Origin of the sequence: Proteiniborus ethanoligenes (assembly GCF_900107485.1) — a bacterium.
In the GTDB taxonomy this organism is placed as follows: domain Bacteria; phylum Bacillota; class Clostridia; order Tissierellales; family Proteiniboraceae; genus Proteiniborus; species Proteiniborus ethanoligenes.
Genome location: NZ_FNQE01000023.1, coordinates 1 through 57,671 on the forward strand (window position 1 = coordinate 1; position 57,671 = coordinate 57,671).

General features: G+C 32.5%; 49 protein-coding genes and 1 riboswitch (1 of these 50 running past the window's edge). Of the genes, 43 read left to right on the plus strand and 6 right to left on the minus strand.

Annotation, left to right across the window (positions count from 1 at the left end; translation table 11 throughout):
- Positions 1–392 precede the first annotated feature (392 nt).
- The 9 genes from BLV37_RS10120 (at position 393) to BLV37_RS10160 (ending at position 9,697) form a co-directional block, all read left to right on the plus strand.
- Positions 393–1,352 carry a CDP-glycerol glycerophosphotransferase family protein gene (locus tag BLV37_RS10120; protein ID WP_091730878.1) on the plus strand — a complete coding sequence of 320 codons (960 nt, stop codon included), beginning with the start codon at positions 393–395 and terminating at the stop codon, positions 1,350–1,352.
- 32 nt (positions 1,353–1,384) lie between these two features.
- Positions 1,385–2,392, plus strand: coding sequence for a glycosyltransferase family 32 protein (locus tag BLV37_RS10125; RefSeq protein WP_091730882.1), 1,008 nt, complete (start codon positions 1,385–1,387; stop codon positions 2,390–2,392).
- A gap of 109 nt (positions 2,393–2,501) precedes the next feature.
- A complete protein-coding gene (locus BLV37_RS10130) occupies positions 2,502–3,959 on the plus strand; it encodes a glycosyltransferase family 4 protein (protein WP_091730884.1) in 1,458 nt (485 codons plus the stop codon).
- 25 nt (positions 3,960–3,984) lie between these two features.
- Positions 3,985–5,115 (plus strand): glycosyltransferase, encoded by a 1,131-nt coding sequence (locus tag BLV37_RS10135; protein ID WP_091730887.1) that lies wholly within the window; start codon positions 3,985–3,987, stop codon positions 5,113–5,115.
- A gap of 96 nt (positions 5,116–5,211) precedes the next feature.
- On the plus strand, positions 5,212–6,210 hold the full coding sequence (gene galE / locus BLV37_RS10140; protein WP_091731015.1) for a UDP-glucose 4-epimerase GalE: 999 nt from the start codon (positions 5,212–5,214) through the stop codon (positions 6,208–6,210).
- Between the two features lie 31 nt (positions 6,211–6,241).
- Positions 6,242–7,414: a glycosyltransferase gene (locus BLV37_RS10145; RefSeq protein ID WP_091730890.1), complete on the plus strand. Its 1,173-nt coding sequence runs from the start codon at positions 6,242–6,244 to the stop codon at positions 7,412–7,414.
- 6 nt (positions 7,415–7,420) lie between these two features.
- Complete coding sequence (gene pseI, locus BLV37_RS10150; RefSeq protein WP_091730892.1) at positions 7,421–8,473, plus strand: pseudaminic acid synthase; 1,053 nt, start codon at positions 7,421–7,423, stop codon at positions 8,471–8,473.
- The gene (locus BLV37_RS10155; protein ID WP_091730894.1) at positions 8,470–9,453 is read left to right on the plus strand and encodes a hypothetical protein; all 984 of its coding nucleotides are present in this window, start codon (positions 8,470–8,472) and stop codon (positions 9,451–9,453) included. Before pseI ends, BLV37_RS10155 begins: the two co-directional genes overlap by 4 nt.
- 46 nt (positions 9,454–9,499) lie before the next feature.
- Positions 9,500–9,697, plus strand: a complete 198-nt coding sequence (locus BLV37_RS10160) for a YjfB family protein (protein WP_091730896.1) — start codon at positions 9,500–9,502, stop codon at positions 9,695–9,697.
- A 37-nt stretch (positions 9,698–9,734) separates the two neighbouring features.
- Here BLV37_RS10160 and BLV37_RS10165 read toward each other — a convergent pair whose 3' ends face one another.
- Positions 9,735–10,472 carry a class I SAM-dependent methyltransferase gene (locus BLV37_RS10165; protein WP_208975247.1) on the minus strand — a complete coding sequence of 246 codons (738 nt, stop codon included), beginning with the start codon at positions 10,470–10,472 and terminating at the stop codon, positions 9,735–9,737.
- 391 nt (positions 10,473–10,863) lie between these two features.
- On the opposite strand from BLV37_RS10165, the gene pcp reads away from it, so the two are divergent.
- Positions 10,864–11,469 (plus strand): pyroglutamyl-peptidase I, encoded by a 606-nt coding sequence (gene pcp / locus BLV37_RS10170; RefSeq protein WP_091730904.1) that lies wholly within the window; start codon positions 10,864–10,866, stop codon positions 11,467–11,469.
- Between the two features lie 75 nt (positions 11,470–11,544).
- On the opposite strand, the gene BLV37_RS10175 is transcribed toward pcp, so the two are convergent.
- The gene (locus tag BLV37_RS10175; protein WP_176967948.1) at positions 11,545–13,524 is read right to left on the minus strand and encodes a methyl-accepting chemotaxis protein; all 1,980 of its coding nucleotides are present in this window, start codon (positions 13,522–13,524) and stop codon (positions 11,545–11,547) included.
- Between the two features lie 149 nt (positions 13,525–13,673).
- Here BLV37_RS10175 and BLV37_RS15080 point away from each other — a divergent pair, with 149 nt between their 5' ends.
- The 10 genes from BLV37_RS15080 (at position 13,674) to BLV37_RS10225 (ending at position 24,553) form a co-directional block, all read left to right on the plus strand.
- Positions 13,674–13,853 carry a hypothetical protein gene (locus tag BLV37_RS15080; RefSeq protein WP_091730909.1) on the plus strand — a complete coding sequence of 60 codons (180 nt, stop codon included), beginning with the start codon at positions 13,674–13,676 and terminating at the stop codon, positions 13,851–13,853.
- A gap of 27 nt (positions 13,854–13,880) precedes the next feature.
- A complete protein-coding gene (clpB, locus tag BLV37_RS10185; protein ID WP_091730912.1) occupies positions 13,881–16,469 on the plus strand; it encodes an ATP-dependent chaperone ClpB in 2,589 nt (862 codons plus the stop codon).
- 208 nt (positions 16,470–16,677) lie between these two features.
- A complete protein-coding gene (gene amrA, locus BLV37_RS10190) occupies positions 16,678–18,078 on the plus strand; it encodes an AmmeMemoRadiSam system protein A (protein ID WP_091730915.1) in 1,401 nt (466 codons plus the stop codon).
- Positions 18,079–18,387: 309 nt separating this feature from the next.
- Entirely contained in the window at positions 18,388–19,017 is a 630-nt protein-coding gene (locus tag BLV37_RS10195) for a hypothetical protein (protein WP_208975248.1), read from the plus strand.
- A gap of 176 nt (positions 19,018–19,193) precedes the next feature.
- A complete protein-coding gene (locus BLV37_RS10200; RefSeq protein WP_091730918.1) occupies positions 19,194–19,886 on the plus strand; it encodes a response regulator transcription factor in 693 nt (230 codons plus the stop codon).
- Positions 19,864–21,444: a HAMP domain-containing sensor histidine kinase gene (locus BLV37_RS10205; protein ID WP_091730920.1), complete on the plus strand. Its 1,581-nt coding sequence runs from the start codon at positions 19,864–19,866 to the stop codon at positions 21,442–21,444. Before BLV37_RS10200 ends, BLV37_RS10205 begins: the two co-directional genes overlap by 23 nt.
- Positions 21,445–21,616: 172 nt before the next feature.
- On the plus strand, positions 21,617–21,976 hold the full coding sequence (locus tag BLV37_RS10210) for a flagellar protein FlaG (RefSeq protein WP_244270522.1): 360 nt from the start codon (positions 21,617–21,619) through the stop codon (positions 21,974–21,976).
- A 24-nt stretch (positions 21,977–22,000) separates the two neighbouring features.
- Complete coding sequence (gene fliD, locus BLV37_RS10215) at positions 22,001–23,641, plus strand: flagellar filament capping protein FliD (RefSeq protein ID WP_091730926.1); 1,641 nt, start codon at positions 22,001–22,003, stop codon at positions 23,639–23,641.
- A gap of 23 nt (positions 23,642–23,664) precedes the next feature.
- Entirely contained in the window at positions 23,665–24,066 is a 402-nt protein-coding gene (gene fliS / locus BLV37_RS10220) for a flagellar export chaperone FliS (protein ID WP_091731017.1), read from the plus strand.
- Positions 24,053–24,553: a flagellar protein FlgN gene (locus BLV37_RS10225; protein ID WP_091730929.1), complete on the plus strand. Its 501-nt coding sequence runs from the start codon at positions 24,053–24,055 to the stop codon at positions 24,551–24,553. The genes fliS and BLV37_RS10225 overlap by 14 nt, the downstream gene beginning before the upstream one ends.
- 47 nt (positions 24,554–24,600) lie before the next feature.
- On the opposite strand, the gene BLV37_RS10230 is transcribed toward BLV37_RS10225, so the two are convergent.
- Together BLV37_RS10230 and BLV37_RS10235 are read right to left on the minus strand one after the other, a co-directional pair.
- Positions 24,601–25,482 (minus strand): FUSC family protein, encoded by an 882-nt coding sequence (locus tag BLV37_RS10230; protein ID WP_176967949.1) that lies wholly within the window; start codon positions 25,480–25,482, stop codon positions 24,601–24,603.
- 591 nt (positions 25,483–26,073) lie between these two features.
- Positions 26,074–26,931 (minus strand): HDOD domain-containing protein, encoded by an 858-nt coding sequence (locus tag BLV37_RS10235; RefSeq protein ID WP_091730934.1) that lies wholly within the window; start codon positions 26,929–26,931, stop codon positions 26,074–26,076.
- An 834-nt stretch (positions 26,932–27,765) separates the two neighbouring features.
- Here BLV37_RS10235 and hpf point away from each other — a divergent pair.
- The 16 genes from hpf to BLV37_RS10315 all read left to right on the plus strand — a co-directional run bounded on the left by hpf (position 27,766) and on the right by BLV37_RS10315 (position 46,566).
- Positions 27,766–28,299, plus strand: coding sequence for a ribosome hibernation-promoting factor, HPF/YfiA family (hpf, locus tag BLV37_RS10240; RefSeq protein WP_091730937.1), 534 nt, complete (start codon positions 27,766–27,768; stop codon positions 28,297–28,299).
- 234 nt (positions 28,300–28,533) lie between these two features.
- Complete coding sequence (locus BLV37_RS10245; protein ID WP_091730940.1) at positions 28,534–29,127, plus strand: DUF5317 domain-containing protein; 594 nt, start codon at positions 28,534–28,536, stop codon at positions 29,125–29,127.
- A gap of 114 nt (positions 29,128–29,241) precedes the next feature.
- Complete coding sequence (secA, locus tag BLV37_RS10250) at positions 29,242–31,974, plus strand: preprotein translocase subunit SecA (RefSeq protein ID WP_176967953.1); 2,733 nt, start codon at positions 29,242–29,244, stop codon at positions 31,972–31,974.
- 234 nt (positions 31,975–32,208) lie between these two features.
- A protein-coding gene (gene prfB, locus BLV37_RS10255; protein ID WP_176967950.1) for a peptide chain release factor 2 occupies positions 32,209–33,313 on the plus strand; the annotation gives its coding sequence in 2 pieces (ribosomal slippage) (positions 32,209–32,283 and positions 32,285–33,313; 1,104 coding nt in all).
- A gap of 171 nt (positions 33,314–33,484) precedes the next feature.
- Positions 33,485–35,638 (plus strand): Tex family protein, encoded by a 2,154-nt coding sequence (locus BLV37_RS10260; RefSeq protein WP_091730948.1) that lies wholly within the window; start codon positions 33,485–33,487, stop codon positions 35,636–35,638.
- A 62-nt stretch (positions 35,639–35,700) separates the two neighbouring features.
- The gene (locus BLV37_RS10265; protein WP_143031504.1) at positions 35,701–37,947 is read left to right on the plus strand and encodes a sensor histidine kinase; all 2,247 of its coding nucleotides are present in this window, start codon (positions 35,701–35,703) and stop codon (positions 37,945–37,947) included.
- A 20-nt stretch (positions 37,948–37,967) separates the two neighbouring features.
- Positions 37,968–39,125: an amidohydrolase gene (locus tag BLV37_RS10270; protein ID WP_091730953.1), complete on the plus strand. Its 1,158-nt coding sequence runs from the start codon at positions 37,968–37,970 to the stop codon at positions 39,123–39,125.
- A 114-nt stretch (positions 39,126–39,239) separates the two neighbouring features.
- Positions 39,240–39,357: riboswitch (FMN riboswitch) on the plus strand.
- A 230-nt stretch (positions 39,358–39,587) separates the two neighbouring features.
- Positions 39,588–40,190, plus strand: coding sequence for an ECF transporter S component (locus tag BLV37_RS10275; RefSeq protein WP_091730956.1), 603 nt, complete (start codon positions 39,588–39,590; stop codon positions 40,188–40,190).
- 254 nt (positions 40,191–40,444) lie between these two features.
- On the plus strand, positions 40,445–40,933 hold the full coding sequence (tsaE, locus tag BLV37_RS10280; protein WP_280140140.1) for a tRNA (adenosine(37)-N6)-threonylcarbamoyltransferase complex ATPase subunit type 1 TsaE: 489 nt from the start codon (positions 40,445–40,447) through the stop codon (positions 40,931–40,933).
- Entirely contained in the window at positions 40,930–41,652 is a 723-nt protein-coding gene (gene tsaB, locus BLV37_RS10285; RefSeq protein WP_091730960.1) for a tRNA (adenosine(37)-N6)-threonylcarbamoyltransferase complex dimerization subunit type 1 TsaB, read from the plus strand. The genes tsaE and tsaB overlap by 4 nt, the downstream gene beginning before the upstream one ends.
- Positions 41,645–42,091 carry a ribosomal protein S18-alanine N-acetyltransferase gene (gene rimI, locus BLV37_RS10290; RefSeq protein ID WP_091730963.1) on the plus strand — a complete coding sequence of 149 codons (447 nt, stop codon included), beginning with the start codon at positions 41,645–41,647 and terminating at the stop codon, positions 42,089–42,091. Before tsaB ends, rimI begins: the two co-directional genes overlap by 8 nt.
- Before the next feature lie 130 nt (positions 42,092–42,221).
- Positions 42,222–43,514, plus strand: a complete 1,293-nt coding sequence (locus tag BLV37_RS10295) for an efflux RND transporter periplasmic adaptor subunit (RefSeq protein WP_091730965.1) — start codon at positions 42,222–42,224, stop codon at positions 43,512–43,514.
- Positions 43,511–44,224: an ABC transporter ATP-binding protein gene (locus BLV37_RS10300; RefSeq protein WP_091730968.1), complete on the plus strand. Its 714-nt coding sequence runs from the start codon at positions 43,511–43,513 to the stop codon at positions 44,222–44,224. Before BLV37_RS10295 ends, BLV37_RS10300 begins: the two co-directional genes overlap by 4 nt.
- Before the next feature lie 22 nt (positions 44,225–44,246).
- A complete protein-coding gene (locus BLV37_RS10305; protein ID WP_091730970.1) occupies positions 44,247–45,467 on the plus strand; it encodes an ABC transporter permease in 1,221 nt (406 codons plus the stop codon).
- Positions 45,468–45,487: 20 nt separating this feature from the next.
- On the plus strand, positions 45,488–46,210 hold the full coding sequence (locus BLV37_RS10310; protein ID WP_091730973.1) for a Yip1 family protein: 723 nt from the start codon (positions 45,488–45,490) through the stop codon (positions 46,208–46,210).
- Between the two features lie 131 nt (positions 46,211–46,341).
- On the plus strand, positions 46,342–46,566 hold the full coding sequence (locus BLV37_RS10315; RefSeq protein WP_091730976.1) for a hypothetical protein: 225 nt from the start codon (positions 46,342–46,344) through the stop codon (positions 46,564–46,566).
- Between the two features lie 72 nt (positions 46,567–46,638).
- Here the strand turns inward: BLV37_RS10315 and BLV37_RS15085 are convergent, their stop codons facing one another.
- The gene (locus BLV37_RS15085; protein WP_176967951.1) at positions 46,639–46,806 is read right to left on the minus strand and encodes a hypothetical protein; all 168 of its coding nucleotides are present in this window, start codon (positions 46,804–46,806) and stop codon (positions 46,639–46,641) included.
- 182 nt (positions 46,807–46,988) lie between these two features.
- Here BLV37_RS15085 and tsaD point away from each other — a divergent pair, with 182 nt between their 5' ends.
- On the plus strand, positions 46,989–48,011 hold the full coding sequence (gene tsaD / locus BLV37_RS10320; protein ID WP_176967955.1) for a tRNA (adenosine(37)-N6)-threonylcarbamoyltransferase complex transferase subunit TsaD: 1,023 nt from the start codon (positions 46,989–46,991) through the stop codon (positions 48,009–48,011).
- Positions 48,012–48,409: 398 nt separating this feature from the next.
- Here tsaD and BLV37_RS10325 read toward each other — a convergent pair whose 3' ends face one another.
- The gene (locus BLV37_RS10325; protein WP_091730981.1) at positions 48,410–50,332 is read right to left on the minus strand and encodes an ABC transporter ATP-binding protein; all 1,923 of its coding nucleotides are present in this window, start codon (positions 50,330–50,332) and stop codon (positions 48,410–48,412) included.
- A gap of 224 nt (positions 50,333–50,556) precedes the next feature.
- On the opposite strand from BLV37_RS10325, the gene BLV37_RS10330 reads away from it, so the two are divergent.
- The 6 genes from BLV37_RS10330 to BLV37_RS10355 form a co-directional block, all read left to right on the plus strand.
- Positions 50,557–51,195 (plus strand): redox-sensing transcriptional repressor Rex, encoded by a 639-nt coding sequence (locus tag BLV37_RS10330; protein WP_091730984.1) that lies wholly within the window; start codon positions 50,557–50,559, stop codon positions 51,193–51,195.
- Between the two features lie 542 nt (positions 51,196–51,737).
- A complete protein-coding gene (locus BLV37_RS10335) occupies positions 51,738–52,877 on the plus strand; it encodes an acyl-CoA dehydrogenase (protein ID WP_091730986.1) in 1,140 nt (379 codons plus the stop codon).
- An 18-nt stretch (positions 52,878–52,895) separates the two neighbouring features.
- Positions 52,896–53,693, plus strand: a complete 798-nt coding sequence (locus BLV37_RS10340) for an electron transfer flavoprotein subunit beta/FixA family protein (RefSeq protein WP_091730989.1) — start codon at positions 52,896–52,898, stop codon at positions 53,691–53,693.
- Positions 53,694–53,801: 108 nt separating this feature from the next.
- A complete protein-coding gene (locus BLV37_RS10345; protein WP_091730992.1) occupies positions 53,802–55,031 on the plus strand; it encodes an electron transfer flavoprotein subunit alpha in 1,230 nt (409 codons plus the stop codon).
- Between the two features lie 88 nt (positions 55,032–55,119).
- Positions 55,120–55,995, plus strand: a complete 876-nt coding sequence (gene phaZ, locus BLV37_RS10350; protein WP_091730996.1) for an intracellular short-chain-length polyhydroxyalkanoate depolymerase — start codon at positions 55,120–55,122, stop codon at positions 55,993–55,995.
- A gap of 192 nt (positions 55,996–56,187) precedes the next feature.
- Positions 56,188–57,671, plus strand: the 5' portion of a protein-coding gene (locus BLV37_RS10355; RefSeq protein ID WP_091730999.1) for a methyl-accepting chemotaxis protein. Its footprint extends 553 nt past the window's final position; the window shows 1,484 of its 2,037 coding nt (coding positions 1–1,484); it begins with the start codon at positions 56,188–56,190; its stop codon lies beyond the right edge, outside the window.

Sequence of the window (57,671 nt, forward strand, 5' to 3'; positions counted from 1 at the left end):
AAGTTGCTGAATACATGAAATCATATAATAAAATCAGAATTCATGGTTCCTTAGGATATATTCCTCCATCGGAATTCTATCAAAGAACCCTAGAAGGAACAGCAAAGCCTTTAATAGTCAAACTTTAATGTTTTTCGCTTAAGAGAAGCACACATAAATATTTAGCTGAAATCAAGGGCCTGCGGTAGCAGGGGCGTAGCCTTTACCCTTGATGAGGATAAATATTTATGTATAATAAAAAAAGCGAAAAAGCATTAAAATATAAGGAACTAAGAAAAAGAAAGTATTCGTGAGTTTTTGTCCAATATTAAGGGGTCAATCCGTCTTATGATAATTCAGGATGTAATGCTAGGGCATTATTTAAACAAATACCTAAATTCATAAAAGATGAAATGGATATTAAATTAATTGAAGAAGCAAATAAAGATAAAGTTAAAGATTATGGGGTACATGTAACCACGCACTATAATATTAATCAAGAAATAGGCAAGATTAATATAGATTTATGGCATGGCTTCCCAATAAAAAATATAGGTGTATTAAATAAAATTGAAAACAATGTAATTGGAGAAAACTATAATAATTTATCTAGTAAAATCAATTTTTCTGCTTCATATTCAAATCTATATACATTTTTAATGAGCAGTTGCAGCAAAATTAGTGCTGATAAATTTAAAATAACCGGAGCACCTAGAAATGATCTTTTGATAAATAAAAATTCAAAATACGTACTTGAAAATCTAATTAAAAAAGACTTAGGAAACAATACTATTATTTTTTACGTACCAACATTTAGAAGAAGAAGTTTTAATAAACGAGTTATAGAAGAAGGTTATAGCTTAGAAGAAGTAGATAGAGAAATAAAGGAATTGAATAAATTTTTTGAAGAAAAAAATATAGTTTTAATTGTAAAAAAACATGCATTTACAGCTGATACTTGGAGAATTGCTAACAATGACAATGTTTGTTTCATAACAAATGAGATGTTAAACAAATACGGCATTGATTTCTATGAAATTCTCGGTGCTTCAGATATGCTAATTACTGATTTTTCATCTATTTATTTTGATTATCTTTTATTAGATAGACCGATTATTTTTTTTGCGAGGGATTACGATGAATATATTAATGATAGAGGTATACTATTAGAGCCTTATGAATTTTGGACTCCAGGACCTAAAACACATAACTCTGAAGAATTAAAAAAGGAAATAGAGATTTTTTTAAAGTGTAAAGAATATTATTTAAAAGAAAGAGAGCAAATAAAAAACATTGTACATAAATTTAAAGATTTTAATTCTAGTGAAAGGGTATGGAAAGAAATTTATGAATATATTAAAAGCGTAGAATAATATATTATAAAATAATCAATAAGGGTGATTATATGATTCCAAAAATTCTTCATTATTGTTGGTTTGGCAAAGGTGAAAAAAGCTCATTAATAAGTAAATGTATAAGTAGTTGGAGGCAACATTGTCCAGATTATGAAATCATTGAATGGAATGAAGATAACTTTGATATTAATATAAATAGATTTGTTAAAGAAGCACATGAATCTAAGAAGTATGCATTTGTATCGGATTATGTGAGATTATATGTATTGTATAAACATGGAGGAGTATATGTAGATTGTGATTTAGAAATTACTCAAAACATAGATGTTTTTTTAAATGATTCTGCCTTTTCAAGTTTTGAAACTAAAGATTATTTTCCTACTGCTATTATGGGAGCGGAAAAAGGACACCTATGGATTAAAGATTTATTAGACTACTATGAAAATAGACCTTTTATTCTTGATAATAATATTTTGGATATAACAACCAATACTGTTATTATCACAAACATTACAAAAGAAAAATATGGTTTGATTTTAGACAATCAAGAACAGATATTAAGAGAAGATGTACATGTTTACCCTAATTATTATTTTTGCACAAATAGTTACTATAAAAAAAATTATGCCATCCATCATTTTAATGGTTCATGGCTTCAAGACAGAGATAGTTATAATTCTGAACTTACAAAATTTAAAAAGAATTATAATATTTTGACTAATGTATTACAACGAATAAGCACAAAAAAAGAATTATATTTTAATTTTAGCAATTATGAAAAGATATATTTGTTTGGGACAGGAGAGATTTCAAAATATATTGTAGAATATTTTACGGATATGCAGTATACAATTGATGGAATTATTTCTAGGCAGGATAAAGAGTATATTTTTGATGTTAAAAACTATATCATAGATAATCTAAAAAATTTGACAAAAAATGATTTAATTATTATAGTGCCAAGTTATGATTTTGAAAATATATGCAATGAACTATCAACTAAAACAAAGGCTCACATGATATCAATTGAGCATATTTTAGATATAATGATTATCTAGCAATACAATTTATGAGATAATGGTAAAAATATACAAAGCAAAACTGCTTTATCATATGTGAAATAAATAATATAGAAACTAAAGTGCTATTTAAAGAGAAGGTGATAATTTGAATATAGAAGAAATCTATAGAAAGGAAATTATTATTTTCGGGGCATCTAAAGCGGGAGAGAAAATATATAATTTTTTATCTGAAATGAATCTAAAAGTAAAATACTTCACAGACAACAACCCTAATAAGTGGAACAAAATGTTTTGCGGACAAATTATAAAGGCACCAGAGTTATTATACCAAATTAATAAAGAGAAAGACTATATTATTATTGGAAGCATGTATGTAGGAGATATTTCAAAACAGTTGGATAATATGGGATTATACGGTTTATATTGTGAAATGAATGATTTTATATATAGATATATAAACGATAACATAAATAAGATTGATCCATACAATTTTATAACTGCTAAAACAGATAAGAAATCGGAAGAGAAGAAATATATTCTTTCGCTACCTTCTGGTCTAGTTTTAGGAGGAATTGAGATTTGGTCGATAAATATTTATGAATTATTAGAAAAACAAGTAAAAAAACCAAAATTGCTCAGTTTGTCTAACAATAATGGGGCAAAATTGATTCTACTACAGAATAAAAAATATAATATTCTAGAATTATTAGATAATAAAGTCGGCTATTTTGAACGCTTATATTACATTATAGACAATATAAAAAAACACTTACCCGCAATTGTTATACCAAATGCATCTGATGATATATTTTTAGCATGCTATATATTAAAGTATTATCATAGTGAAAAAATAAAAGTAGTTTCTGTTGTACATAGTGACATAGAGTTTTCTTATATTCAAAATACTCGATATGAAGAAATTATAGATAAATTTATTTGTGTTAGTGACGATATTAGTGAAAAATTAAAACGGAGGCTTAAACATAGGGAAAGAGATATTTTTACTCAAATTACACCTGTTCGATTAGAGCAATATACCAGAACGTACTCTAAAGAGAAAGAACCTATAAAGTTAGGTTATGTTGGAAGACTAGAAAAATCAGACAAAAGAGCTGATAGGCTTATTGATTTAATTAAAGTATTGGAAACTAGGGATATCCATTATCAAATGAATATAGTAGGGGAAGGAAATTATTATTATTTAATTAAAGAATATGTAGAAATGGAAGGTTTAGAGAAAAAGGTACATTTGCTAGGAGGCATACCAAATACTTTAATATATGATTTTTGGCGTCAACAAGATATTTTTATTAATGTTTCTGATTTAGAAGGAACTAGCATTTCAATGCTTGAAGGATTATACAACGGTGCTATTCCCATTTTAACTGATGTAAGTGGTGTTAGAAAATTTGTGACTCATGGAGAAAATGGCTTTATTGTTAATACTGGTGATATTGAATCTATGGTTGATTATATTGAGTATTTAGAACAAAATAGGGATGCATTAAAAAACTTTGGCCAAAATATTCATGAAAAAGTATCTGAAATATGTAATCCTGATAAATTTATTGAAGAATTTATTAGAATATGTGAATTTGATTAATAAACATATTAGTTAGAGGTGTGCTATGATTTCGTTAGTGTCTGTTATTATACCAGTTTATAATGGAGATAAGTATATTGGTAGTGCTATTGATTCCGTATTAAAACAAGACTATCCTAATATTGAGATTATTATAATTGATGATGGTTCTACTGATAATACAGAATCCATAGTAAAAGCATATGGAAATAAAATTAAATATTTTTATAAAGAAAATGGCGGGGAAGCCTCAGCAAGAAATCATGGACTAAAAGTAGCAAAAGGAGAATTTATAGCATTTTTAGATTGTGATGATTTATATAGAAAAGATAAGATTAGCAAACAAGTAAAAACTTTATTAGAAAACCCTAAATGTGGCTTCATATATAATGATGTAGATGTAATAAATGACTATAATGATTTTCTCTATACATTAAAAAGTGAAGATGAATTTGTAAATAGAGAGGACATGCTTGCTTATGTTTTATATAGACAGATAATACCTGCTACTGCATCCATAATGATAAGACAAAATTGTCTTGACAATAGTATTTATTATACTGAAAAATATTCTAATTCTGTAGATTATTTTTTTTCAATTAGATTATTGATGAAAACAAAAGGAAAGTATTTAAAAGAAAGCCTATACTTATATAGAAGGCATGAAGGAAACTTAACAAACAATCACAATAAGCAGAAGGAATGTGAAAGAAATATAGTTAAAGAATTAGGAATTAATACTATAAATGACATTGTAGAGGCTTCAACATTTGATAATGATTACAAGGTATTATTACTATCAAAAATATATTTTAAGATAGATGAAATTAATTTAGCATATAAAATATTAGAAAATATAGATATGAAAAAGTATAGTTTTGAATATTTTTTCCATAAAGGTGTTTGTGAGTATGACTTAAATATGTATGATAATGCTATTAAAAGCTTTATGAAAGCTATTGATCTTGAACCAGCTAGAGCTGAAACTTATAACAATTTAGGTTGTTGTTATATAAGAATTGGAGTTAAAGAAAAGGCAAGAGAAAGCTTTGAACATGCAACTAAGTTAAATAAAGATTATCTCGATGCAAGAATAAACTTATTTAACATAACTCAAGATGTAATGGATTTTAGATTTACTGAGCGAATTTTAAGAAAGGTTTTGACAAAATATTAAGTTGGGAAGTTTAGTCTAGCTTATAAAAGTTTATAATATGAAAAACCATTGCATCTTACCACAAGGTGGAAATAAGATAAGTTGGGTGGTGAAGTATTGGCTATATTAATAACTGGAGGGGCAGGATATATTGGTTCTCATACATGTATAGAGCTGTTAAATGCTGGGCATGAAGTTGTAGTTGTGGACAACCTTAGCAATTCAGATATTGAAGTAATAGAAAAAATGAGAAGTATAACTGAAAAGGAACTTATGTTTTATGAATTAGATTTATTAGATGAATGTAAGCTAGAAGGAGTATTTATTGAAAATGAAATTGATATAGTAATTCACTTTGCTGGCTATAAAGCCGTTGGCGAATCTGTCAATGAACCTCTAAAATATTACTATAACAATATTGCAGGAACACTAGTATTGCTTGAGCTAATGAAGAAGCACAAGGTTAAAAAAATAATTTTTAGTTCTTCTGCAACGGTTTATGGTAATACCACTAAAGTTCCTATTTCTGAAGATTTTCCTATTAAACCAACAAATCCTTATGGCAGAACAAAGCAAATAATAGAGGATATACTAATGGATTTGCATATCTCAGATCCTGAATGGAGCATAGTTATACTTAGATATTTTAATCCTATAGGTGCTCATGAAAGTGGCAAGATTGGGGATGATCCTAAGGGAATTCCTAATAATCTTATGCCCTACATCACTCAAGTTGCATCAGGAAAGATAGACAAGCTATATATTTATGGAAATGATTATGATACATATGATGGTACTGGAGTGAGAGATTATATACATGTAGTTGATTTAGCTAAAGGGCATGTGAAGGCACTTGAAAGAATTAAGAACTTTTCTTGTTTGGATATTTATAATCTTGGAACCGGTAAAGGGTACAGTGTTCTTGATGTTATTACAACTTTTGAGAATACCAACAAAGTTAAGATCCCATATGTTTACACAGACAGAAGAGCGGGAGATGTAAGTAAATCTTATTGCGACCCTATTAAGGCTTTGAAAGAATTAGGATGGAAAGCCGAAAAAAATCTGGAAGACATGTGTAGGGATTCATGGAATTGGTGCAAAAGTAGTAAGTGAATCAATATAAGTAAAAAGGAGACTATTTCAGATGAATATTGTTATATACAAAGGCAATTTTCAGTATGATGTTGTAAACTGCTTTGCAGAAGAATTAGGACATGAGTTAATGAAGTTGGGACATAATGTTTATATTTTAAATCTTGTTACAATGTCCCATAATAAAATATTAGCGATTTTATCCCAAAATGAAATTGGTTTAGTTCTGAGCTTTAATGGGGTTAATTTTATTGAGCAAAAGATATATGAAGGATTAAATATTCCATTAGGTATATTATTTGTAGACCATCCTTTTTTTCATGTATCACGGATCAGAGCATATAAGGGGAACATGACATTTTACTGCATGCATGATGAAGGATTTTTAAATAGCTTTGAAGAATGTATAGCTGAAGATGTACCAATAGCATGGTTGCCACATGGTGGTACAGAAATAGTATCTGATGAAAGCATTGAGAAAACATATGATATCATAATGCCGGGGACAATAGGAGACTATATACAGCTTGAAAAAGAAATATTAAACTTGGAATTAGATATATTAAAAAGAATTGCAATCAATATGTATGAAAAAGGTAAGCAAAATTACAATATTCCATTATATCATTATTTTAAAGAAGAAATATTTGCTGAAGGAATCGAATTATATAGATTAAGAAAAGATGAAGACTTTTTAAATGCTTTTAGCTATATATATACTCTAGTAGATAGGACTTTGAGAGCAAGAAATCGATATAGAATTATTAAAGCCTTAGTAGATAAGGGACTCAAGGTGCACCATTATGGGAATTTAGCTAATACTGAATTAAAAGCACACAAAAATATTATAACAAATGGGCCCTTAAATTATATAGATTTGGTGAAAGAAATGAAAAGATCAAAGTTTCTTTTACACGATATATCATATTTTGAAAATGGCAGCCATGAAAGGGTTTTGACCAGTATGTTAAATAGAACATTAGTTTTAAGCAATAATAATAACTATTGCAACAATATGTATATTGACGGAGAGAATATTGTTTACTACGATATGAATAATTTAGATACACTAGTGGAAAAAACCTTTTATTATTTAGAGCATGAAGATGAGCGAAAAGTAATAGAAGAAAATGCATATAGAATTACTAAACAGTATAATACCTGGGGAAGCAGGGCACATGAGATATTGAATATATACAATGCTTTTTTAAAAATGAAGAGGTGATACCAAATGCAAAATCAACTAACAATTTCAAACAAAACAATTAACAGCAACAGCCCTACCTTCATAATAGCAGAAGTCTCAGCAAATCACTTACAAAGCTATGACAATGCAGTTAAGTTAATTAAAGAAGTGAAGATGACTGGAGCAGATGCCGTCAAATTACAGACATATACTCCTGACACTATAACAATAGACTGTGACAATAAGTACTTTCAAATAACTCAAGGAACCATCTGGGATGGTACCACCCTACACAAACTATATCAAGAAGCTTATACACCCTGGGAATGGCAGCCTAAGCTAAAAAAGATTGCAGAAGAAGAAGGACTAATATTTTTTTCATCACCTTTTGATATTACAGCAGTAGATTTTTTAGAAGACATGAATGTACCAGCATACAAAATTGCTTCCTTTGAGATTAATGACATTCCTTTTATTGAATACATAGCTTCTAAGGGGAAACCAATAATAATGTCTACTGGAATAGCTACATTAGCAGATATAGAAGAAGCATTGTCAGCTTGTAAAAGGATGGGTAATACTCAAGTTTCATTATTAAAATGTACATCTGCATATCCATCGCCAATGGAGGATATTAATTTAAGAGTTATTCCAAATTTGAGAGACACCTTCGGTACTATAGTAGGTCTTTCAGATCATACTTTAGGACATACTGTACCTCTAGGTGCTGTGGCATTAGGTGCTAAAATAGTTGAAAAGCATATAACCTTGAGCAGGTCTGATGGTGGACCAGATGCTAAATTTTCTATGGAACCTGATGAATTTAAGGAAATGGTTATTAGAATTAGAGAATTAGAAAAAGCTCTTGGACAAGTGACATATGAATTAACAGAAAAGCAAAAAAAGAGTAGAGAGCACTCGAGGTCCTTATTTGTAGTAAAGGATATTAAAAAAGGCGAAGTATTCACTGAAGACAATGTAAGGAGTATAAGACCAGGATTTGGGCTAGAGACTAAATATATTAAGGACATAATAGGTACGAAGGCTAGACAAAATATACAAAAAGGAACTCCTGTTGATTGGGGCTTAATAGAATGAAAAAAATCATTTTTAGAACCTTAGGTGGGAAAGGAATAGGATATGGACATTTTTATAGATGCCTTTCATTGGCTAAAGCTATAAGATCATTAGACTTAAATATCCATATTATCTTTATAACTAATGATGAGTTAGTGGATTTAATCTATAATAATGGATTTGAATATTTAGTTTCGAATGATTTAGCTGAGGACGATGGACTAATTGAAAATATTAATCCTGTTCTTTTTATTTTTGATTCATATTTAGGAACGGATGAATATCTGAATAGAATTAAAGAAAAAACTAAACTAATGCTCATAGATGACAATAATAATATATATAGATCAACAATACCAGATATTATTTATAATGGAAATATATTTGCGGAAGAGCTAAGATATAGAGAAGTTAAAAGTCAATTAAGATTATTAGGGCCTAAATACTTAATAATGAAGGAAGAATATTGGGATAATGAAGCTAATACCTTAGCCAAGGAAGGCGTTCTAATCACAACTGGCGGTACTGATGAATATAAAATAGCAGTTAAGATATTAGAAGAGATTAAAGAATTAGATATCAAAACAAAAGTAGTTATTGGTCCTGGATACAGAGATGATTATATTAAGAAAATTGAGCATTTTAAAACTAATAATATAGAATTAATCTACAAGCCCAACAGCTTAAAAAATCACATATCTTCTTCAAAAATAGTAGTTACTGCTGGTGGTAGTACTATTTATGAGGTACTATCACAAAAAAGTATTCCTATTATTTTTAGCATAGCTGACAATCAAGACTTAGCATGTAGAACTTTAAACAATATGGGAGTCGAATATTTAGGGAAGTATCCTGATATTGATTACTCTAAATTAGCTAAAGTAATCGAAAAACTTAGTTTTATAGATACAGAAGATATGTTTATCAGCATATTTGATATAGTTAACAACAATGGAGCCAAGCTAGTAGCCAAGAATATACTTGAAAACATTATTGAATAATCAACACAGCTATGGGTATTAAATCTACAAGAAAGGAGCCGATACCATGGACATAGCAGCAATGTCATCTATGATTAGCCAATCCAGCATACAGCAGCAGGCTAGTTTATCAGTTTTAAAGCTGTCAATGGAATCTGCTGAGACGCAGGCTGCGAACCTGACTCAGATGATTTCAGATACATCCAAATCTATGGAATTATCTGTATCACCACATTTAGGAGCTAATATAGACATAAAATTATAGAAGACCTTTTCTAGGGTCTTCTATTTTTGAAACTAATTTATTTTTCTGCTACTAGCACAGTTGCAAATGAATTAACAGAATGCTCTTCCTCATTAAATCCACCAAAAACCTCAACTCTCTCATATTCAGCATTCTTTACCATATTAACTAAGGTTTTTGTTCTTAAAGGTAATAATTGTACAGAGTTTTCATACTTGTGCATTCCCGTTTCGTTAGATACATTTATCACAGTATTAAAGAATATTTTTCCAGACTTTTCATCATATGCATAATTTCTAATAAATTCTACTCCGGCTTCCTTCCTGCTTATTGTAGGAAGATGGTCAATATTAAAATCTAGTATTCTATCATAATTAATTATCTGAATAAGTAGTTTTCCTTTATTATTTGTTATATTACTAATGTGGTTAATCAACTGTTGAACTTCCTTTTCATTATCTAAATGGACTAGCGAATTACCTATACAATATACTAAATCGTATTTCCTACTTGAAAATATATCATTAACATTTTTCATATCGCCGTGAACAAAATTAATATCCACGGCTTCATTCATGGCTTTATTGTTCCCAGCTTCAATCATTGTATTATCAAGATCTATTCCATCTAATATGTAGCCTCTCTTAGTCAGTTCAATTGCATAGTTTCCAGTGCCACAAGCAATATCCAGAATATATTTTCCTTTATCAGCTACTTTTTCTATGAATTGAATTTTGTCTACTGTAGCTGGAAATATAATATCATAATATTTACTTAGCTCTTCATAAAAACCCACTAAACTCACCCCCGTTTTTCCTATTATGTGAGCAAAAGTAGAAGAATTATCTTTATAATTTTCCCATTCTTCCTTATTATTAATCATAAAATCACTTTCCTGTAATTAGAGCTTACTATTATTTAACATATTATACCATAGCAAGAGCCTAATTCATACATAAAAGCAAGGGGAGGGGGATGCTGCTTCGATATCTGGGAAATAATATCGGTGGATATTCAGCAAAGATATTACAATTAAGTTAATACAAATTAACTTAATCTTGATTGAGTTAATCTGTTTAGAATATAATAAATGTAAAAGCAGGAACATGTGTAAGCAAGGGGACGGGGTTGTTGCTTCTACAAAAATATATTCTTAAACTAATAAGTATAATAATGGAGGTAATACAATGAAAATTTTAATTACAGGCTTTGAGCCCTTTGGGGGAGAAAGTATAAATCCTGCTTATGAAGCAGTAAAAAGGCTGCCTGAAAAGATAAATGGAGCAGAAATTGTTAAGGGGTGTATTCCAACAGTATTTAGAAAATCCATTACGGAGCTAGAGAAGTATATAGAAAAGGAAAAGCCTCATATAGTAATTTGCGTAGGACAGGCTGGTGGAAGAACTCATATTTCTATTGAAAGAGTAGCAATAAACATAGACGATGCAAGAATTAAAGATAATGAGGACAATCAACCTGTAGATGAAGCTATATTTGAAGATGGAGAAAATGCATATTTTTCATCATTACCTATTAAAGCTATGGTCCAAAGGATGAAGGATTATGGAGTGCCAGCTAGTGTGTCTAATACTGCTGGGACCTTTGTATGTAATCATATTATGTATGGTCTACTATATCTAATTGACAAGAAATATCCTCACATGAAGGGCGGTTTTATCCATGTACCCTATTTACCAGAGCAGGTTCTTGAAAAAAACAATATGGCAAGCATGAGCTTGGAGGATGTTGTAAAAGGACTTACACTAGCAGTTGAAGCTGTATTAAAAATATAATTTAATTAGGGCGAAAATCAAATACTCCCTCATATATGAAATGTTTCACTTCATATATGAGGGGTTTCACTTTTTCTAATATTTAAATCTAGATATTGTATTTCTTAAATCTGAAGCCATAGTTGCTAAATCCATGGCTGAGCTAGCGATTTCCTCCATAGCTGCGATTTGCTGCTGTGAGCTATGAACAGCTCCTTCAGAGGAATCCACAGTCTTTTGGGATAAGTCATACATATGATTAAAGGTATTTGTAACCTCAGTAGCACTAGTAGCCACTCCCTGAGTAAGTCTTGATACATCCTCTATTTGAGACGCGATTAAATCTATTTCATTTAATATGTAAGAAAAGCTATTGCTAGATTCATTGACTATTTTAACACTGGACTCAACATCTTTATTATTTAATTCCATAGATTTAACTGTATTTTCAATCTCATTTTGAATACCTAAAATAAGCTCCGATATTTGGCTAGATGATAAGGATGTTTGCTCTGCTAGTTTTCTTACCTCTTCAGCTACTACAGAGAATCCTCTTCCAGCTTCTCCTGCTCTTGCTGCCTCAATGGCTGCATTTAGGGCCAACAAATTAGTTTGTTCAGCTATTTCGCCAATAGTATCTACAATTTTTTCGATTTCTTTAGAGCTATCATTTAGTTTGGATATCTCTTTAGAGGTTTGTTCTGTAGAAGATTTCAAATTATTTATCCTATCAACTGCATCTTTAGAGGACTTTATTCCACTTTGGGCAGAATCTAAAGTATTCCTTGCTGACTTATTTATATTTTGGATATTAATAGATACATTCTGTATATTATCTACCATGCTTTGCATAATTTCATTAGATTTTTCAATAGATATAGCTTGATTATGGGCAGATTCTGTTACTTCTACGATAGTATTTGCAACCTGTTCAGAGGATGCTGTAACTTCTTCTGATGCAGCTGACAGCTCTTGGCTAGTTGCTGCTACCTGCTCTGAAACCTGGGCAGACTGGGATATAATATCACGTAAGCTGGAGATCATAACATTAAAAGTACTAGCCAGAGAGCTAACTTCATCCTTTGAACGAAGCTCTACATTCTGTGTTAGGTCTCCTAATGATACTTGTTCAGCCACATTAGTTAATTTCTTTATAGGCTTTAGGGAGTAATTTAAAAATCCATATACAACTAAAAGTAAAATAGATAATGAAATAATTGTGAATATTATTGCATTTCTCTTAATTCCATCTATACGATTTACTAATAAAGCTCTGTCGTTGATTATTTTAAAATATCCAGATACATTTCCCTGATAGTCTTTAAAAGGCATTAGGACTATATTATAGTTCCCATCCTTACTATGTAAAAAAACAATCTCGTTATTTTTAAGCTTTTCTATATGTATACCTTCTTCTAGCTGCCACTTATCCTCTTCAATGGTTGAAGCTACAAGACCAGAGATTGATGTAGTACCATCTTCTAGCTGATAAATAAAATATTCACCGCTATAATGCTCCTTTATTCTTTCTAAAAATTCATTTCCAAAATCACTACCATACTCAACACTACCTGTATGCTTATTATTATAGAACATAGGAACTACTACTCTAAAACCAAATCCACCTACACCCTTCTCTAATCCTTTTATCATTTCCTTCTTCTCATTAGCTTCATTTACTGTGAAACGAAAGTCTTTAAGACTATCACCATATTTTTCAGGCTGATGGAGTCGAAGAAAAGAGCTAGAATCGGGTAGATGAAATTGAACCTGTGAGATTTTAGAAGATATATTTTTATATGTAGGTAAAAGTATTGCTGCTAATTCAGAGCGATTTCGCTCCCCAAATAATTTTTGAATATAGGAGTTGTTTGCCAAGGATAAAGCAGCAACCTCTGCTGTTTCTAGCTGTTTTTCCATTTGAATATTTATTGATTGGCTTATTGTTTCCAGCATTTCCTGTTCTTTTTCCATAATAGTTTTTGTAGTTTCACTAAATGTATAGTAGGAAAGTACAGAAAACACAATCAGGACACAAATACTAAAGCCTAGGAAAATTTTAACTTTTAATGACATTTTTAACCCCCCCTTTATTTCCTTGCATATATTTAAATACATACCCTCATTAGTTTATGAATTAACAAAGACGACATAATTTAATATTTTTCTACAAGTTTGGATAGGACACTGTTTTTACTAAGAGCTATTATTCATACAAATCCCTATTGATTTTTGCTAGAAATAGGATTATAATAAAATCAAAGGTCAGGCAAAGTCAAACTTTATTATCTAGAATAGTTGATGAAGAAAAGTCACATATAGCAAATATTCACAACAACAAAAAACATAAAAGTAAAAAATACACAGAAAATATAGCTAAAGAAGATTTTAGTAAAATAGAATAAAGGGATTAAAGTAGAGAGGTGAGATAAATGGATTTAAACAAATTTACACAAAAAAGTATTGAAGCCGTGCAAAATTCTCAAGAAATAGCTATTAAGAATGGTAATCCCCAATTAGAGGAAATCCATATACATTATGCCCTTATAAGCCAAGACGAAGGATTGATAAGGACTGTACTTAATTACATGGGGGAAAATGTAGAGCTTATTAAAAATGATGTAAAAAAGGAAATAGATAGCCTGCCTAAACAATCTGGCGGTGGAGGCTCTATTTATCCTAGCAGAATTTATACTAAAATACTCTTAAATTCTGAGGATGAAGCTAAGAAGTTTGGAGATGAATATGTAGGAGTTGAGCATATTTATATATCCTTATTAAAAGAAAGAGGAACCCTATCAGAGAAAATATTCAAGAGATACAATATTAATCTACAAAGGTTTTTAGAGGCCCTTAAAAAAATTAGAGGTAGCCAAAGCATTACATCGGATAACCCAGAGTCCACATATAATGCACTGAAAAGATTTGGTAGAGATCTAACAGAAGAAGCTAAAACAGGAAAGCTCGACCCAGTAATAGGTAGAGATGAAGAAATAAGAAATACAATTCGTATTCTTTCAAGAAGAACTAAAAACAACCCTGTTTTAATAGGAGAGCCAGGAGTAGGCAAAACAGCCATAGTTGAAGGACTTGCCCAAAGAATTGTAAATGGAGATGTGCCAGAAGGATTAAAGGATAAGAACATATTTGCCCTTGATATGGGAGCCTTGATTGCAGGCGCTAAGTATAGGGGAGAATTTGAAGAAAGGCTTAAGGCAGTATTAAAGGAAGTAGAGGATTCTGACGGTAGGATTATAATGTTCATAGATGAAATTCACAATATAGTAGGAGCAGGTAGAACAGAAGGTTCAATGGATGCTTCAAACCTTCTAAAACCGATGCTTGCCCGTGGAGAAATCCATTGTATAGGTGCGACTACATTAGATGAATATAGAAAATATATTGAGAAAGATGCAGCCTTAGAGAGAAGATTTCAAAAGGTATTGGTTACAGAGCCAACTGTAGAGGACACCATATCCATCCTTAGAGGAATTAAAGAAAAGTATGAGATTCATCATGGTATTAGAATATCAGATAATGCAGTTATTGCCTGTGCTACTCTTTCAGATAGATATATAAGTGATAGATATTTGCCTGACAAGGCTATAGACCTAATGGATGAGGCTTCTGCCATGATAAGGACAGAAATAGACAGTATGCCTGCCGAGCTAGATGAAATTAGGAGACGAATTCTTCAGCTTGAAATCGAAAGGGCAGCTCTAAAAAAAGAAACTGATAATAGCTCTAAAGCACGACTTGAAAAGCTAGAAAAGGAGCTTGCGAACCTAAAAGAAGAATACCATATTAAAAGGGCAAAATGGGAAGATGAGAAGAAAAGCATATCATCTATTAAAGATATAAAGGAAGAGATAGATAGGGTAAAGAGAGAAATAGAAGATGCTGAAAGACGATATGATTTAGAGAAGCTATCAGAGCTAAAATATGGCACATTGATTCAGCTAGAGAAAAAGCTAGAAGAAGCCAATCAAAGGGCTCAGAGTGAAGACAGGATGCTAAAGGAAGAGGTTACAGAGGAGGAAATAGCAGAGGTAGTTTCTAAATGGACTGGAATACCTGTATCTAAGCTGGTGGCGACAGAGAGAGAAAAGCTACTTAATCTAGATAAAATTCTTCACAAAAGAGTAATAGGTCAAGAAGAAGCTGTAGAATCTGTTGTAGATGCTGTGATTAGAGCAAGAGCAGGGATTAAGACATTAAATAGACCTGTAGGCTCATTTATATTTTTAGGTCCAACAGGTGTAGGTAAAACAGAGTTAGCTAAATCTCTTACAGAAACCTTATTTGATGATGAAAGAAATATGATAAGGATAGATATGAGTGAGTATATGGAAAAGCATTCAGTTTCTAGGCTAGTTGGAGCACCTCCAGGATATGTTGGCTATGATGAAGGTGGTCAGTTAACTGAAGCTGTTAGGAGAAAGCCTTATTCTGTAATCCTTTTTGATGAAATAGAAAAGGCCCATCCCGATGTGTTTAATATACTCCTTCAGGTATTAGATGATGGTAGACTTACAGATAATCAAGGTAGAACTGTAGACTTTAAAAATACAGTTATAATTATGACATCTAATCTTGGTTCGTCATATTTAATTGAAGGAATAAACCCAGATGGTCATATAGATGAAGCTGCTGAGGAAAAAGTAATGGAAGCTATGAGAAGAACCTTTAGGCCAGAGTTTCTAAACCGTATTGATGAAATAGTCCTATTTAAGCCATTACAAAGAGAGGAAATATTTAAGATAATAGACCTTCAAATAGATGAAATAGAAAGTAGACTCCAGGATAGAGAAATAAGTATTGAATTTACTAATGAAGCTAAGGAGCTTGTACTAAGCAAAGCATACTCTATTCAATATGGTGCAAGACCTGTAAAGAGATTCTTGCAAAAGCACATTGAAACAGAAATGGCTAGAATGATTATTAGAGGAGAGCTAAAGGATAAGGATACTGTAGTTGTTAGTGTAGATAATGATAGATTGGTGATAGAAGCTAAGAATTAAGAATTTCAATAACAGTAGTGGAACGGTAGTGTAACGATTGTTTAACGATTGTTTAACGATTGTTTAACGATTGTTTAACGACTGTATAACTACTGTTCAACTACTGTTCAACTACTGTTCAACTACTGTTTAGCTACTGTTCAACTAAGAACTAACAACTAAATATGATACAATATATATAAATACAATGTGGGAAAGGTGATCTTTTATGGGGAAAATATCAGCTTTTTATACTATGCCTCATCCACCAATAGTAATTCCAGAAGTTGGACAGGGTGAGGAAAAGAAAATAAAGAGGACATCAGAGGCGCTTGAAAAGGTAGCCATAGATATAGAAAATATAAAACCAGATACTATTATTATCATTACGCCTCATGGACCCTTGTTTAGTGATGCTATTGCACTTTCCTTTGAAAACAGTATAAAGGGGAACCTAGGTAGATTTAGGGCACCGGGGGTAAGCTTTGATATGGAAATAGATATGGAGCTTACTGAAAGAATAATCCAGTATTCAGAGAATGAAAATATACCTACAGCAGACATTACGAAAAATACTGGGGCTAGATATGGAGTCGAATATGGATTAGATCATGGTACTATGGTGCCCTTGTATTTTATCAATAGGAAATATAAAGATTACAAGCTAGTGCATATTACCTATGGCATGCTTCCTAAAATACAGCTTTACAAGCTTGGTATGTGTATTAGAAGGGCTGTAGAAGAAAGCTCAACCAATGCAGTATTTATAGCTAGTGGAGACCTGTCCCATAAGCTAACCCATGATGGACCTTATGGCTATAGCCCTCATGGTCCAAAATTTGATAAGGAAATAATATCACTACTTAAAGAAGGAGATGCATTAGGAGTATTTAACATGGACTCATCTACTATTGAAGGAGCAGGTGAGTGTGGACTACGCTCCTATTACATTATGTTTGGAGCTATGAATGGATATGATATTAAAGGAAACCTCCTAGCCTATGAAGGAACCTTTGGAGTAGGCTATGCTGTTATGGGTTTTTCTCTTAGGGAAAGCTCTATAGATATGCATAAGCTATTAATAGAGCAAAATCAAAAGAGGACAAAAGAGAAACTAGAAAATCCAAATCCATATATTAGACTTGCCCGAGAAAGCTTAACTCATTATTTAACATATGGAGAATATATGGATATACCCTCATATGTAACAGAGGAAATGAAAAAACTTAAAAGAGGGGTTTTTGTTTCCTTAAAAAAGGAAGGACAATTGAGAGGATGTATAGGTACTATTTTCCCAGTAACTAAAAGCATAAGCCAAGAGATTATTAGAAATGCTGTGGAAGCAGGATTACACGATCCTAGATTTATGCCTGTAGAGGAAGATGAGCTTGAGGAAATAGACTTTTCAGTAGATGTGCTTACAGAGCCTGAAAGGGCTTTAAAGGAGGAGCTAGACCCTAAAGTCTTTGGTATAATAGTCAGGAGCAGGGGCAAAACTGGATTATTGCTTCCAGATTTAGAGGGCGTAGATACAGTGGAGGAGCAGCTAAGTATTGCACTTCAAAAGGCGAGTATTTCTCCACAGGAAAATTATACTATTGAAAGGTTTAAAGTCATTAGACATAGCTAAGGGTAGGTGAAATTCTTGTTGCAGGACGGGTTGTTTTTTGAAAAATACAATGATAAGGTAAAATGCCATCTATGCCCCCACAATTGCTTAATACCAGAAGGTAAATATTGCGGGAAGATATTAGTAACACGAAATGGATATTTCATAAAGGTACACATGGATGAAAAAGTATGTCCAGAGTGTGGATATAGTATTAATATTGTGCTCTAAGATATAGGCTAGACAAAGGATTCAGCCTTTATTTTTTAAGTATTACTTTTATCCTAAAAATATGATAATATATAAGGATAGAAAAGAAAGGGGGCAAATATGGAAAGCCAATTTTCAAAAGGCGGAGAAGATAAAAAAAGAACAGTATATATATTACTTACTAATACAGGCTCAGTTCCGACAAGAATTCTAAAAGCATATACTAAGGCTCCGTATAACCATGTTTCTATTTCCTTTAGCTTAGATTTAAAGAAGATTTATAGCTTTGGAAGAAAAAAATATAATAATCCTCTTTGGGGCGGGTTTGTAGTAGAAAGTATAGATGGTGAAATATATGAATATTTTAGTGAAACCACCTGCTCAATTTATTCTCTTGAAGTAGATAGAAGTGCATATTATAGAATGAAAAAAGTAATTAGAGAATTTGAAAAAGAGAAGGACAAATATGTATATAGCTTTATAGGACTGCTAGGAGTTGCTATTAAGGTTCCTGTTGAAAGAGAGTACGGCTACTTTTGCTCTCAATTTGTAGCTAGAGTCCTTGAAAGAAGTGGGCTAAACTTTTTCGACAAGCCTCCAGGTTTAGTTACTCCAAATGATTTTATAACCATAAAAGAGCTTAATCACATTTATTCAGGCAAGCTTTCTGATTATTCTAAGGAAATTAGCCTTGGCAATTATAATAATTTTATTCCTATAAATAGAAAAGCACAATTAACCTTTAGGTAGACAATAAAATCTGCTTAAAGGTTTTAATTTTGAATAGGGAAAAAATCTTAAGAAATTTTTCAGAAATTATTTAAGATGTTTGTAAAGATTCTAATATACAATAAACTTAATAGTTCCTAGAGAAATGATATAATATATCTAATTACGAAATTATTAAATGAAGGGGCGGGGGATAGATGGCACAATATAATGTTCTTGTAGTAGATGATGAAGATGAAATAAGAGATGCCATAGAGATATATCTTAAAAACGAAGGAATCAGGGTTTTTAAGGCTAAGGATGGAATTGACGGACTTATGGTTTTAGAGGAGGAAGATATACACCTAATCATAATGGACATAATGATGCCAAAAATGGACGGAATAAAGGCGACATTTAAAATAAGAGAAAGTAAAAACATACCAATAATTATGCTTTCAGCAAAATCAGAAGATACAGACAAGATATTAGGCTTAAATGTAGGTGCAGATGACTATGTAACTAAGCCCTTTAATCCTATGGAGCTAGTAGCTAGAGTAAAGTCACAGCTTAGAAGATTTATCAACCTAGGGAATTATGAACAGAGGGAAGAAGAGATAAACGCAAACGGATTAATATTAAATACAAATACAAAGATGGTTACTGTAGACGGAGAGGAAATAAGACTTACACCTATAGAGTATAAGATATTAAGGCTCCTCATGGAAAACAGAGGTAGAGTATTTTCCATAGAAGAAATATACGAGAAAGTGTGGAAGGAGCCTTATTTTAATTCTGACAACACAGTAGCAGTTCACATAAGGAGAATTCGAGAAAAGATAGAGATAAATCCAGGGGAGCCTAAATACTTAAAGGTGGTGTGGGGAATTGGATATAAAATTGAAAAATAAATACATGCCATTGTTAATATTCATAGTTGTTGCTTATAGCCTTTCCATTTCAGCCTTTGCTGCTTTTGATATTAACAACAATATGGATTTACTAACCTGGGATCCTAGTGACAAAGCTCCAAGCAGGATGACTGTAGATTATCAGTACTATAATGCTATTAGGCAAAGAGTTATCAAGGAAATACCCATACTTGTAGCCTTTCTTTTTATAGGGGCTGGTCTTATAGCTTATGGAATAAAGGAATATAAGATACAGGAGTATTTAGAAAAACCATTAAAAATATATAGAAAAATCCCTATAGATTTTAGAGGGGGCGTATTCTTAGTATATTCATTTTTTATTCTTGCATACCTTAGCAATATGCATGTATTTTACAAGCCCATAAGAATAGGACATTTTATTACACTTTCCTTTGTAAGCCTTTATATAGCTTATTTTTTTCTAAATGCTTGGGATGCTTACAAAATGGTTACTATTAGTGGCTACTTGAGAGAACAGCTTAAGGAAAGCATAGTATATACAATGATAGCTTACCTGATAGGTAGCTTTGCAGTAAAATCAGTGGGTATCAAAATCCTTATAATAACCATATTAACTGCGTTTACTGGCTTTTTCTTTATAGTGTTTTTTATTGGATGGAGCAGTAATGGTTTTTTGTTTTTACTTTCAGGATTATATATGCTTTTATATTTAATATTTGTTCCTTATTATGTGATTAAGCATGTTAGCCAATTGAACAAAATAATCATAGGAGCAGAGGAAATATCCTCTGGGAATCTTAACTATGCCATAGAGGAAAATGTAAAAGGCCACCTTTCAAGACTTGCAAACAATATAAATAACATGGGGGCAGGCTACAAAAAATCAGTGGAGAATCAGTTAAAAAGCGAAAGGCTTAAGACAGAGCTAATAACAAATGTATCTCATGATTTAAAGACTCCTCTAACTTCTATAATAAATTATATAGATTTACTAAAGAAAGAGGATGTTTCTGAAGAAGAAGCAAAGGACTATATAGAAATATTAGATAGAAAATCTCAACGCTTAAAGACTTTAATAGATGATTTGTTTGAGGCCTCAAAAATGACTAGTGGCTCTATAGAATTAAATATTGAAAGATTAGATGTGGTAGCCTTATTAAAGCAATCCTTAGCAGAATATGACGAAAGGATTAAAGGCTCTTCCCTTGATTTTATAATGAACATTCCTGAACAAAATGTATATGCAAATCTTGATGGTAAAAAGACCTGGAGAGTTTTTGAAAATCTTATAAACAACATTCTAAAGTACTCAATGGACAATACTAGAGTCTATATTGATATAGAAGAAAATACAAACTATGCTATAGTTACTATGAAAAATATATCCTCTCATCAGCTAGACTTTGATTCAAAGGAGCTGTTTGAAAGGTTTATTCGTGGTGACAAATCTAGAACTACAGAAGGCTCCGGTCTAGGGCTTGCCATAGCTAAGAGCATAGTAGAACTTCAAGACGGAAGGCTAGACATTGAAATAGATGGAGATTTATTTAAAGCAATAGTATATTTTAAGAAGTAGTAAGGAAAATGCTCTTTATGAACTAGGACTATAGTACTAAGTTGTTAGTTGTTAGCTCTTGGTTCTTAGCTAACAACTAACAACCAACAACTAATTAACAACTTTTGTTAAAGTTTTGTGCGGGGATTGTCGATATTAAATATAGATAATTATTGGTATGGGAGGAGTTAATGTGCGTATAGAAGCTATAAAAACCAACGATATTCAATATAGTCCGCAACGAGTTGCTTCAGGAGATAGTATACCAAAAGAATTAACAAAAGAAAAAGCTGCTGAAAATGTTGAACTAAATCTTAAAAAGGAATATTCGGAAGAAGAAATTAAATCAGCCATAGGCAGTGTAAATAAAGCTATAAATCCATATGATAGAAAATTAGAATTCTCTATTCATGAAGCTACTAGATATATATCTGTTAAGGTAATAGATACAAACACAGATGAAGTAATCAGAGAAATTCCACCTGAAAAGATATTAGACATGGTAGCGAAGCTATGGGAAATGGCAGGCATAATTGTAGATAAAAAAATATAAGCTTTTTAAAAGAGGTGAAGCATTATGAGTAGTATAAGAATAACAGGTTTAGCTACGGGAATAGATACAGATAAATTGATTAAAGACATTATGAATGTAGAAAGAACTAGAGTAGACAAGGTACAACAGGATAGACAGATACTACAGTGGAGACAAGAACTATATAATTCAATAAACAAGGATTTTGCTAATTTTATACTAAATACTAGAAAAAGCTTTGGATTAACAGGTACTACATCTACTGGAGCTATGTACAATAATACCTTAAACAATCTTAATTGGATAAAAAGTGCCACATCTTCTAATGAAAATGTAGTTAAAGCAAGCACCACAGCTCAAGCTATTGACGGAAATTATAACTTAACTGTACATAGACTGGCTGATGGGGTGAAGGCTGCTAGTGGGGAAAATATTAAAGCAGGTATAGAAGGTGTGTTATCAGGCTTACCAGAGGGTGGAACAATAGAATTTAAAATTAATGATGGCAGTACAATTACCATTGAAAAAACAGATACTATGAGTTCAATAGTTAAAAAGATAAACTCCTCAGGTGCAGGTGTACAAGCATCCTTTGATGACAATATAGGAAGATTATTTATACAAACAACTGCTACAGGTAAAGATGCAAAGCTTTCTTTTACAGATGTAAATGGCAGTACAGGATTTATAGAAGCTTTAAAACTAAATGTAACAGCATATGATGAATCAACGGGAGAGATAGAAACTCCTAAAGCTTTAGCAATCAATGAAATATATAAAGGTACAAATGCAAAAATAGACTTTGCTGGTGCTACAGGCATAGAAAAACAATCTAACCAATTCACTATAAATGGTATCAATCTAGATTTAAGAGTTACAGGTACTACAACAATAAGAGTAGCCACAGATACAGATGCAGTATATGACAAGATAAAGGACTTTGTGGATAAATACAATGAGCTTGTGGACAAGATGGGTAAGCTGTTAGGAGAAAAACAGTATAGGGATTACAGACCTTTATCAGCAGAGCAAAAAGAAGCTATGAAGGAAAAGGAAATAGAGCTATGGGAAGAAAAGGCTAAAAGTGGACTCCTAAGAAACGATTCTATAATTTCACGTACTATGCAAAACATAAGGGGTTCACTATACAATAAAGTTGAAGAGCTTAAAGATATGCCCCTTAACTCACTTTACCAAATAGGAATAGATACAGAGGGGTATACTCCAGGAGCTGTAGGTGGTAAGCTAGAAATTAACGAAGATAAGCTGAAAAAGGCCATATCAGAAGATGTAAATGGAGTACTAGAATTATTATTTACAGAAGCAAAAACTACTACACAAAATGGCAAAACAGTACCTGATTTAAAATCAGGAGGAGTTATAACCAGAATATACAACAACATGATAGATGGCATGAAAGAAATAATAGGTAAAGCAGGTCCAGGTGAGGATGCTAACTTATATAGAAATGTCAATACAAGACTTATGCTAGATTTTGTTACTGAGCATAGCAGTATAAGTATGTTAGATAAAGACGTTACTAGCTTAAGTCGTAGAATTGATGATTTAAATGCACAGCTAATTAGAACAGAAGATAGATACTATAGACAATTTGCTGCAATGGAAAAGTTTGTACAACAAATGAACAGTCAAGGCTCTTGGATGATGCAGCAGTTAGGAATGTAAATTGAAAGGGTGAAAATATGGCAATGGCTTATAATAATATGCAACAGCAGTATCAGCAATACCAGCAAAATTCAATAATGACAGCCTCTCCTGAGGAATTGACTCTTATGCTATATAATGGTGCAATTAAATTTATGAATCTAGGAAAGCATCATATAGAAAACAAAGAAATAGAAAAAACAAATGAAGCCTTAAAAAAAGCGCAAGCTATAATAATGGAGCTAAATAACACATTAGATATGAATTATGAAATATCTAATAATCTCAGAAGTATTTACACATTTATTTTAGACAAGCTAATAGATGCAAACATTAGAAAAGATGCAAGTATTTTGGATGAAGCTTTACCTTTGATAGAAGAAATAAGAGACACATGGAAGGAAGCAATGAAGGAAGCTAGAAAAATAAAATATGGAGCACTATAGAGCAGGAGACGATAATATGGCAGAAAACACCATATATGATATGGTATCTATAATTGAAGAAAAGCTAGAGCTTCTAAAGCACATTTTAGATGTAAAACCTAAGCAAAAAGAAGCTATAGAAAAGGAAGATATAGATGCTATAGAATCTTCCTTAAGCACAATTCAAAAACAAATTTCTGCAATAGATCAGCTAGATTCCATATATGCAGATAAGCTTAAGGAGCTAAAGGATAGAGTAGGCGTAGAAAGCATCGAAGAACTAGACCACACTAAATTTCCTAACACTATAGCTTTAAGGGATAGAATAAAAGAGATAAGGTCAGTCCTTGAAGCAATAAAAATAATAGATGATGAAAATATAGCCTTAATGAACGATAAATTTCAAGAGACAAAAAAAAAGCTTAAAAACTTAAGAAAAGGTCAGAAGGTAGTAAAGGGTTATTCATCAGACCATGATGAGACCATGTTCATAAATGAGAGAAACTAAGAAATTAAAAGCTTGTACCATTTGTTGGTACAAGCTTTTTGTGCTTATTATAGTATTCCAAACATAGTCTTTAGCCTTTCAAGACAGTCTAGAGAAGCCCCTAAATGATAATTATATACAATATCTAAATTATCCGTTATATCATTTCCTACCAGATTTAGTCCATATAAACTATTCAAAATATCTGCATTATCCTTATGGATTTTAAAGCCTGTTCCCATTTGAGTCATTATATTTATATTGCTATAAAGCTTTTTAATTAGACCTCTTGATAGCTCTAAATCTATGGCGTTTGTATCTTTTCTGTAAAGATGGATATTTTGTTCCTCTAATAGTATTGGGTATTCGTTATTTATTGCTTCTAGCTTATCTTCTATTTCTTTTAGACAAGAGTCATTCAATGCACAATCCTCATTTAGTATAATAGTTTTAAGAGCTTGAGAAAATTCCTTGATTATATTTTCAGAGGCAGCGTATATTTTGTTTTTAGTGAGGGGTGGAGAGATAATAAAATTAACTACAACAGCAACTACAATACCAACCATAGTATCTAATACTCTATTTAAACTATAATATATTTTTTCTCCTTCTACATTCATCATTATAGAAATAAAGACTATGGTTGCTATGGATATGCTTTTGCTCCAGCCAAGCTTATTACAAATTTGAATTATTATAATAATTCCTATTCCAATTAATAATGGATTGCCGACGAATATCAATGAGCCTAAAAGCCCTACTGTTGCTCCTAGAACAGTTCCAAGAATTCTATTTTTCCCCATTTTATAAGAATCTACTAAATTGCCCTGCATTGCTATAATTGCAGCAACCCCTGCAAAAAAAGGCGAGTTAAGACCTAGAATATAGCCAAGAGAAATACTTAAGGTTACAGCAATAGATGTTTTAATGGTTCTCATTCCTATTTTCATTGAAATCACCCTCGTCATATTAATTTTACATAAGCTGTTTATAAGTAGAGCTTATATATATTCTATTATTAAGGAGCTAAAAAGTCTATAACTAGAGAGCCAAAAAACACAAGACAAAAAAGATTGAGAAGAGAGCTTCTGGCAAAACAAAACGGACAGCTTCTCTTCGTAGAAACTGTCCGTTAATTAATAATAGGACTTAAGTAGTTATACCAACCATCTTAGATTTTTTGGTGGACTGTCTAATAACATATATCACTCTTCCTGACTTTGCTTTTACCTTTCAGTTTGAAAAACATATAAACAGCTTTACTATCTCTAAATCCTAAACCTATCTTTAAATCTTAAACCTATAACTAAATTCCTTCAACTAATTTAATCACAAATCTAAATCAAATATACTTCTAACTACTAAACTACTTTTCTATTACAATTTACTTAAATATGTTACTTAGCTTGGGAGATGGTTGATACAGCGCTACCACGTCCTATTGATTACATTATACATCATTCTACAAACTTTGTAAAGAGATTTTTCAGAAAATTTCAAAAAATCAAAAGATTAAGCTTGAGAAAGATTAATATTTATAATTAGCTAAGATTAAAGCCTTCTTCATCATAAAGAACATCAGAAACATCTGAAATTATTTGCTCTATAGTATGCTCATCAATATTTAATATATCCATAGCATACCTTGAAAAGTTATACTTTAAACTATCTATTCCTAAATCTATTCCCAGCATCATGACTATTGTATCAGCAATATGAATTATGGACACTAATGTAGGGTTATTCTTTGCTTCCTGTGGTATATGATGATATGCAATGGCCTCTACTAAATCAACAGGAAAATTCCATTTCTCTGCAACCTTAGCTCCTATTTGTCCATGATCAAATCCAAGAACTTCTTTTTCTGCTTCTAAAAAGGTTTTTTCACCACTTTGAACTATTTCCACTATTTGATAGAATTCATTAGTTACATAATAATTTAAAATAACCTTGCCGATATCCCTTAATAGACCAGCTATATAAGCCTCTTCTGGATTGATATTTTTAATTCTTAGCTTTTTCGCAATAAACCTAGCTATTATGGCACAGGACTGAGATTGCTCCCAAAGCATATTTTTCTTTAGACCATATCCAGGCAACTCTTTCACGAGTATTTTATTTACACTTGAAGCTAAAGCTATGCTTTTAATAGTCTGAAATCCTAATAGGACAGTAGCTTCTGAGATAGTGCTTATTCTTCTGGAGTACCCATAGTGAGTTGAGTTTGCTAACTGCAGCACCTTTGAAGTAAGGGTTTGATCCTTTAATATAACTTCTTCTAAATCCTTAACTGTAGATTCTGGATCCTCTGTAAGGCCTATTATTTGCATCATAGTATCTGGAAGGGAGGGCATGTCTCTAACTTTTCTAACTATTTGCTCTAATGAAGCTTTACTCATATATATTACTCCTTTAGTTTTTTATTGTACATCAAGCTTATATATAAATCTTATAATTATTTACAATTATTATCCATAGAGAATAGGTACTATTTTTTGACCTTTATCGACTATTATGCATATGTATTTAAAAACAACACTTATCTAAGCTTTAACTATATATTGTGCATAGTTATAATATTATACACAATAAAAAGAATAAGTATAATGGTCAAGTAAATTAAGAAAATTAATATTATTTGGCAGTATTATTTTCAATTCACGGTTTTCCACTTAATATACACAGGTTTTACACATAAAAATGTGCACAAATAAACAGTTGTCCACAAACTTATGCACATTATCCACAAAAACCTCTATATTTTATCCACAAATAAACAACAGAATAAATGTGGATAAATATATGAATAATTATACCAAACAATGAATATAAAAATTTACCATATAAAAAATCATTCTAAAATTGACAAAAACAATAGAAACACATTAACTATGACTTTAACCTAAAGTGAGAATATATATTAGATGTTTACTATACATTAGTATATAAATATTATTTAAACAAGTGATTCTACATTAAGTCGAATTACTTAAACCCTATAGAAATGAATACTTAAATTTACATATAAAAATAATATTTAAAATTAAAACTTTGTTATTTTATACATGCTGTGGGTATTATATATATAATAAACAAATTATTATTTGAAAAATTATAGTCTTTATTAAATATTTGAATATTCTCAAAGGAAATTTATTATTTATGTAGAATTTAATATTTATAAATTAAATATAATTTATAATTAACATTTAAACTGAAGGGAGTTGAAGTGTATGAAAATCACTATCAGCGGCAAGAATATGGCGGTAACAGATGCACTTAGGGACACTATCGAAAAGAAGGTTAGTAAGCTAGACAAGTATTTTTATCAGGATGTACCAGTTGATGTGACATTAAGTGTTGAGAAGAACAGGCAAATCATTGAGGTAACAATTCCTTTTTCAGGTGCTATTATTAGGGCAGAAGAATCTACAGAAGACATGTATCAATCCTTAGACAAGGTAATAGATGTCTTAGAAAGGCAGGTTACAAAACACAAGACTAAGCTTCAAAAAAGAAATAAAGGACTAGATACTATTAGATTTGAGAATGTTCAGGCACTTCCAGCTTCAGAAAATGATAAAGAACCTAGTATAGTTAGAACCAAAAGATTTGCAATGAAGCCTATGGATGCAGAGGAAGCAGTATTGCAAATGGAGCTACTTAGACATGCGTTTTATGTATTTAGAGATGCAGAAACAGATGAGGTTAATATAGTTTATAAAAGAAAAGATGGTAATTACGGATTAATCCAACCAGAATTCTAAATGAAGATTATTTACATAAGCGGCAGAAAATTTCTGTCGCTTTTTTGTTGGTGTTTTCTCCCTTTATTTTGCCCTTTCTTAAATATAAACTTGACCATTAATAGGCTTCATAAAAAGCTTTTTTTATATATTAAAAGGAATTTATATAAAAATATAGAATAGTAATAATTGAAGTAAGAATTATAGTTTAAACCTTATAATTCTTGGGTACGGCAAAGAAAGGGGGAAAAACTATTGTTAATAGAGAGTGTTCTTTTAGCTATCTTATTTGGGAAAATAAGGGGAGGGAAGTTTTCTAGACTATCCCATTTAGAGTTTAAAAAGGTATGGGTTTTTATTTTAGCCCTTATCCTCCAAGGAAGCATAATCCTTTTTGGAGTTAACGGTAATGAGTTTGTCCTTAAGTATATAAAAGAATTATACATAATTTCCTATGTACTTTTGTTTATAGGCATTGTAATTAATTTTAAACATAGATCCTTGTTAATTATTTTATTAGGAGCAGGATTAAATATTTTTGTAATGTTTAATAATGGATGGAAGACACCTATATCTATCGATGGATTACTACTTGCAGGATATTCAGACTTAGCAGATATTGCTATGACTGGAAAGCTTGCCTTTTACACTCCCCTAGAAGGTAGTTCAAAGTTTGGATATTTAGGCAAAATAATCACGGTTCCACCACCATATTTTTATCCGCAACTCCTAAGCATTGGAGATATTTTTATTACACTTGGCTTATTTTTATTTATCCAGAGTATAATGACTAATGAAAGCTATGATAGAACTAAAATGATCAGATTTAAATATAGAAGCAAAATATGAAAAGCATCTAAGGGTGCTTTTTTTGTGTGTATAACTTTACTTGTAACAAATTAACATTAATGATAAAATTAATTGATAAGTCAAAATTTATAAGAGGTGAGAAGCTTGAAGAGAATGTTTGAAAAGTTCTTTGGGACTTATAGTGAAAGAGAGATAAAGAGGATAGAGCCTATAATAGAAGAAATAGAAGCTTTAGATGAAAGGATGCAAAGGCTTAGGGATGATGAATTAAAAGGGAAAACACAAGAGTTTAAAAATAGATTAGATGCTGGGGAAACACTAGATGATATATTACCAGAGGCATTCGCTGTAGTTAGAGAAGCAGCACATAGAGTTTTAGGCACTAAGCATTACAGAGTACAGTTAATAGGCGGTATTGTACTTCATCAAGGAAGAATAGCTGAGATGAAAACAGGTGAAGGTAAAACACTAACAGCTACACTAGCTGTATACCTAAATGCACTTACTGGAAAAGGAGCTCATGTAGTTACAGTTAATGATTACCTAGCTAAGAGAGACAGGGATTGGATGGGTAAGGTTTACGAATTTTTAGGATTATCTGTAGGCTGTATATTGCACGACATGAGCAATGAAGCTAGAAGAAAAGCCTATGAATGTGATATTACTTATGGAACCAACAATGAATTTGGATTTGATTATTTAAGAGACAATATGGTCATATATAAACATGAAATGGTTCAAAGAGAGTTAAACTTTGCAATAGTAGACGAGGTAGATAGCATATTAGTTGATGAAGCTAGAACTCCTCTTATTATTTCTGGCGAAGGAGATAAATCTACTAAGCTATACTATGCAGCTAATGCTTTTGTACAGGGGCTTAAGGGCAGGATATTAGACCCAAATGAAGAAAAGGTTAGCAGGCTAGAAAGAGAATACAAAGAGGAAACAGTAGATTTTGTTGTAGATGAAAAGGCTAGAAATGTAACTATTACAGAAAGAGGTGTAGAAAAGGCAGAGAGAGCCTTTGGAGTAGAAAACCTTGCAGATTCTTCAAATATGGAAATATCCCATCACATTAATCAAGCATTAAAGGCTAACAATATAATGAAAAAGGATATTGATTATGTGGTTAAGGATGGAGAAGTAATTATAGTAGATGAATTCACTGGAAGACTTATGTTTGGTAGAAGATACAGTGAAGGTTTACATCAGGCAATAGAAGCTAAGGAAGGCTTAGATGTAAGGAGAGAATCTAAAACCCTAGCAACCATTACCTTCCAAAACTATTTTAGAATGTATAAAAAACTTTCTGGTATGACGGGTACAGCTAAGACTGAGGAAGATGAGTTTAGGGAAATATATAATGTAGATGTTATAGAGATACCAACTAATAGGCCAGTAGTTAGAAGTGACTATCCAGATGCTGTATATAAAAATGAAGAGGCTAAATTTAAGGCTGTTGTAAATGAAATTAAAGAAAAACACAGTAAGGGTCAGCCTGTGCTAGTAGGTACTATATCAATAGAAAGATCAGAGATTTTAAGCAAAATGCTTAAAAAAGAAGGAGTAAAGCATGAAGTATTAAATGCCAAGTATCATGAAAGAGAGGCTGAAATCGTAGCTCAAGCAGGTAGATATGGAGCTGTAACCATAGCTACCAACATGGCAGGACGTGGTACAGATATAGTACTGGGAGGAAATCCTGAGTTTATAGCAAAAAATGAACTGAAGAAAAAAGGCTATGCTGATGAAATAATATCTCTGGTTGATGGATTTGCAGATACAGATGATGAGGAGCTAATAGCTGCAAGAAACATATATAGAGAAGAATTAGAAAAAGCCAAAGGCCTTACTGGGGAAGAAGGAAAAAAAGTTTTGCAGGCTGGAGGTCTTCATATAATAGGCACAGAAAGACATGAATCAAGGCGTATAGATAATCAGCTTAGAGGTCGTGCAGGACGTCAAGGAGATCCTGGTTCATCAAGATTTTATGTATCCCTAGAAGATGATTTAATGAGACTTTTTGGTAGCGATAGAATTAAAGGCATGGTAGAAACCCTTGGTATGCCAGATGATGAGCCATTAGAGCACAACCTACTTTCTAAATCTATAGAAAGTGCTCAAAAAAGAATAGAAGGACGTAACTTTAGTATCAGAAAGCATGTTCTTCAATATGATGATGTTATGAACAAGCAAAGAGAAGTTATATATGCTGAAAGAAGAAAGGTTCTTGAAGGTGAAAACCTAAGAGAGCACATACTTTCAATGGCAGGAAATATTATTGATGCTTTTATTGGCACATATACAGAGGGCATAAAATATCCCGAGGAATGGGATTTAAATGGGCTTATAGACAAAATTTCAGAATTTATACCTGTAAAGGGAATGTTAACATTTGAAAAACCTGAGGAGCTTACAAAAGAAAGCTTAAAGGATGCTATATTCAATAAGGCAGTACAGCTTTATGAAGGCAAGGAAAAGGAAATTGGAGAAGAAGTCATTAGAGACATTGAAAGAGTAATACTTCTAAAAACAGTAGATATTAAGTGGATGGATCATATTGATGCAATGGATCAGCTAAAACAGGGAATCGGACTTAGAGCAATGGGTAATGAAGACCCTGTAATAGCTTATCAGGTAGAAGGCTTTGATATGTTTGAAGAAATGACAAGGAGCATTCAAGAAGATACAGTTAGAGCTCTTTACCATCTTCAAAAGCCTGAAAAGGTTGAAAGAGAAAGAGTTGCAAGAGTAACTGGTGCAAGTCATGGAGAAGCAGAAAAAAAATCTAAGCCAGTAATAAAGGGGCAAAAAATAGGCAGAAATGACCCATGTCCATGTGGAAGCGGTAAAAAGTATAAAAAATGCTGTGGACAGAATGAGTAAGAGAAAATTTAAATAAAATACGCGCTCACGGTTTCGGACCTGAATAATTCTATTAGCTCATTTCGATAAAAAATCCTACAACTTGCAAACTCGCTTCGCTCAAACAGTGCAAGTTGCTTAACGGATTTTTCATCTACATTCGCTAAGAATTATAGTCATGTCCTGCAAATGTTCGCTTAGTATTTTATTTAAATTTTTCATCAAAGTTAGCTGAAAATGTAAGGAGATGATTATTTGATTGAATTTGAATTGTATAGAGATAAAATAGCTGCATTAAAAGAGGAAATCAAAGAGGTTGGTGTTTCTCTTTGACTTAGGTCATCTTAGAGAGCAATTAAGCAAATTAGAGGAAAAGACTTATGAACAAGGCTTTTGGGATGATGTAAACAACGCTCAAAAAATAATGCAGGAAATCAATTATATAAAGGATAAATTAGGAGAATACGAAGGCATATTATCAGAATTAGAGGATGTAGAGGTATTACTTCAGCTTGCAGAAGATGAAGATGAGCATTCCTTAGAAAAGGAAATAAGAGAAAACACTGAAAAGGTTCAAGATGAAATTAGCAACCTAAAAATAGCAACTCTTTTAAGTGGAGAATATGATAAAAATGGTGCAATACTATCTATTCACGCAGGAGCAGGAGGATTAGAGGCACAGGATTGGGCAGAAATGCTCCTAAGAATGTACAAGAGATGGAGCGAGGGAAAGGGGTATAAAACAGAGGTTTTGGATATTATTTCTGATACAGAGGGTGGTATAAAAAGCGTAACACTTTCAATAAGCGGATTAAATGCTTATGGATATTTAAAATCAGAAAAAGGTGTTCACAGACTAGTTAGAATTTCACCCTTTGATTCCTCAGGTCGTAGGCATACATCCTTTGCATCCGTAGATGTGTTTCCTCAGCTAGATGAAGATATTGAAATAGACATAGACCCAAATGACTTGAAAATCGACACATATAGGTCAGGTGGAGCTGGAGGACAGCATGTTAATACTACTGACTCAGCCATAAGAATTACTCATATACCCACAGGAATAGTAGTTCAGTGTCAGAGCGAAAGGTCACAGCATAGCAACAAAGCAACAGCCATGAGAATGCTAATGGCAAAGCTAATAGAGATAAAAGAGCTTGAGCAAAAAGAAAAGATAGAAGACATCCAAGGGAAATATACTCAAATAGCTTGGGGTTCACAAATAAGATCCTATGTATTTCATCCATATAGCTTAGTAAAAGACCACAGGACAAATGCAGAAACAGGTAATACCTCCAGTGTAATGGATGGAAATATAGATATGTTTATGAACGAATATTTGAAATATAAGGCAAAATAGTCATCTAAAGGATGACTATTTTGTGTATAACATGTAAATCCTTAGGAAATTTTTCCTATCATTTTCCTAAAAAGAGGGAAAAGGTTTTTATATGTAGAATACTATTTAGGGGATAATCAGAAACAGCATATAATCTTTAAATCAAAGACTAAACTAAAGGAGAGATAATCATTGGACATAATATTAAGACTTGTGGAAGAGTTTAAGCTAAAAAAGTTTCAGGTTGAGAATACAGTTGGCCTTATTGATGAAGGAAATACTATACCCTTTATCGCAAGATATAGAAAAGAACAAACAGGAGAATTAAGCGATGTAGTTTTGAGAGACTTGTATGAAAGGCTCACATATTTAAGAAATCTTGAAAATAGACAAATGGAAGTCATTAGACTAATAGAAGAGCAAGGAAATCTAACAGAAGAGTTAAAGAAAGAAATACTAGCCTCAGAAACACTTCAAAGAATAGAGGATTTGTATAGACCTTATAGACCTAAGAGGAGAACTCGAGCTACAATAGCTAAAGAAAAAGGTCTAGAGCCTTTAGCAAATGTAATATTATCTCAAGAGATAAATAGTGGAAATCTAGAAGACATAGGGGAACCTTATATAGACGAAGAAAAAGGAGTAACTACAGTAGAAGAAGCTTATCAAGGAGCCATGGATATAATTGCAGAGATAGTATCTGATAATGCAGAGTTTCGAGAGCTAATAAGAAATATAGTCTTTGATAAAGGCATATTAGTAACTAATGCAGTGGACAAAGAAACAAAATCAGTATATGAAATGTATTATGACTATAAGGAACCAGTAAAAGCAGTAGCAAATCATAGAGTGTTGGCTATAAACAGAGGAGAAAAGGAGAAGTTCTTAAGAGTAAAGGTAGATAGTCCAGATGATAATATAATAGATATTTTAAAATCTAAAGTAGTAGTTAATTATAAAGCCATAACAACTCCATACTTGTTATCTAGTATTGAAGATGGGTATAAAAGACTTATATTCCCTTCCATAGAACGAGAAATTAGAAATACCCTTACAGAAAGGGCAGAAGAACAAGCTATAAAGGTATTTGGACAAAATCTAAAGCCACTACTAATGCAGGCGCCAGTAAAGGGAAAGGTAGTTATGGGATTTGACCCTGCCTTTAGAACAGGATGCAAGATTGCAGTAGTAGACGAGACAGGAAAGCTTCTTGACCATACTACTGTTTATCCAACTGAGCCTCAAAACAAGGTAGAAGAAGCTAAAAAAGAATTAACAGAACTTATTAAAAAACATAGTGTAGACATTATTGCTATAGGAAATGGAACTGCTTCTAGAGAATCTGAAATGATAGTTGCAGATATGCTAAAGGATTTAAACAAAAAAGTATATTATACTATAGTAAGTGAAGCAGGAGCTTCAGTATACTCAGCTTCTAAGATAGCAAATGAAGAATACCCAGATATAAATGTTTCCATAAGAGGTGCTATATCTATAGGAAAAAGACTTCAGGACCCGTTGGCTGAGTTAGTAAAAATAGACCCTAAAAGCGTTGGAGTAGGTCAATATCAACACGATATAAACCAAGGAAAGCTAGACGAGACCCTTAGAGGGGTTGTAGAAGACTGTGTAAACAATGTGGGAGTAGATTTAAACACTGCTTCTGTTTCGTTACTTAGCTATGTTTCAGGTATATCAGCAGGTGTAGCAAAAAATATAGTAAAGCATAGAGAAGAAATAGGAAAGTTCAACGATAGAAAAGAGCTTTTAAAGATAAAAAGACTGGGAGAGGCAACCTTTGTTCAATGTGCAGGCTTTTTAAGAATATCTAATGGAGATAATCCTTTAGATAATACCGGAGTTCACCCTGAATCCTATGAGGTAGCCTTAAAGCTTATTAATAAGCTAGGTTTTTCTGAAGAGGACATTAAAGCAGGTAAGCTTAAGGAAATAGACTCTATTGTAAATGAAAAAAATATAGTAGAATTTGCCAAGGAGCTCCAAATAGGAGTACCAACCTTAAGAGATATTTTTAAAGAGCTTAAGAAGCCAGGCAGGGACCCTAGAGAAGAAATGCCAAAGCCAGTTTTCAGAACGGATGTATTGAAAATGGAAGATTTAAAACCAGATATGATACTTACAGGTACTGTAAGGAATGTAGTTGATTTTGGAGCATTTGTAGATATAGGAGTAAAACAGGACGGCTTAGTGCATATTTCTCATTTGTCTAATAAATTTGTTAAAAACCCAATGGACGTAGTGTCTGTAGGAGACATAGTAAATGTAAAAATACTAGATGTAGATATTGAAAAGGGTAGAATAGGACTTAGTATGAAAGAAGCATAGGAAGGAGTTTATACAAGGGATTATTGGGAAGGGAGCTAATAAAAGCTGGGGGGGATAAAATAGTGGGTGATAAAGCTAACAAACTTAAATACACACCCAGTACTTTATGCGGAATATTGACCTCAAGTGTAGATAGCCAAAAATACAATATATTTAAAGAATTAGCCTTAGAAATATTAGGGGACAAGGGATGCTTTATTTTTGCTTATAATACAGAAGTAGATTTGATTTACAGCGAAAAAAGAATTAAGGACTGGAGCATTGATTATAGTAGATTCGTTAAAAGCGGTCAAATTATACCAGTTTCAACGGATGAATATCTAAAGGATGGTACTATAGATATTCAGCATGTATACAGTTATTACTGTAATTTAATAGACAAATGTAAGGAAAAAGGACATGAAAAAATATTAATCTATGGAACTAGAAACAAATTTTACGAAGGTAAATTAACCTTTGAAAAGTCTTATGAGTTCCATAATGCAATTAAAAAAATTGCAATGGGAAAAGGGGTTATGATATTAACCAATTTCTTTTTAGATGAATTTAGTGAAGAATATTTCTATAGCTTGATGTATTTATATGATAAGTTTTTATTATACGATTCTAGTAAGGTATATATATATAAACCTAATAGCTTTACTGAGATAGAAGTGCTTTTTAGATACGTTAAGAGTATTTTTACTGATAGGATGCTGCTTCACAGAGAAAATAAAAAGCTAGAGCTACTGAATGAGTTAATACTAGACTCTTCATATAGGAATACTACGGATGATTTATTAGATACTTTATTAGTTAAAATATCTGAGATTACTAGTATAGATTTTGGCTGTATAATGAAGATTACAGATAACTTTTTAGTTAAGGAAAATATACTAGGAAGATATAAACTGCCTCCCGGATATGAAGAAGAGTTGGATAGACATAAACTCAAGCTTGATGAAATTGTTATATTTTCAAATAATAGAGTGACTATACAATCAAGCGAGGATTTTGAAGAACCTATACTAAATTGTATTTATAAAAAATATAATATAAAAACCTTTGTAAGCATACCTATTAAATCAAAAAACAATTCTGTTATTGGTATTATGTTTCTTTTCTCTAGTAAAGATAGTAAAAGCATATACGAGCATATACACTTTTTAGAGGCTGTAGGTAGCACTCTTTGGGCACTCATTCAGAAACAGAAGCTACAGGAGGATTACCAGAAGAGTATTAGCAGAACTGAAAAGCTAAAGGCTTTAGGGGAACTGGCTGGAGGAATAGCCCATGATTTTAACAATCTTTTAACCACCATATTAGGCTTTTCTCAAATTGCTTTATCTCAAGAGCTAAGTCCTGACTTGAAGGAGTATATGAATATTATCTATAAGTCTGCTTTAGATGGGAAAAATATAGTAGAAAGGATATTAAGCTTTAATAGAAAGCAGTTTAACCATAAAAAAGATATATATTCCATAAACTCTATAGTTGAAAGCAGTATAGAGATGGCAAAACCTAGATGGAAAAATTATTATGAATCCTGCGGAAATAGTCTAGTAATAATAAAAGAACTAAAATCTAATAGTAAAATACTTTGTGTAGATCATGAAATTAGAGAAGTGATAATAAACCTACTTTCAAATGCTATGGATGCTATGGAAAGTGGTGGTACACTAACAATAAAAACCTATGATGAGAATAATAAGGCTGTAATTGAAATAGGAGATACGGGACCTGGAATCCCTGAAGAAGTAAGAGAAGAGATTTTTGAACCCTATTACAGCACAAAGGGAGCTAAGGGGACAGGCTTAGGTTTATGTATTGTTAAAGAAATAGTGGAAGAGCATAATGGCATAGTAGAGATTGAAAGCGGGTCAGGCTGCGGCACCATATTTAAGCTTTATTTTGATGGTATCTTAAGAAGCACAAAGTCTAATAATGTGGTTAAAGCAGAGATGAGCATAGATGTAGAAAAGGAACTAAAAGTTCTTGTGATAGATGATATTTCGCAAGTAGGAGATACTATAGTTAGGATGCTTTCTACTTTAAAAGTAGATGCAGACTTAGAAATTACAAGCTCAGATGTAATGGCTAGACTACTTCAAAAAAAATATGATATAATTATATGTGATTTAGCAATGCCAGATCCAAATGGTATAGGATTAAGCAAGAAAGTTAAAGCTCAATACCCAGATGTTAAATTTATTATTATAACTGGCTGGCCTAGTGAATTAATGAGCAAAAACTACGAAAGCGTAGACTATGTATTGACTAAGCCTTGCACCTTAGAGGATTTGGCTAAAGCAATCAAGAGTGTTACATAATTGTACAAGGGGGAATAAAAATGATTTTAATTAAAAATGCAAAAATTTATACTATGGGCTTGGAAGGAATCATTGAAAATGGAAGTATATTAATCGAAAATGGAAAGATAAAAGAAGTTGGCAACGATATAGTTGCTCCGCTTGATGCTGAAGTAATAGATGCAGAGGGAAGACTGGTAACACCAGGCTTTATAGATGCTCACTGCCACCTTGGAATGTGGGAAGATGGAATAGGCTTTGAGGGCAGTGATGGAAATGAGATGGTTGACCCAGTTACTCCACATTTAAGAGCTATAGACGGTATTAATCCAATGGATGTTACATTTAAGGAAGCATATGAAGGTGGGATTACCTGTGTAGCTACTGGACCTGGTAGTGCAAATGTAGTAGGAGGACAATTTGCAGCTATTAAAACCTATGGTAATAGAGTAGACGATATGATAGTAAAAGAGCCTTTAGCTATGAAGATTGCATTTGGTGAAAACCCAAAAAGAGTTTATGATGCACAAAAAAAATCACCGTCTACAAGAATGGCTACTGCAGCAATTCTTAGAGATACTTTGATGAAGACAAAAGAATATATTGAAAATCTTGAGCAATCAAAGGAAAATCCTGTACTAGCTCCTAAATATGATATGAAAATGGAGGCTATGATCAAGGTTATAAAGAAAGAAATTCCTCTAAAGGCACATGCACACAGAGCAGATGATATTTTTACTGCCATAAGAATAGCAAAGGAATTTGATGTAGATATAACTCTTGAGCATTGTACAGAAGGACATTTAATAGCAGACCAGCTCGCAGCAGAAGGTAAATGTGCTATAGTAGGACCTTCGCTTTCAGATAGATCTAAGTTTGAGCTTAGAAATCTTACCTTTGAAACTCCTGCTATTTTGCATAATGCTGGAGTTAAAGTAGCTATTATGACAGACTCTCCTGTGATACCACTTCAATATTTACCACTATGTGCTGGATTAGCAGTAAAAGCAGGATTAGATGAGATGGAAGCATTTAAGTCTATTACTATAAACCCTGCAGAAATACTAGGAATACAGGACAGAGTAGGAAGCATTGAAGTAGGGAAGGATGCAGATATAGTAATATTTGATGGTAATCCACTAACAGATGTAGGCTGTAAGACCTTTGCAACTTTTATAGATGGACAGAGAGTAAAGTAAGTTTCGAGCTCTTAGCTTTTAGCTAACAGCTAACAGCTAGCAACTAACAACTAAATTTTAATTGACAAAATAATTATCCTATGAGATAATGAAAGCGTAAAAAATTAATAAATGTAAAATCTTCAGGGCAGGGTGTAATTCCCGACCGGCGGTATAGTCCGCGAGCTGCTAAAGCAGTTGACTTGGTGTGATTCCAAGACCGACAGTAAAGTCTGGATGAGAGAAGGTTTTAGCTAATGTCTATTTTTGTGGACTAAATTTAGCTATCAAGCCCTGATATATTCTTCAGGGTTTTTTTTATGACCTAACCCGATTTTCCGAACGCTTTTATCGGAAAATCGATGGTAGGTCAAACGCAACGAGCACCAAATTTATGAGAGCGATAGCGAGCAAATAAATTTGAGTTGCGAGACTGCGGCAAATGCCAATTGCTCTGAAGGCAAAAATGGAGGGATGGTATATATGTTAACGGCAAGTAAAAAAATGAGCACAAGAACCATGGTTAAAACATCTGTGTTATCAGTATTGGCATTTTTAATTATGTATTTTGAAATGCCACTATGGTTTACCCCACCTTTTCTAAAGGTTGATCTTAGTGATATCCCTGCACTTATCGGTGCATTTTCACTAGGACCTGTAGCTGGGGTGGTTATTGAGTTAATTAAAAACATACTTAATGTTGCCATTGAAGGCACTACTACTGGAGCAGTTGGAGAACTGGCAAATTTTTTTGTAGGCGGCATATTCGTTTTTGTAGCTGGAGTTATTTATAAAAAGGACAGAACATTTAAGGGTGCTATAATAGGCATGCTTGTTGCGACTGTAGCAATGACTGCTGCGGCTTCTATATTAAATTACTATTTTCTAATACCTTTCTATGCAAAACTATTTGGTGCACCAGTAGAAACATTTGTTGAAATGGGTTCAAAGGTAAATAAATATGTTACAGACTATAGAAGCTTTATATTATTTGGAATAGTACCTTTTAACTTTTTAAAGGGAATAATGGTATCAGCTATTACAATACCTCTATATAAAAGAGTATCACCAATACTTCATAGATAGCAAATTTGAAAAAGCTTAATCCCCCAGACTAGCTTTTTCAAAATCCCGAGGCTCTTCTCTTGTTTCAGAATGACAACCATTTTTGTCACCCTGAAATTAAGTGAAGGGTCTCGTTTTTTATGTCTTATATCCCTTGTATATAGGACATAAACTGGATATAATATTTCTATAAGTAGTAGGAAAATTCTAATTTTTAATGCTTTGATAGAAGCCTTTATAAGGCCATAGAAGGAAGGATGAAAACATTGCTTAAAATGAATATAGACAGTATAAAAGAGACAGAAAATTTAGGACTTATGATAGGAAAACTATTAAAGGGTGGGGAAGTAATATGTATGACAGGAGATTTAGGAGCAGGTAAAACTACCTTAACTCAGTCAATAGCCAAGGGTTTAGATATAGAAGACTATGTTACCAGTCCTACATTTACAATAATAAATGAATATAAGGGTAGATGTGACTTGTATCATTTTGATGTTTATAGAATTGGTGATATTGAAGAAATGTATGATTTAGGATATGAAGAGTACTTTTATTCTGATGGTGTAGCTATTATAGAATGGGCAGATATAATAGAGGAGATTTTACCAGACGAAAGATTAAATATTACTATAAGTAAAAAAGATTACATGGATAGTAGGGAAATAACTATAGAAGGTAAGGGAGATAAGTATTCAAATATTATTAAAGAATTAGAAGAGCTATTTGAAGCTATAGGGAAAAAAGGAGTTGAAAGAATATGAAGGTCTTAGCCATCGATACCTCTAGTACTTCTGCCACATGTGCAATTATTCATGAAGACAAATTGTTAGTAGAATATACTCTTAATCATAAATTAACTCATTCACAAAAAATAATGCCTATTATTCAAGAAGCACTTGAAGGTTGTGAGCTAAAGGTCAGTGATATAGATATATTTGCAGTGGCTAAAGGACCAGGCTCATTTACAGGGTTAAGAATAGGAGTAGCCACCATAAAGGGTCTTGCTCAAGCAGTAAATAAAAGTGTAGTAGGGATACCTACCTTAGATGCACTTGCATTTAATTTGCCTTATTGTGAAGGAATAGTGGTACCTGTAATGGATGCTAGAAGAGATAGAGTGTTTACAGCTATATATAAATGGACAAATGGAAACCTACATATAATAAAAGAACAAACGGTATTAGAAATAGAAGAGCTTATAGATATTCTAAAAGAAAGGCCTGAAACAGTAGTCTTTGTTGGAGATGGAACTCTTGTGTATAAGCAAAGGCTTACTGAAGAATTAGGAGAGAAGGCGAGATTTGCCCCTAAAAGTGCTAACATGGCTAGGGCATCTTCGGTGGCAGAGCTTGCCATGGCTAAGGCTAAGGAAGGAAAGGTAGAAAGCTTTTTGGATTTAGCACCAGATTATTTAAGAGAATCTCAAGCCCAAAGAGAATACAAGGAGAAGCATTCTTTAAGCGGTGATAGAGATGAATGATGTAATTATAAGAGAAATGACTTCTGATGATATAGATGGAGTGCTTTATGTAGAAAGAGAAGTATTCACAACACCATGGACAAGGGAAGCATTTGAAATAGAAATAAATAAGAACGAATTAGCTAGATATATAGTTGCAGAGAAAGAGGGGAAAATAATTGGCTACGGTGGTCTGTGGCTTATACTCGATGAGGGGCATATAACCAATATAGCTGTTTATCCAACCTACAGAGGTCAAGGAATAGGAAACGAAATCGTTGAAAAGCTAATCCATGTATGTGAACAGAGAGGAATATATAACATAACCTTGGAAGTAAGGAAATCAAATTTAATAGCACAATCATTATATAAAAAATATGGTTTTATAGATTGTGGAGTAAGACGTGGCTATTATTCAGATACAAATGAGGATGCGGTTATTATGTGGAGAATTAAATAATCATTTTTATCAGAGGAATTTAAAACCTCTGATTTTTTTAAACTTTATTCTTGAAGTATTTTTAACAATTAAGTAGTCTATTATTATGGTATAGTATATATATGGAATTATTCTAGTAGGAGGTATTGACATGGCAAAAAATAAGAAAAAAGTTGTATTTATAGTTCTTGCAGCTATATTAGGATTAGCTGTTATAACAGCAGGAGTTCTGAAAGCTGTTAATAAAGAAACAAGTGCTAGTACATACGTAACAGTAGTGGAAGTAGAGAAGGAAAATGATTTTGATTCAACTTTGATTACTGAAGGAGTTTTGAAATCAAAGGAACAAAGAAACGTGGTTTCAAGCCTTCCTTATACCATACAAGAAGTGTTTTTAAAAGAAGGGGATAAGGTATCAGAAGGAGATATTCTATTAAAGCTTGATGTGAAGGATTTAGAATATAAAATAAGAACTGCCCAAACTAGTCTTGAAATGGAAAGGCAAAGACTGAAAAACATGGAAAGACAGCTTGAAGAAGGGAACAATACTCTTGAGCTTGAAAAAAGCTTAGAAAATGCAGAATTAGCCTATGAAAATGCCAAGAGCAAATTTGAAAGCTCAAAAACTCTTTATGAAGCAGGAGGCATAAGCAAGGCTATGCTAGATGCAGATGAAGCAAATATGATAACAGCTAAAAATAATTATGAGCTAGCTCAAAAAAGGGTAGAGGATTCTAAAAATAACGAGGACTTAAAAACAAATATAGATATCCAAAGAAAAAATGTAGAGATTCAGGAAATATCTCTTAAATCTCAAAAAGAAGCCCTTGAGGAATCAATTATTAAAAGTCCTATAAATGGAACCATAGTAATATCTAACGCACGAGTTGGCTTACCAGCTACAGCAGCGGCACCTTTATTTGTTATCGAGGACTTAAATAATCTTGAAATAGAAGTTGGCATAGGTGAATATGATATAAGTGAAATAAAAATAGGACAGAAGGTAAAGGTTACTGGAGAAGCATTTAAAGATAAAGAAATGGAAGGAGTAGTATCCTTTATTGCACCGTCAGCAAATGTTGTACCTACTGGTACAGGCAAGGAAACACAAGTTACTGTAAGAATAGATATACTAAATACAGATAATTACTTAAAACCAGGATTTACAGCAAATGTAGCCATTAACACAGCATTTAAAAGCGAAGCCTTGGTTTTACCTTATGAAACAGTTTATGAAAAAAGAGATGGTACTAAGGTAGTGTTTAAGGTAGAAAATAATAAAATAAAAGAGGTACCTGTTAAAATCGGTATACAAGGAGATTTGAAGCAAGAAGTAATTTCTGCAGATATTAACCTAGGTGATAAAATAGTTATTAATCCTACTGAAAAGCTATATGATGACTTAGAGGTTTCAATTTTAAACAGTAAAGGTGAGCAAAAATGATAAAGATAGAAAACCTAGGTAAAATATATGATACAGGTAAGATATCTGTAGAGGCTTTAAAGGAAGTAAATCTCCAAATAGGAAAAGATGAGTTTGTTTCTATAATGGGAGCTTCAGGCTCTGGGAAATCAACACTTATGAATATATTAGGATGCTTAGATAGGCCTACATCAGGAAGGTATACACTAGATGAAGTATCCGTAGAAAATTTAAATGAAGTAGAGCTGGCCGCTATTAGAAATAAAAAAATTGGATTTGTATTTCAATCCTTTAATCTACTGCCTCGAACATCTGCACTTAAAAATGTAGAACTGCCTATGACCTATGCAGGAATATCTAAAAAAGAAAGAAGACAGAAGGCCTTAGAAGTATTAGAAAAGGTAGGTCTAGGAGACAGGGTAGACCATTTGCCTAACGAACTTTCTGGTGGTCAAAAACAAAGAGTAGCCATAGCTAGAGCCCTTGTAAATGATCCTTCTATTCTACTTGCAGATGAGCCTACAGGCAATCTTGACACTAAATCTGGTCAAGAAATAATGTCTATATTTCAACAGCTTAACAGAGAAGGAGTAACAGTAGTATTAGTAACTCATGAACCGGAGATAGCTCAGCATACTAAGAGAATAGTACTATTTAGAGATGGTCGTCTTATTGAGGATAAAAAAGTAAAGGATCAAATTATAATAAGGCCACAGACAGCATTAGAATGATGTATAAAGAGAAGGTGATAGGATGAATTTTTTAGAAAGCTTAGGTTCTGCATTATCAAGTCTTTGGGCAAATAAAATGCGTACTTTTTTGACCATGCTAGGTATAATAATAGGTATAGCTTCTGTAATAACTATAGTATCATTGGGGCAAGGCAGCCAGGCTCAGATAGGAAATGAGTTTGAAAAGATAGGAGCTAATTTAGTAGCTGTATATACTAATTGGTCAAAGGATTTAAATAGAAATGATTACTTTGACGAAGAGGATATGAAAACTATCCGAAGAGTATTTGAAGACAAAATAACAGGAGTATCTGTTGTGTTAGGCTCCAATGGTACTGCTGTTAAAGGCCGAAATAATGCTCCAGTCAGCATATACGGCGTAACTGAAGATTATAATAGGATGACTACTATAGACCTTGTAGATGGAAGATTCTTATTAGAATCAGATACAAAGGGAAGTAGAAGAGTGGCTATAATAGATGAGAAGCTTGCAGATAAAATATTTAAAAGAAAAGATGTTTTAGGGGAAAACTTAATAATAGATACAGGAGCCTCAAAGCTATCCTTAACTATTATTGGTATATATAAAACTCCAGGCGGGACTTTAGAAAATCTTGCCCAACAGTTTATAGGAGATACTACTACCCTTTATGTCCCATATACTATGATGAGAAGTCTAGGCTATGGAGACAGATATAGTCAATTTCAAATTAATATTGCTGACAACAAGAAAATAGATGAGGTTAGTAAAGAGATAATTAGTCTATTAGAAAGAAGACATAAAAATGTTGGAAAAGACTTTTATCTTTACCAAAGTGCTCAGCAGCAGATGGATATGATGAATAATGTGCTCAATATGTTAGCTAGCGTAGTAGGTGCTATAGCTGCAATATCCCTTTTAGTTGGAGGTATTGGTGTTATGAATATAATGCTAGTATCCGTAACAGAAAGAACTAGAGAAATAGGTATAAGAAAAGCAATAGGAGCTACTAGAAGAGATATATTAGTTCAGTTTTTAGTAGAAGCCATGATAGTATCAGGAACTGGAGGACTTATTGGAACCATCCTTGGACTTACTATACAGAGTATAATATCAATGTCCATTGGAATACCACCATCTGCATCTATAGGCACTATACTAATGGCAGTATTGTTTTCGGCTGCAGTAGGGATTTTCTTTGGAATGTATCCTGCAAACAAGGCTGCAAAGCTTGATCCTATTGAAGCTTTAAGATATGAATAAAATAGAAGGGGAGTGTTAAAATGACAGAAAACATTAATCAAAATGGAATTGAAGTAAAACCACTTAACTGGTGGGAAAGATTAAAGTATATTTTCATTAGCCCAAGTAAAGCCTTTGAAAATCTAAAGCACCATCCAAGAATTTTATTTCCTATGCTTGTAATATTAATAGGTGTATTGCTTTTATCACTACCAACGGTTAATATGATGAAGGTAGTAATTAAAGAAGCTGCCCTTGAGCAGTATGCAAGAATGGGAATAGAGATGCCAGAAGGCTTTGATTCGCTTATGGGTATTCAGGTTTACACAACTATTATATTTACGGTCATTGCCATAGCAGCAGTTTGGCTAGTTAAAAGTGCACTAATAAATGCATTTTCAGGTTTTGTAAATGGAACTGGCACATTTAAGCAAGCATTTTCAATAATTATATATTCTTATTTCCCTGTTTTTTTAGGAACTATTATTAAAACAGTTCTAACATTAATCACTAAGCAACCTAATATTGTTACTTCTCTTGCTGTATTTCTACCAGATTCACAAGCAACTACATTCTTATATCTTCTTTTAGGTAACTTGGATATATTTGTCATTTGGTATCAAATACTTGCTATAATAGGTATATCAAAGGTATATGGTATAAATAAGAAAAGCTCTGCTGTATTAGTTTTAGGCACTTGGATTGTATTTATATTGATTACATCAGGCTTAGGAGCAGTCGGAACAAAGCTAGCAGGATTTTAGCTATTTTTAGTTCTTAGCTAACAACCAACAACACAGGTCATTTGATCTGTGTTTTTTTGTGTGTAAAAATCTAAAAAATACAGATAATAAAATAAGACTATTTTAAATATAAATTCTCTGGAGGTATAGATATGGCTAGTAAAGAACAGCTTAGAAAGGTTGCTAACAACTGTAGCAGACATAGATACACATTTGATGATGAAAGACTAAGGTCTTCAGTAAACCCTTATGGATATGTAGAGAAAAGCTGTGAAAATTGTATCCATTTTACAAAGGAACATGAATGTGACATAGATTTAGTTGATGAAATTTTATCTAATTTGGCTATGGAACTGGATTATGATGAGTGGAAATAGGTAAAAATTTCGGGCAGACACGATAAAGTCTGCCCTACTAATATCTTTTTCAAAAAACACCCAAACTGATTTTTATTTTAATTTTGGCTCTCTGTCATGAATGTTTTTTTGTTCTGTTGGCTTATCTTTTACAGTCATCATAAGAGCATAATCTCCATAGCTTATGTCTTTCAGCATGCCATCAGACAATACATTATAAGAAGAAAACTTCCAATAAAAAGGTCTTCTATTATTACTCATGACATCACCTCTAGAGATATCTTTTGCTTTTTAGAGCCATAATATTAGCTTAAGATTTAGGATAAATTCTATTAATATGGTAATATGAATTTTATAAGGATATAATATATGATAGAATAATGAGGTTAATTGTAATATAAACAAGGAAATACATAATGTGAGGGATGAATATGGAAAATAAAATACAAAAGGATATTATTACGCTTGCTATTGAAACCTCCTGTGACGAAACAGCAGCAGCAGTCTTAAAGAACGGAAGAGAAGTATTGTCCAATATAATATCGTCTCAAATAGAAATACATAAAAAGTTTGGGGGAGTAGTTCCAGAGGTAGCCTCAAGAAAGCATATTGAAAACATTAATATAATAATACAGGATGCATTAGATAAAGCAGGAGTAACTTTAGACGAGGTTGACAATATAGGAGTAACCTATGGTCCAGGCCTTGTGGGAGCACTTCTCGTAGGTATATCAACAGCAAAAGCACTTGCATTTGGTAAGGATATTCCTTTAGTTCCAGTGAACCATATAGAAGGACATATATATGCAAATTTTATTGAATTCCCTGAGCTAGAGCCGCCCTTTGTTTGTCTTGTAGTATCAGGTGGACATACACATTTAGTATATATGAAGGATTATGGTGAATATGAGCTTTTAGGTAGAACTAAGGATGATGCAGCAGGAGAAGCCTTTGATAAAATAGCTAGAGCACTGGGATTAGGATATCCAGGTGGTCCACTTATAGACAAGCTAGCAACCAAAGGAGACAAAAATGCAATAGATTTTCCAAGAGTATATCTTGAGGAAGGCAGCTTTGATTTTAGCTTTAGCGGTCTTAAATCAGCAGTATTAAATTATTTAAACAGTCTAAAGCAAAAAGAAATCAGTATACCAGTAGAAGATGTTGCAGCAAGCTTTCAACAATCAGTAATAGAGGTTTTAACCCAAAAAGCTATAAAGGCTGCAAAAAGGATGAAAACTAATACTATAGTAATAGCAGGCGGAGTTGCTGCAAATGAAGGTCTGAGAAACATGCTAAAGGAAAGAGGAAGTGAAGAGGGGCTAGATATTAAATTTCCTTCTAGAATTTTATGCACAGATAATGCAGCGATGATAGGATGTGCAGCATATTATAATTATTTAAAGGGAAATGTAGCAGGATTAGATTTAAATGGGGTTCCAAATTTGAAGCTAGGGGATAAATAATATACTATTTATTAAATGTGGTTAATAATATCCTAGTCTTATATAAAATTAACCATTATGTAGAGTTATTATGTAGACCAAAACTACTGATTTTCGACAAAACTATATCAACAAATTGTTAACAACTTGTCCACATTATTTTATTTGTCTAAATCTACAAACTGTGGATAATGTGGAAATAATACTAGGAACAACCTATAATATCATACAATAATGTGGATAAATATGTGGATTGTGTGTATAAATTGTGGATTATAGGGGAAAATAAAAAATTCAAATTAATAATTTGAAATATATGGGATAAAATCTATTTTTAGTTGTTGACATAATTCGATAAGTTAGCTGTTAGTTATTAGCTAAGAACTAAGAACTAACAACTAACAACTAACAACTAACAACTAAGAACTAGAAAGAGATAATGTTAACCACTGCTCATAAAGCTCCTCTAGGTTTTCCTTTAAATCTAGTATTTCTTGATGGATTTCCTGACTTTTTTCATGATTTGAAAATACATCTGGGTTGCAGAGCTCATTTTCCAGCTCATGTATTCTATTTTCCAGCTCGGAAATATTATTTTCAATGCTCCTTAGCATTTCTCTTTGCTTTTTCTCTAACAGCTTTATATCCTTTTCTCTTTTCTTTTCAGCCTTAAGCTGAGTTCTAGTTTTTTCAACTAAATCCTCCTCATCATCATAGACAGGAGTATTTTTTTTCTCAAGATAATATGAATAATTACCTAGATACTCAGTTACTCCATCATTAGATAAGTCTAGTATTTTATTTGCTACCTTATTTAAGAAATATCTATCATGAGAAATGACCAAAACTGTGCCGTCATAGCTTAGCAGTGCATCTTCTAGTACTTCCTTAGAGTCTATATCCAGATGGTTAGTAGGCTCGTCCATAAGAAGAAAATTTGATCTAGACATCATAAGCTTTATAAGGGCTACTCTACTTTTTTCTCCTCCACTTAAATCAGATATTTCCTTAAAAATATCATCACCAATAAACAAGAACTGTGCAAGTAGAGATCTTATTTGATAATGGTCTAAGGATGGATTTTCATCCCAAATTTCATCTAAAACAGTTTTTTCCCCATTAACATTAGATAATTCTTGATCAAAATAACCTATATTTACATGATGACCTAAGGCTACATTTCCTCCATTAATAGGTATTTTGCCCATAATCATTTTAAAAAGAGTTGTTTTACCTACTCCATTAGGGCCTATGAGTCCTACTCTTTCACCTTTGTATATTTTAAAGCTTACATTTTGAAATAGAGGATTGTCATCAAAGGATTTACTTAAATTTTCAGCAGATAATACATCATTACCGCTTTTAATCTTTGGCTCAAATCTTATTTTTGCTTTCTTATTCTCTCCACTAGGTGAATCTAATTTTTTCATCCTTTCAAGCATCTTTTGTCTACTTTGTGCCTGTCTAATATATCTTTGTCCTCCATAGGACATAAATCTTCTAATGATTTCTTCTTGTCTAGAGATTTCCTTCTGCTGCTCTTCGTATTTTTTTTCTAAAAGCTCTAATTCAACCTTTCTTTTATTCATAAAGCTAGAGTAATTTCCATTATATATTTTCAACAATGTTTTTTCTAAATAAAATATTCTACTTACAGTATTATCAAGAAAATATCTATCGTGAGAAATTATTATTGCTGCTCCCTTGTATTCCTTTATATATTTTTCTAGCCAATCTATAGCTTGTATATCTAGATGATTTGTAGGCTCATCTAGAAGAAGGATATCAGGTTTGCTAAGCAGTAGCTTCCCTAACATTACTCTAGCCTTTTGTCCTCCACTTAAATGAGAAACAGACATATTGAGCTGTTCTTCAGTAAAGCCTAATCCTTTTAAAGTTCCTTTTATTTCACTCTTAAAACCATATCCATTTTTATTTTGGAATTCTTCCATTAGGTGGGCATACTCATCCATTAAGCTCCCTAGCAATTGAGATTCTGGATTTTCACCTTCTAAGCTAATACTATGCTCTAGTTCCCTTAGTTTTTTCTCCATTTCTATTAATGGAACAAAAACCTCCATTACCTCATCAAAAATAGATTTATTGCTTTCGATTTGAGTATTTTGTTCAAGATAACCTATTCTGCAATCCTTGGATACATAGATTTCACCAGAATCCATAGAGAGCTTCCCAGATAATATATTAAATAAAGTAGATTTTCCAGAGCCATTTAAGCCTACTAGTCCAACTTTTTCATTATCATTTAAGGCAAAAGTAATTTTACTTAGTATTTCATCAACTATATAGCTTTTTGATATATTGCTACATGATAAAACTATCAATATTATCCCCCTCGTCTTTATTAACTAATATAATTTTAACAAAAATAGTTTAAGAATGAAACAATAAGGGAATATATTTTAAGAGAAGGAATATAAATAGAGCAATAATATGGGTAAAACTACTATTTATCAAACCGCACAAATTGACAGAATATTAACCTAATGATATAATAACTAAAAATCTTATATATGAAAATATTGAGTTAAGTAGGTGAATAAAAGATATGGAAAGAGAAAATAAAGTTTCTATGGCAGTTATCAGAAGGCTTCCTAAATACTACAGATATCTTGGAGAATTGTTAGATAAGGATATTACTAGGATTTCATCCCATGAGTTAAGTAATATAACTGGCTTTACAGCTTCACAAATAAGACAAGATTTGAATAATTTTGGGGGCTTTGGTCAACAAGGCTACGGATATAATGTAGAAGAGCTGCATAAACAGTTGGGGAAAATTTTAGGCTTAGAAAAGATTTATAAGGCTGTATTAGTGGGTGCAGGTAATTTAGGTCAGGCAGTAGCAAATTATAAAGGCTTTGAGGATGCTGGATTTAAGCTGTTGGCTTTATTTGATAAAAATCCTAAGCTCATTGGCTTAAAGATTAGAGACATTGAAATACTAGATGTAGATAATGTTGAAGAATTTATTTCTAAAAATGAAGTTGAAATAGGGATTATAACTACTCCTAAGGAGCATGCTCAAAGTGTAGCTGATAAATTTGTTAAAAGTAATATAAAGGGCATATGGAACTTTGCCCCTACAGATTTAAAAGTTCCAGAAGACATTGTAGTGGAAAACGTCCATTTAAATGAAAGCTTATTTATACTGTCATATATGTACAAAGAAAAGAACGAAAAGTAAAAGTGTCCAAATAAAACACAGGGCATGTATAGAAAATGTACAAAATTGAAGAAATTGAACAATTATTATCAGAAATATACACATAAAAAAAGACTATCTCTAAGATAGTTTTTTTTATGTGATAAAATTAAGCTGATAAACAAATAATTTTTATATAGTAATTAATATTGATGGAATAAAGGACAAGCCTTGCAAATACAAGCTTTATCAAGGGTAATAAGGGACAAGAATGAAGGGTATTAAGAAAATGTAAGATAAAAAATTAACAAACCTTGTGGAAAAATTTTAGTCAAAGGAGTATAATTATAATGATGGCAAGAATATTGCATATTTAATTTGTTATAACGAATGGGAAAGTTATACTTTTAAATCTTTATTTAAAGAACTTGACCTAATGAGTTTTAAGCAGATTGCAAAACTGGAGATTTTGTGCAATTCGCTTATGTAGTGGCTTAACAAAAGCTACCTCATTAGCATTTTTATAGGGGCTTTTGTTATAAAATTATCAATAATATATTTATATATAATGAGGAGGGAAAACAATGAATTTCAGTTTAACTAAGGAACAGGAAATGATAAGAAAAGTTATGAGGGAGTTTGCAGAAAAGGAAATAAAGCCTTTAGCTGCAGAAATTGATGAAACAGAAAGATTCCCTAGGGAAAGTGTAGAAAAAATGGCAAGGTATAATATGTTAAGTATTCCTATACCTGAAGAGTATGGTGGAGCAGGTGGAGATGATTTAGCCTATGCCATAGCTGTAGAAGAGCTTTCAAGAGTATGTGGAACGACAGGAGTAATATTGTCTGCACATACGTCACTTGGATGCTGGCCTATACAAAAGTATGGTACAGAAGAACAAAAACAAAAATATTTGATTCCAATGGCGAAAGGCGAATATTTAGGAGCTTTTGGTCTTACTGAGCCAAATGCAGGTACAGATGCTGCAGGTCAACAAACTGTTGCAGTACTTGATGGTGATAATTATATTCTAAATGGAACTAAAATATTTATAACTAATGGTGGTCAGGCAGATGTATACATAATATTTGCCATGACTGACAAGTCTAAGGGTACAAGAGGAATAAGCGCTTTTATTGTTGAAAAGGACTTTCCAGGATTTAAAATAGGTAAAAAGGAAAACAAATTGGGTATTAGAGCTTCTGCTACTACTGAGCTAGTGTTTGAAAATTGTATTGTGCCAAAAGAAAACCTACTAGGTGAAATAGGAAAGGGCTTTAAAATAGCCATGACTACTCTTGATGGCGGTAGAATAGGAATAGGTGCACAAGCACTAGGAATAGCTCAAGGAGCACTAGATGAAGCAGTTAAATTTGTTAAGGAAAGACAGCAATTTGGTAGAGCAATAGGGCAATTCCAAGGAATCCAGTGGATGATTGCAGATATGGCAACTAAGGTTGAGGCTGCTAGATTGATGGTGTACAATGCAGCTTATAGAAAATCAGCAGGTTTAGAATATGGTAATGCAGCTGCAATGGCTAAGCTGTTTGCCTCAGAAGCAGCGATGGAAGTGACTACTATGGCTGTACAGCTACATGGAGGCTATGGTTATACTAGAGATTACCCTGTTGAGAGAATGATGAGAGATGCTAAGATAACTGAAATATATGAGGGTACTTCGCAGGTTCAAAAAATGGTAATATCAGCAAATGCCTTAAGATAGAAAAGGAGTGAAAATGCTATGAGAATAATTGTATGTGTAAAACAAGTTCCTGATACTAATGAGGTTAGAATAGATCCAGTAAAGGGTACACTCATTCGTGAGGGTGTCCCAAGTATTATTAATCCAGATGATAAAAATGCATTAGAAGAAGCATTAAAGATAAAAGATACTCATGATGATGTTGAGGTAATAGTTCTTTCCATGGGACCACCTCAAGCAAGAGAAGCATTAAGAGAAGCAATAGCTATGGGAGCAGATGAGGCAATACTATTGAGTGATAGAGCCTTTGCAGGAGCTGATACATGGGCTACATCTATTACTCTTGCTTCTGCAATTGAGAAAATAGGAAGCTACGACATAATATTCTGTGGTAGACAAGCAATAGATGGAGATACTGCGCAGGTTGGACCACAAATAGGAGAACATTTAGGATTACCTCAAATAACTTATGTAGAAAATCTAGAAATAAACGGGAAAAGCATTACTGCACAAAGATCATTGGAGGACGGCTATTATGTAGTGAAGTCAGATATGCCAGTTCTTCTTACTGCAATTAAAGAATTAAATAATCCTAGATATCCTTCTGTAAAAGGAATATATAAATCATATAGAGATGAAGAAAAACTGATCAAAGTTTGGACAGTAGAAGATATAGATGTGGATAGAGAGCAAATAGGGCTTAAAGGCTCTCCAACTCAAGTGAAAAGGTCATTCACTCCTGAATCAAGAAAAACAGGAGGCGAAATGCTACAAGGCAACCCAAGTGAAGTAGCGAGACAATTTGTTGTAAGATTAAAAGAGAGACAGATAATATAGATTTGTAGGAAAGAAATACAATAGGAATATGGGCTCACTTCTATGAACAATTCTATTGTATTTTAAATAGTAACTTGAAACACAATTTCTTATGTTGAGGTGATAATAATGGCTGTTAAGGTAATAGAAGATAAATGTACTGGATGTTCAGTATGTGTTAGTGCTTGTCCCTTTGATGCTATAGAGATGAAAGGTGATACAGCTTTTATAACAGAAAGCTGTACATCCTGTGGTGTTTGTATAGAAGAATGTGCTTTTGAAGCTATAATCAAAGAAGAAGAAGCTAAGGCCGAAGTTAAAGATATATCTAAATATAAGGGCGTTTGGGTATTCGCAGAGCAAAGAGAAGGAAAGCTATTAAATGTAGCAGTAGAGCTTTTAGGAGAAGGAAGAAGAATAGCTGACGAGTTAGGAGTTAATCTAACAGCAGTATTGTTAGGGAATAATATAGATGATGTAGCTCAAAGACTAGTAAAATATGGGGCAGATGAAGTATTATATGCTGAAAATGGACTATTAGAAGTATATACAACAGATGGATATACAAAGGTTATAACAGAGCTAATCAATGAAAGAAAACCAGAAATAATGCTAATAGGCGCTACTAACATTGGTAGAGATTTAGGACCTAGACTTTCTGCAAGAGTCCATACAGGCTTGACGGCAGACTGTACAAGACTTGAAATAGATAAGGAAGACAAAAAACTACTTATGACTAGACCTGCATTTGGTGGAAATCTAATGGCTACTATTATTTGTCCTGACCATAGACCACAAATGTCAACAGTTAGACCAGGAGTAATGGAAAGAGCCAAGTATGATGAAAATAGAACAGGAAAAATCGAGAAAGTAAATATTAGATTAGAGAAGGAAGATATAAAGGCAGTTGTTGAGAAAGTAGTAAAATCAGGAAAGGCAGAAGTTCCACTAGAGGAATCAAAAATAATAGTAGCTGGAGGAAGAGGACTAGGAACTCGAGAAGGCTTTGAGCTAGTTGAAAAGCTAGCAGAAAAGCTTGGTGGAGTTGTTGGTGCTTCTAGAGCTACTGTTGATGTAGGCTGGATTGAACATTCTCATCAAGTAGGCCAGACAGGTAAAACTGTAAGACCTAATCTTTATATTGCATGTGGCATTTCAGGAGCTATTCAACACTTAGCAGGAATGCAGGATGCAAAATGTATAATAGCAATAAATAAAAATCCTGATGCGCCAATATTTAAAATCGCAGATTATGGTATAGTAGGAGATGTAAACGAAATCATTCCAGCAATGCTAGAGGCATTAGATAATGTAGATGATATAGTAGCTGCTGTAAAAGCTGTAGGAGAAAATGCATAATATAATGTAAAAATAATCGGCAAGTAATTGTTTTTATTTTAACAATTACTTGCCGATTTTAATAATTATTCTAGAAGGAAGGGATATTATGAAAAACATAGAGTTAAGAAAAGTGAAGCTACCAAATGGGGAAACCTACCGGTATAGGTATTGTTCAGGTGGGGAAAAAAACATATTGTTAATTCATGGTAACCTTGCTACATCTAAATATTATGACGAGCTTATGGAGGCTTTGCCAGAGGATTACACTATTTATGCCGTAGATATGAGAGGATTTGGAGCTTCAACCTACAATACTCCTATAAGCTCCTTAAGGGATATTGCAGAAGATATTAAACTATTTGCAGACGAACTGGATTTACATAAATTTGATTTAGTAGGCTGGTCAACGGGTGGAGCAGTCAGCATGCATTTTACTGCTAATTATGGACATATGGTTAATAGATTATTTTTATTAGCCTCTGCAGGTGCTTTAGGCTACCCTTCATATAGAATAGATGAAAATGGAAATAGAATTTTACTTAGAACTAAAGAAGAAATAGCTATTGATCCAGCCAAGGTCGGATTTTTAAAAGCAATAGAGAACAAGGATAAGGAATTCTATAAAAAAATATTTGATGCATATATATTTTCCCACAGAAAACCTGAGCCTAATAAATATGATGAATATCTAGAGGATAGCTTAAAGCAACAAAATATTGTAGATATATATTATAGCTTAGGAAGCTTTAATATAACAGATGATTTTAATGGTATTAGCATGGGAACAGGAGAAATAAAAAATATAAAAGTTCCAACTGCAGTAATACAAGGAGAAGAAGATAAGCTAGTAACCTTACAAATGGCACAAAGTATAGAAGATGGAATTGGCAAAAATGCAAAGATGATACTTCTTAAGGACAGCGGTCATACTCCTTTCTTTGATAAATTAGATGAGGTAGTTAAAATAATAACTGAGTTTTAATAAAAAAAGATAAATATTAAATAAACCATAGCATTTACAAAAAAACATAAATGCTATGGTTTTTCTATCTTTAAGAAAAACAATATTCAGAAAATTCTCAAAACATTTCTTCTAAGATATATAATTTAGAGATATGGGGGTATAGATAGAAAAAAGGTCTTAATTGTCAAATTATATGAAAGGGGGATTAGTGTGAAAGGAAAAAAGAATAGAACTAAGGATAATCTCAATAAAAGCTTTGTGCTAGGCCTTAGAGGGAAGCTGATTATCATATTTATTTTAGTCATAACTATTCCGATAGTGGTCTTAGGTGCAGGAGCATATTTAACATCTACATCTGTGGTCAAAAGCCAATTTGAGGAATTGACTAAAAGCTTAGGAGATGAAGTTAATAGAGCCATAGATACATATTTTCACAGCTTTGAAGAAAGTGTTGAGTATATGGGAAAGGAGTCAAACGTTCAGTCTATATACTCTAACCTAGATTCTAGGATATGGATGCTAAAAAGCTTTGAGAACTATATTAACAACTACACAGATGTAGCTAATATTTATTTAGGTACTGAAAAAGGCGATATGTTTGTATATCCTAAAGCAACCCTACCGCCAGGCTTTGATCCTAGAAAAAGGGACTGGTATATTGAGGCAGTTAAGAATAATAAAGCAACCTGGATTGACCCCTATATAGATACTGCAACTAAGGAAATAGTAATATCAGTTGGAGTTCCGGTCTATGACACACGGAACAAATTGATTGGAGTACTAGGCATAGATATTAAATTAGAAACATTATCGGATATAATTACTAATATTAAAGTGGGGCAAACAGGATATCCTATTTTATACGATAGGGAAGGAATCATATTAGTTCATAAAAATAAGGATTTAGTCGGCAATACATCAACAGTTCCAAAGCTCCATGAAGCAATTAAGGCAGGAGATGTAGAATTTTTAGAATATGATTTTAATGAAAATGGAACTATTAAAAAGAAGTTTGCAACTATAAATGTTTTAAACAGGCTGGATTGGAGGATAGCATCAAGTGTTTACTTAGATGAAATATCAGGTCATACCAAAAGACTACTAACAAGTACTATACTTATAGGCGGCGTATCTCTTATGGTGGCTATGATTGTTGCTATTTTACTTGCAAGGTCCATAACTAATCCAATAAAATCCTTAACTCAAAGCATGGAAAGAATGAAGGAAGGGGATTTTACAATAAAGTCTAAAATTACTACAAAAGATGAAATTGGATTACTAAGTGAGAGCTTTAACATAATGACGGAAAATCTTTCAAGATTTGTAAGGATGATTCAAGATGTATCAATAGACGTTACAAATGCCTCCCAAAATCTAGCAGCTACTTCAGAGGAAACCAGTGCATCCTCAGAGGAGGTAGCTAGAACTGTAGAGGAAATTGCAAAGGGGGCTTCAGAGCAAGCCCAGGATTCAGAAAGAGGAGTTATGCTGGTATCTGACCTTGCAGTTAAGTTTGCAGAGCTTACACACAACTCTGATGATATGCTAAAGTCTGCTAAGGAGGTCATGGATACAAGCATATCTAGCGTAGCTATAGTTGAAGAGCTACAGAAAAAAACTGAATTGAACAATATAGGGACAAATGAAATAGAGAAGGAAATATTAAATCTACATGAAAGAATAAAGTTTATAGG

Excerpts from the sequence above, each read along its gene's own strand:
- BLV37_RS10120 (WP_091730878.1), top strand. The coding sequence starts at position 393 with ATGGATATTAAATTAATTGAAGAAGCAAATAAAGATAAAGTTAAAGAT.
- BLV37_RS10125 (WP_091730882.1), top strand. The coding sequence starts at position 1,385 with ATGATTCCAAAAATTCTTCATTATTGTTGGTTTGGCAAAGGTGAAAAA.
- BLV37_RS10135 (WP_091730887.1), top strand. The coding sequence starts at position 3,985 with ATGATTTCGTTAGTGTCTGTTATTATACCAGTTTATAATGGAGATAAG.
- BLV37_RS10145 (WP_091730890.1), top strand. The coding sequence starts at position 6,242 with ATGAATATTGTTATATACAAAGGCAATTTTCAGTATGATGTTGTAAAC.
- pseI (WP_091730892.1), top strand. The coding sequence starts at position 7,421 with ATGCAAAATCAACTAACAATTTCAAACAAAACAATTAACAGCAACAGC.
- BLV37_RS10155 (WP_091730894.1), top strand. The coding sequence starts at position 8,470 with ATGAAAAAAATCATTTTTAGAACCTTAGGTGGGAAAGGAATAGGATAT.
- BLV37_RS10160 (WP_091730896.1), top strand. The coding sequence starts at position 9,500 with ATGGACATAGCAGCAATGTCATCTATGATTAGCCAATCCAGCATACAG.
- pcp (WP_091730904.1), top strand. The coding sequence starts at position 10,864 with ATGAAAATTTTAATTACAGGCTTTGAGCCCTTTGGGGGAGAAAGTATA.
- BLV37_RS10175 (WP_176967948.1), bottom strand. The coding sequence starts at position 13,524 with ATGTCATTAAAAGTTAAAATTTTCCTAGGCTTTAGTATTTGTGTCCTG.
- clpB (WP_091730912.1), top strand. The coding sequence starts at position 13,881 with ATGGATTTAAACAAATTTACACAAAAAAGTATTGAAGCCGTGCAAAAT.
- amrA (WP_091730915.1), top strand. The coding sequence starts at position 16,678 with ATGGGGAAAATATCAGCTTTTTATACTATGCCTCATCCACCAATAGTA.
- BLV37_RS10195 (WP_208975248.1), top strand. The coding sequence starts at position 18,388 with ATGGAAAGCCAATTTTCAAAAGGCGGAGAAGATAAAAAAAGAACAGTA.
- BLV37_RS10200 (WP_091730918.1), top strand. The coding sequence starts at position 19,194 with ATGGCACAATATAATGTTCTTGTAGTAGATGATGAAGATGAAATAAGA.
- fliD (WP_091730926.1), top strand. The coding sequence starts at position 22,001 with ATGAGTAGTATAAGAATAACAGGTTTAGCTACGGGAATAGATACAGAT.
- fliS (WP_091731017.1), top strand. The coding sequence starts at position 23,665 with ATGGCTTATAATAATATGCAACAGCAGTATCAGCAATACCAGCAAAAT.
- BLV37_RS10225 (WP_091730929.1), top strand. The coding sequence starts at position 24,053 with ATGGAGCACTATAGAGCAGGAGACGATAATATGGCAGAAAACACCATA.
- BLV37_RS10230 (WP_176967949.1), bottom strand. The coding sequence starts at position 25,482 with ATGAAAATAGGAATGAGAACCATTAAAACATCTATTGCTGTAACCTTA.
- BLV37_RS10235 (WP_091730934.1), bottom strand. The coding sequence starts at position 26,931 with ATGAGTAAAGCTTCATTAGAGCAAATAGTTAGAAAAGTTAGAGACATG.
- hpf (WP_091730937.1), top strand. The coding sequence starts at position 27,766 with ATGAAAATCACTATCAGCGGCAAGAATATGGCGGTAACAGATGCACTT.
- secA (WP_176967953.1), top strand. The coding sequence starts at position 29,242 with ATGTTTGAAAAGTTCTTTGGGACTTATAGTGAAAGAGAGATAAAGAGG.
- BLV37_RS10270 (WP_091730953.1), top strand. The coding sequence starts at position 37,968 with ATGATTTTAATTAAAAATGCAAAAATTTATACTATGGGCTTGGAAGGA.
- BLV37_RS10275 (WP_091730956.1), top strand. The coding sequence starts at position 39,588 with ATGTTAACGGCAAGTAAAAAAATGAGCACAAGAACCATGGTTAAAACA.
- tsaE (WP_280140140.1), top strand. The coding sequence starts at position 40,445 with ATGAATATAGACAGTATAAAAGAGACAGAAAATTTAGGACTTATGATA.
- tsaB (WP_091730960.1), top strand. The coding sequence starts at position 40,930 with ATGAAGGTCTTAGCCATCGATACCTCTAGTACTTCTGCCACATGTGCA.
- rimI (WP_091730963.1), top strand. The coding sequence starts at position 41,645 with ATGAATGATGTAATTATAAGAGAAATGACTTCTGATGATATAGATGGA.
- BLV37_RS10295 (WP_091730965.1), top strand. The coding sequence starts at position 42,222 with ATGGCAAAAAATAAGAAAAAAGTTGTATTTATAGTTCTTGCAGCTATA.
- BLV37_RS10300 (WP_091730968.1), top strand. The coding sequence starts at position 43,511 with ATGATAAAGATAGAAAACCTAGGTAAAATATATGATACAGGTAAGATA.
- BLV37_RS10305 (WP_091730970.1), top strand. The coding sequence starts at position 44,247 with ATGAATTTTTTAGAAAGCTTAGGTTCTGCATTATCAAGTCTTTGGGCA.
- BLV37_RS10310 (WP_091730973.1), top strand. The coding sequence starts at position 45,488 with ATGACAGAAAACATTAATCAAAATGGAATTGAAGTAAAACCACTTAAC.
- BLV37_RS10315 (WP_091730976.1), top strand. The coding sequence starts at position 46,342 with ATGGCTAGTAAAGAACAGCTTAGAAAGGTTGCTAACAACTGTAGCAGA.
- BLV37_RS15085 (WP_176967951.1), bottom strand. The coding sequence starts at position 46,806 with ATGAGTAATAATAGAAGACCTTTTTATTGGAAGTTTTCTTCTTATAAT.
- BLV37_RS10330 (WP_091730984.1), top strand. The coding sequence starts at position 50,557 with ATGGAAAGAGAAAATAAAGTTTCTATGGCAGTTATCAGAAGGCTTCCT.
- BLV37_RS10335 (WP_091730986.1), top strand. The coding sequence starts at position 51,738 with ATGAATTTCAGTTTAACTAAGGAACAGGAAATGATAAGAAAAGTTATG.
- BLV37_RS10340 (WP_091730989.1), top strand. The coding sequence starts at position 52,896 with ATGAGAATAATTGTATGTGTAAAACAAGTTCCTGATACTAATGAGGTT.
- BLV37_RS10345 (WP_091730992.1), top strand. The coding sequence starts at position 53,802 with ATGGCTGTTAAGGTAATAGAAGATAAATGTACTGGATGTTCAGTATGT.
- phaZ (WP_091730996.1), top strand. The coding sequence starts at position 55,120 with ATGAAAAACATAGAGTTAAGAAAAGTGAAGCTACCAAATGGGGAAACC.